At 47.0% G+C, this 57,671-nt stretch carries 59 protein-coding genes, 1 tRNA gene and 1 CRISPR repeat array (1 of these 61 running past the window's edge); of the genes, 10 read left to right on the top strand and 50 right to left on the bottom strand.

Annotated features, from left to right (window positions below; all coding sequences use genetic code 11):
* The 4 genes from IT393_04695 to IT393_04680 all read right to left on the bottom strand — a co-directional run.
* On the bottom strand, window positions 1-1,029 hold the 5' end (the start) of the coding sequence (locus tag IT393_04695) for a hypothetical protein (protein MCC7201948.1). It extends 1,104 nt beyond the left edge of the window; only the first 1,029 of its 2,133 coding nucleotides appear in the window; it begins with the start codon at window positions 1,027-1,029; the stop codon falls past the left edge of the window.
* A gap of 248 nt (window positions 1,030-1,277) precedes the next feature.
* A complete protein-coding gene (locus IT393_04690; GenBank protein ID MCC7201947.1) occupies window positions 1,278-1,565 on the bottom strand; it encodes an HU family DNA-binding protein in 288 nt (95 codons plus the stop codon).
* A 241-nt stretch (window positions 1,566-1,806) separates the two neighbouring features.
* Window positions 1,807-2,061: a type II toxin-antitoxin system MqsA family antitoxin gene (locus IT393_04685; GenBank protein MCC7201946.1), complete on the bottom strand. Its 255-nt coding sequence runs from the start codon at window positions 2,059-2,061 to the stop codon at window positions 1,807-1,809.
* Window positions 2,030-2,380, bottom strand: a complete 351-nt coding sequence (locus IT393_04680; protein ID MCC7201945.1) for a DUF4258 domain-containing protein — start codon at window positions 2,378-2,380, stop codon at window positions 2,030-2,032. The genes IT393_04685 and IT393_04680 overlap by 32 nt, the downstream gene beginning before the upstream one ends.
* 577 nt (window positions 2,381-2,957) lie before the next feature.
* Here IT393_04680 and IT393_04675 point away from each other — a divergent pair.
* Together IT393_04675 and IT393_04670 are read left to right on the top strand one after the other, a co-directional pair.
* The gene (locus IT393_04675; protein MCC7201944.1) at window positions 2,958-3,152 is read left to right on the top strand and encodes a type II toxin-antitoxin system VapB family antitoxin; all 195 of its coding nucleotides are present in this window, start codon (window positions 2,958-2,960) and stop codon (window positions 3,150-3,152) included.
* A gap of 3 nt (window positions 3,153-3,155) precedes the next feature.
* Window positions 3,156-3,515: a type II toxin-antitoxin system VapC family toxin gene (locus IT393_04670; GenBank protein ID MCC7201943.1), complete on the top strand. Its 360-nt coding sequence runs from the start codon at window positions 3,156-3,158 to the stop codon at window positions 3,513-3,515.
* Window positions 3,516-3,862: 347 nt separating this feature from the next.
* Here IT393_04670 and IT393_04665 read toward each other — a convergent pair whose 3' ends face one another.
* The 3 genes from IT393_04665 to IT393_04655 are packed head-to-tail and all read right to left on the bottom strand — an operon-like array spanning window position 3,863 to window position 4,814.
* Window positions 3,863-4,027: a hypothetical protein gene (locus IT393_04665; GenBank protein ID MCC7201942.1), complete on the bottom strand. Its 165-nt coding sequence runs from the start codon at window positions 4,025-4,027 to the stop codon at window positions 3,863-3,865.
* A gap of 46 nt (window positions 4,028-4,073) precedes the next feature.
* On the bottom strand, window positions 4,074-4,535 hold the full coding sequence (locus tag IT393_04660) for a hypothetical protein (protein ID MCC7201941.1): 462 nt from the start codon (window positions 4,533-4,535) through the stop codon (window positions 4,074-4,076).
* Window positions 4,536-4,559: 24 nt separating this feature from the next.
* Window positions 4,560-4,814, bottom strand: coding sequence for a hypothetical protein (locus tag IT393_04655; protein ID MCC7201940.1), 255 nt, complete (start codon window positions 4,812-4,814; stop codon window positions 4,560-4,562).
* Window positions 4,815-4,866: 52 nt separating this feature from the next.
* On the opposite strand from IT393_04655, the gene IT393_04650 reads away from it, so the two are divergent.
* A complete protein-coding gene (locus tag IT393_04650) occupies window positions 4,867-6,267 on the top strand; it encodes an SEC-C domain-containing protein (protein MCC7201939.1) in 1,401 nt (466 codons plus the stop codon).
* Window positions 6,268-6,270: 3 nt separating this feature from the next.
* Here IT393_04650 and IT393_04645 read toward each other — a convergent pair whose 3' ends face one another.
* From IT393_04645 to mtgA, 12 genes are all read right to left on the bottom strand, one after another.
* Window positions 6,271-6,456: a hypothetical protein gene (locus tag IT393_04645; protein MCC7201938.1), complete on the bottom strand. Its 186-nt coding sequence runs from the start codon at window positions 6,454-6,456 to the stop codon at window positions 6,271-6,273.
* A gap of 502 nt (window positions 6,457-6,958) precedes the next feature.
* Window positions 6,959-7,034: transfer RNA gene (locus IT393_04640), tRNA-Ala, on the bottom strand.
* A gap of 28 nt (window positions 7,035-7,062) precedes the next feature.
* Entirely contained in the window at window positions 7,063-7,398 is a 336-nt protein-coding gene (locus IT393_04635; protein ID MCC7201937.1) for a PilZ domain-containing protein, read from the bottom strand.
* A 170-nt stretch (window positions 7,399-7,568) separates the two neighbouring features.
* Window positions 7,569-8,210, bottom strand: coding sequence for a phosphoribosylglycinamide formyltransferase (locus tag IT393_04630; GenBank protein MCC7201936.1), 642 nt, complete (start codon window positions 8,208-8,210; stop codon window positions 7,569-7,571).
* 328 nt (window positions 8,211-8,538) lie between these two features.
* Entirely contained in the window at window positions 8,539-9,579 is a 1,041-nt protein-coding gene (locus tag IT393_04625; GenBank protein ID MCC7201935.1) for a phosphoribosylformylglycinamidine cyclo-ligase, read from the bottom strand.
* Between the two features lie 151 nt (window positions 9,580-9,730).
* On the bottom strand, window positions 9,731-11,524 hold the full coding sequence (aspS, locus tag IT393_04620) for an aspartate--tRNA ligase (protein ID MCC7201934.1): 1,794 nt from the start codon (window positions 11,522-11,524) through the stop codon (window positions 9,731-9,733).
* A 123-nt stretch (window positions 11,525-11,647) separates the two neighbouring features.
* Window positions 11,648-12,400 carry an rRNA pseudouridine synthase gene (locus IT393_04615; protein MCC7201933.1) on the bottom strand — a complete coding sequence of 251 codons (753 nt, stop codon included), beginning with the start codon at window positions 12,398-12,400 and terminating at the stop codon, window positions 11,648-11,650.
* A gap of 115 nt (window positions 12,401-12,515) precedes the next feature.
* Window positions 12,516-14,063, bottom strand: a complete 1,548-nt coding sequence (guaA, locus tag IT393_04610; protein MCC7201932.1) for a glutamine-hydrolyzing GMP synthase — start codon at window positions 14,061-14,063, stop codon at window positions 12,516-12,518.
* Window positions 14,060-15,532: an IMP dehydrogenase gene (gene guaB / locus IT393_04605; GenBank protein MCC7201931.1), complete on the bottom strand. Its 1,473-nt coding sequence runs from the start codon at window positions 15,530-15,532 to the stop codon at window positions 14,060-14,062. Before guaB ends, guaA begins: the two co-directional genes overlap by 4 nt.
* 238 nt (window positions 15,533-15,770) lie before the next feature.
* A complete protein-coding gene (gene rnk / locus IT393_04600) occupies window positions 15,771-16,187 on the bottom strand; it encodes a nucleoside diphosphate kinase regulator (GenBank protein ID MCC7201930.1) in 417 nt (138 codons plus the stop codon).
* Window positions 16,188-16,292: 105 nt separating this feature from the next.
* On the bottom strand, window positions 16,293-16,895 hold the full coding sequence (locus tag IT393_04595; protein ID MCC7201929.1) for a Fic family protein: 603 nt from the start codon (window positions 16,893-16,895) through the stop codon (window positions 16,293-16,295).
* Between the two features lie 342 nt (window positions 16,896-17,237).
* Window positions 17,238-18,002 carry a monofunctional biosynthetic peptidoglycan transglycosylase gene (gene mtgA / locus IT393_04590; GenBank protein MCC7201928.1) on the bottom strand — a complete coding sequence of 255 codons (765 nt, stop codon included), beginning with the start codon at window positions 18,000-18,002 and terminating at the stop codon, window positions 17,238-17,240.
* Window positions 18,003-18,093: 91 nt separating this feature from the next.
* Between mtgA and mtnA the strand changes: the two genes are divergently transcribed.
* From mtnA to IT393_04565, 5 genes are all read left to right on the top strand, one after another.
* Window positions 18,094-19,122 (top strand): S-methyl-5-thioribose-1-phosphate isomerase, encoded by a 1,029-nt coding sequence (gene mtnA / locus IT393_04585; protein ID MCC7201927.1) that lies wholly within the window; start codon window positions 18,094-18,096, stop codon window positions 19,120-19,122.
* A gap of 79 nt (window positions 19,123-19,201) precedes the next feature.
* Window positions 19,202-20,317: a molecular chaperone DnaJ gene (dnaJ, locus tag IT393_04580; GenBank protein MCC7201926.1), complete on the top strand. Its 1,116-nt coding sequence runs from the start codon at window positions 19,202-19,204 to the stop codon at window positions 20,315-20,317.
* A 16-nt stretch (window positions 20,318-20,333) separates the two neighbouring features.
* Window positions 20,334-20,729, top strand: a complete 396-nt coding sequence (locus IT393_04575; GenBank protein MCC7201925.1) for a helix-turn-helix transcriptional regulator — start codon at window positions 20,334-20,336, stop codon at window positions 20,727-20,729.
* 8 nt (window positions 20,730-20,737) lie between these two features.
* On the top strand, window positions 20,738-23,320 hold the full coding sequence (gene clpB / locus IT393_04570; GenBank protein ID MCC7201924.1) for an ATP-dependent chaperone ClpB: 2,583 nt from the start codon (window positions 20,738-20,740) through the stop codon (window positions 23,318-23,320).
* A 130-nt stretch (window positions 23,321-23,450) separates the two neighbouring features.
* Entirely contained in the window at window positions 23,451-24,173 is a 723-nt protein-coding gene (locus IT393_04565) for a gamma-glutamyl-gamma-aminobutyrate hydrolase family protein (protein MCC7201923.1), read from the top strand.
* A gap of 16 nt (window positions 24,174-24,189) precedes the next feature.
* On the opposite strand, the gene IT393_04560 is transcribed toward IT393_04565, so the two are convergent.
* From IT393_04560 to elbB, 29 genes are all read right to left on the bottom strand, one after another.
* Window positions 24,190-24,735 (bottom strand): iron transporter, encoded by a 546-nt coding sequence (locus tag IT393_04560; protein ID MCC7201922.1) that lies wholly within the window; start codon window positions 24,733-24,735, stop codon window positions 24,190-24,192.
* A 155-nt stretch (window positions 24,736-24,890) separates the two neighbouring features.
* The gene (locus tag IT393_04555; protein MCC7201921.1) at window positions 24,891-25,301 is read right to left on the bottom strand and encodes a hypothetical protein; all 411 of its coding nucleotides are present in this window, start codon (window positions 25,299-25,301) and stop codon (window positions 24,891-24,893) included.
* A 13-nt stretch (window positions 25,302-25,314) separates the two neighbouring features.
* Complete coding sequence (locus IT393_04550; protein ID MCC7201920.1) at window positions 25,315-26,709, bottom strand: 4Fe-4S binding protein; 1,395 nt, start codon at window positions 26,707-26,709, stop codon at window positions 25,315-25,317.
* Window positions 26,706-27,968 (bottom strand): FTR1 family iron permease, encoded by a 1,263-nt coding sequence (locus IT393_04545; protein MCC7201919.1) that lies wholly within the window; start codon window positions 27,966-27,968, stop codon window positions 26,706-26,708. Before IT393_04545 ends, IT393_04550 begins: the two co-directional genes overlap by 4 nt.
* A 172-nt stretch (window positions 27,969-28,140) precedes the next feature.
* Entirely contained in the window at window positions 28,141-30,897 is a 2,757-nt protein-coding gene (locus tag IT393_04540) for a UPF0182 family protein (protein ID MCC7201918.1), read from the bottom strand.
* Window positions 30,898-31,040: 143 nt separating this feature from the next.
* A CRISPR array of direct repeats spans window positions 31,041-32,697; the repeat unit is 36 nt; unit sequence GTCGCAATCCCTTCTATCTGAGGTCTGCATTCTTAT.
* Window positions 32,698-32,798: 101 nt separating this feature from the next.
* Window positions 32,799-33,755, bottom strand: a complete 957-nt coding sequence (cas6, locus tag IT393_04535; protein MCC7201917.1) for a CRISPR system precrRNA processing endoribonuclease RAMP protein Cas6 — start codon at window positions 33,753-33,755, stop codon at window positions 32,799-32,801.
* Window positions 33,752-34,030: a CRISPR-associated endonuclease Cas2 gene (gene cas2 / locus IT393_04530; GenBank protein ID MCC7201916.1), complete on the bottom strand. Its 279-nt coding sequence runs from the start codon at window positions 34,028-34,030 to the stop codon at window positions 33,752-33,754. Before cas2 (IT393_04530) ends, cas6 begins: the two co-directional genes overlap by 4 nt.
* A 12-nt stretch (window positions 34,031-34,042) precedes the next feature.
* Entirely contained in the window at window positions 34,043-34,879 is an 837-nt protein-coding gene (locus tag IT393_04525; GenBank protein ID MCC7201915.1) for a CRISPR-associated endonuclease Cas1, read from the bottom strand.
* Complete coding sequence (cas1, locus tag IT393_04520; GenBank protein MCC7201914.1) at window positions 34,854-35,834, bottom strand: CRISPR-associated endonuclease Cas1; 981 nt, start codon at window positions 35,832-35,834, stop codon at window positions 34,854-34,856. Before cas1 ends, IT393_04525 begins: the two co-directional genes overlap by 26 nt.
* A gap of 4 nt (window positions 35,835-35,838) precedes the next feature.
* Entirely contained in the window at window positions 35,839-36,120 is a 282-nt protein-coding gene (gene cas2, locus IT393_04515; GenBank protein MCC7201913.1) for a CRISPR-associated endonuclease Cas2, read from the bottom strand.
* Between the two features lie 70 nt (window positions 36,121-36,190).
* A complete protein-coding gene (locus IT393_04510) occupies window positions 36,191-36,841 on the bottom strand; it encodes a nucleotidyl transferase AbiEii/AbiGii toxin family protein (protein ID MCC7201912.1) in 651 nt (216 codons plus the stop codon).
* Window positions 36,819-37,103, bottom strand: coding sequence for a hypothetical protein (locus IT393_04505; protein ID MCC7201911.1), 285 nt, complete (start codon window positions 37,101-37,103; stop codon window positions 36,819-36,821). The genes IT393_04510 and IT393_04505 overlap by 23 nt, the downstream gene beginning before the upstream one ends.
* Window positions 37,104-37,434: 331 nt before the next feature.
* Window positions 37,435-37,698 carry a hypothetical protein gene (locus IT393_04500; GenBank protein ID MCC7201910.1) on the bottom strand — a complete coding sequence of 88 codons (264 nt, stop codon included), beginning with the start codon at window positions 37,696-37,698 and terminating at the stop codon, window positions 37,435-37,437.
* 12 nt (window positions 37,699-37,710) lie between these two features.
* A complete protein-coding gene (locus IT393_04495) occupies window positions 37,711-37,911 on the bottom strand; it encodes a hypothetical protein (GenBank protein MCC7201909.1) in 201 nt (66 codons plus the stop codon).
* Window positions 37,908-38,087: a hypothetical protein gene (locus IT393_04490; protein MCC7201908.1), complete on the bottom strand. Its 180-nt coding sequence runs from the start codon at window positions 38,085-38,087 to the stop codon at window positions 37,908-37,910. The genes IT393_04495 and IT393_04490 overlap by 4 nt, the downstream gene beginning before the upstream one ends.
* 173 nt (window positions 38,088-38,260) lie before the next feature.
* Complete coding sequence (locus IT393_04485) at window positions 38,261-38,623, bottom strand: hypothetical protein (protein ID MCC7201907.1); 363 nt, start codon at window positions 38,621-38,623, stop codon at window positions 38,261-38,263.
* The gene (locus IT393_04480) at window positions 38,611-39,741 is read right to left on the bottom strand and encodes a DUF1887 family protein (GenBank protein ID MCC7201906.1); all 1,131 of its coding nucleotides are present in this window, start codon (window positions 39,739-39,741) and stop codon (window positions 38,611-38,613) included. The genes IT393_04485 and IT393_04480 overlap by 13 nt, the downstream gene beginning before the upstream one ends.
* 10 nt (window positions 39,742-39,751) lie before the next feature.
* The gene (gene cmr6 / locus IT393_04475) at window positions 39,752-40,810 is read right to left on the bottom strand and encodes a type III-B CRISPR module RAMP protein Cmr6 (protein ID MCC7201905.1); all 1,059 of its coding nucleotides are present in this window, start codon (window positions 40,808-40,810) and stop codon (window positions 39,752-39,754) included.
* A complete protein-coding gene (gene cmr5, locus IT393_04470) occupies window positions 40,807-41,199 on the bottom strand; it encodes a type III-B CRISPR module-associated protein Cmr5 (GenBank protein MCC7201904.1) in 393 nt (130 codons plus the stop codon). Before cmr5 ends, cmr6 begins: the two co-directional genes overlap by 4 nt.
* A 5-nt stretch (window positions 41,200-41,204) precedes the next feature.
* Window positions 41,205-42,122, bottom strand: a complete 918-nt coding sequence (cmr4, locus tag IT393_04465; protein MCC7201903.1) for a type III-B CRISPR module RAMP protein Cmr4 — start codon at window positions 42,120-42,122, stop codon at window positions 41,205-41,207.
* A complete protein-coding gene (gene cmr3, locus IT393_04460) occupies window positions 42,115-43,245 on the bottom strand; it encodes a type III-B CRISPR module-associated protein Cmr3 (protein ID MCC7201902.1) in 1,131 nt (376 codons plus the stop codon). The genes cmr4 and cmr3 overlap by 8 nt, the downstream gene beginning before the upstream one ends.
* A complete protein-coding gene (cas10, locus tag IT393_04455) occupies window positions 43,242-46,085 on the bottom strand; it encodes a type III-B CRISPR-associated protein Cas10/Cmr2 (protein ID MCC7201901.1) in 2,844 nt (947 codons plus the stop codon). The genes cmr3 and cas10 overlap by 4 nt, the downstream gene beginning before the upstream one ends.
* Window positions 46,086-46,107: 22 nt before the next feature.
* Window positions 46,108-47,196 carry a type III-B CRISPR module RAMP protein Cmr1 gene (gene cmr1 / locus IT393_04450; protein ID MCC7201900.1) on the bottom strand — a complete coding sequence of 363 codons (1,089 nt, stop codon included), beginning with the start codon at window positions 47,194-47,196 and terminating at the stop codon, window positions 46,108-46,110.
* Between the two features lie 380 nt (window positions 47,197-47,576).
* Complete coding sequence (locus tag IT393_04445) at window positions 47,577-48,722, bottom strand: TIGR02584 family CRISPR-associated protein (protein MCC7201899.1); 1,146 nt, start codon at window positions 48,720-48,722, stop codon at window positions 47,577-47,579.
* Between the two features lie 442 nt (window positions 48,723-49,164).
* Window positions 49,165-49,833 (bottom strand): fumarylacetoacetate hydrolase family protein, encoded by a 669-nt coding sequence (locus IT393_04440; GenBank protein MCC7201898.1) that lies wholly within the window; start codon window positions 49,831-49,833, stop codon window positions 49,165-49,167.
* Window positions 49,834-49,845: 12 nt separating this feature from the next.
* Entirely contained in the window at window positions 49,846-50,910 is a 1,065-nt protein-coding gene (gene corA, locus IT393_04435; protein MCC7201897.1) for a magnesium/cobalt transporter CorA, read from the bottom strand.
* 474 nt (window positions 50,911-51,384) lie between these two features.
* Window positions 51,385-52,161, bottom strand: coding sequence for an SDR family oxidoreductase (locus IT393_04430; GenBank protein ID MCC7201896.1), 777 nt, complete (start codon window positions 52,159-52,161; stop codon window positions 51,385-51,387).
* Window positions 52,142-53,161 (bottom strand): RNA polymerase factor sigma-32, encoded by a 1,020-nt coding sequence (locus tag IT393_04425; protein ID MCC7201895.1) that lies wholly within the window; start codon window positions 53,159-53,161, stop codon window positions 52,142-52,144. Before IT393_04425 ends, IT393_04430 begins: the two co-directional genes overlap by 20 nt.
* On the bottom strand, window positions 53,161-53,826 hold the full coding sequence (gene elbB, locus IT393_04420) for an isoprenoid biosynthesis glyoxalase ElbB (GenBank protein MCC7201894.1): 666 nt from the start codon (window positions 53,824-53,826) through the stop codon (window positions 53,161-53,163). Before elbB ends, IT393_04425 begins: the two co-directional genes overlap by 1 nt.
* A 257-nt stretch (window positions 53,827-54,083) precedes the next feature.
* Between elbB and IT393_04415 the strand changes: the two genes are divergently transcribed.
* Both IT393_04415 and IT393_04410 read left to right on the top strand, forming a co-directional pair.
* Window positions 54,084-54,896 carry a transketolase gene (locus tag IT393_04415; protein ID MCC7201893.1) on the top strand — a complete coding sequence of 271 codons (813 nt, stop codon included), beginning with the start codon at window positions 54,084-54,086 and terminating at the stop codon, window positions 54,894-54,896.
* A 2-nt stretch (window positions 54,897-54,898) separates the two neighbouring features.
* The gene (locus IT393_04410; GenBank protein MCC7201892.1) at window positions 54,899-55,849 is read left to right on the top strand and encodes a transketolase family protein; all 951 of its coding nucleotides are present in this window, start codon (window positions 54,899-54,901) and stop codon (window positions 55,847-55,849) included.
* 92 nt (window positions 55,850-55,941) lie between these two features.
* Here the strand turns inward: IT393_04410 and IT393_04405 are convergent, their stop codons facing one another.
* Both IT393_04405 and IT393_04400 read right to left on the bottom strand, forming a co-directional pair.
* Entirely contained in the window at window positions 55,942-57,144 is a 1,203-nt protein-coding gene (locus IT393_04405) for a hypothetical protein (GenBank protein MCC7201891.1), read from the bottom strand.
* A 66-nt stretch (window positions 57,145-57,210) separates the two neighbouring features.
* The coding region (locus IT393_04400; protein MCC7201890.1) for an NADP-dependent isocitrate dehydrogenase at window positions 57,211-57,671 on the bottom strand (461 nt) is incomplete at its 5' end.

Genomic DNA, 57,671 nt, shown 5'->3' with positions numbered 1-57,671 from the left:
ATCAACCGGTCCCGGACCATAAGACTTGGTCTTTCCGGCGATGATGTACCCGCCGTCAAGTGTCCTGGCGACCGAACGCGCCTCGTCATCCTCGGCCCCGCCGAAGGTCTTGCTCCAGACCTGGTTGCCATCCTTATCCGTCTTGATGACGATAGCGTCTCCGGAATCGGTTCCGCCAAACCAGGGACTCTGAGTCGTGCGTCCCGCGATCACGTAACCGCCATCGGAGGTCTGCCTGACTGACCATCCTTCGCCCGGGCCGTATGTCTTGCTCCACTGCACGGCACCATCCGGCCCGGTCTTGATCAGGCCGATTCCTCCCCCGTAGGTTCCGGTGATGACAAACCCCTCATCGGCCGCCTGCTCAACGGCAAAACCCACATCCCAGCCAGCGTGACTCGCAAAGGATTTTTGCCATATAACATCGCCTGCAGGATTTGTCTTTATCAGGGCAACCCCCTGGTTAAGGTCTGATCCCACAAGAACGTACCCATCCGGGTTCGGACCGGAACTGCTTTCAAGCGCCCCATATGCACCGCTTAGCGACGATCCCGAAATGTCCTTTTCCCATACTTTTTTGCCGCCTTCGTCAAGTTTGAGAAAATAGAAGTTTCTGGAATCAGAATCGCAGTCCATGCAGGCCGCTACGATGAAGCCGTTGTCCGCTGTCTGCTGGACCGAATGACCCTCGTCCCAGCCTGTCCCGCCGAACCACCCCTGCCACTGCACATCGCCATGCGCATCAGTCTTCACTACATAGACGTCCGCCTTATCCGACTGACCAGTCGTCTCGTAACCAGCTGCGATATAACCACCATCGAGTGTCTCCTGTACCGACCAACCTGCGCCAAAGCCAGTCCCGTAATGCTTCCAATAAATGGTCACTCCATCGGCACCTGTTCCGCTGTCAGGAGGGATGTTATCCTCATCGACTCCGGCAGCACCTCCGCCACATGCCGTAAGCAGTGCAGCAGTCAAGGCTGCTATAATGATGATTGCAAAATAAGGCATGTGCTTTGGATTGGTCATTCTGGCACCTCTTTACAAAATCCACGTCTTCATGAACCCGTCTCTTCCCGGCTTTTGCAACTCTCTCATTCACTCTATCATGAATCGCAGCATGGCGCAAAACAGATACAAGATCAAACCAATAGCGCCGCCTGCCAACTAAAGATCTTAATGAGGTCTGATGTCAGCGGAATGGGGCCATAAAATTATCACAATTTAGAGGGGTGCCCCCCTCTCGCATTCTACTTATTCAAGACACAAGATCGGATCTATTTGACACCCATGACAGCATCCTTGGCAGCCTTGGCCACACGGAACTTAAGTACCCGCTTTGCAGGGATCTTGATCGCCTCACCGGTCTGTGGATTCCGTCCCATCCTGGCCTTGCGGTTTACCACCACGAGCTTTCCCAATCCGGGCAGGGTAAATCCGTTCTTCGCTTCCTTGTAGGCCAGGGACATCAGTTCATCCAGAAACTCGGTTACGCTCTTCTTGGGAAGGCTGGTCTTTTGGGAAAGGTGTTCCACAATCTGCGACTTCGTCTTTGCTTTGGCCATCGGGACTCCTCCTTGTTTTGGTTGGTTTAAAAAACCGTTTTGAAGTTTACAGGAAAAGGGAGCGCGAATCAAGTGGCGCTTAAGAGAAATGGGGGGCAGGTCTTGCAAACGAGCTTATGACTCCAGGAAGGAATACCTCATTACATAAATCCGTGGCAATATACACAGGCCTTAAGAATGAACAACATCTTAATTCATGCTTGATTGCAAGACCTGACCCCTATTGCCGTACATCATTGAGTCATGCAACCTTATAGTGAACGACTGACATTTCAGAGTCGAGATCCTCAAGCCTGTCCAGCAGGTTTTCAATCCTATCAACCACGCTACTTTTCATATACGATTCTCCGCAATCTGAACAGATTTCAGCAGGAACATCTTTAATAACAATAATTTTATTCTCTATAATAAATGGTGCTGCAGTGATACCGTCATGCATCTTTCCTCCACATAGAGGGCACTGTTTAATCTTTTGCTTTTCTTCTTTTCCAATCATCTTCCCACCTCTCCGCAGAAGGTTTATAAACAGTTATAACAAATATCCTATCAAAATCCTTGTCAATCGCTATTACTGAGTGAATAGGGGTAGTGCCTGTAAATCCCAAAACCATACAACCAGGCAGCGGTCTCCCTTCCATAGTATAGTCCTCAATTATTATACACTCTTTTAAGGAATCTTCTACCTCTGCTTTCCTTAAATCTTCTACTCTAAGCTTTTTAACAGCATGTAATGACCATAAAATCTTCTCATTAGTTTCAGGGATATGTCCATTAGCCTTCTGGCGTATGAAGATTTCTTTTTCTTCTATAAGCATGAATGAACTCTTGATTTATTGACTGCAAATCCCATTGTCATTTGTCTCATATAATTACTGTCTGTAATCTACAAATTCCAGGGTAATCTGTCAACCATTGTTTGGCGCGTGTCCCCTGAGGCATGGCGTCAACATCCTGGATCGGGCCGGTGACATTTTGGTTACAGTGAAGGGAAAAGATGTTTTCGCAAGCGCCGCAACCTCTTGAAAACATTGGTGGAGGGTACCGGGATCGAACCGGCGACCTTGGCGTTGCTAACACTAAAAGAGCAAAAATCATAACCCCTTGATTTCTGGTCTGGTCTCCCATTTTGACATAGAAATCAAGGGGTTCTCCACCCTCTATTGATTCTATCTATTTTTATATTTTATGCCCTTTTTGAAGGATTTTATCACATTTTTATCACAGTGTTTTGGGGTGAATCCCTCAATGCCACCTTAAGTTTGATGTTAGAGCAAATTATGGACTCCATCGGTTGACTTGCAGTCTGTCCAGCAGGTAGAATCGCTATTGACAATTGCATATTACATATGCATACTTATGCATATTATAGCGCATATCATGAAAGGAGGTTCTGTGAGAACAACGGTAAACATAGAAGATGAATTGCTCAACAGGGCATCAAAGTTGACAGGAATTAAGGAAAAAACTTCCCTTATAAAACTTGGTCTGGAGGCGCTTATTGCAAGGGAGAGCGGAAAAAGACTTGCCATTTTGGGGGGGACCGAGAAGGGGCTAAAGATGATACCCCGCAGGAGAACCGTAAGGTGACCGATGGTTCTTGTTGACACCTCAGTATGGGTATCACACCTGCGGGATGAAAACCCTGAACTTGAAAGACTATTGAATTATGGGGACGTCGTTTGTCATTCTTTTATTATTGGAGAGTTGGCTTGTGGAAATCTGAAAAATAGGACAGAAATCCTCTCGCTACTCAACGCACTTCCCATTGCCCCGCCGGCAGAGCATGAAGAAGTGATGCATTTCATAGAGAATTATAGACTTATGGGGAAGGGGCTTGGTTACATTGATATGCATCTGCTCACCGCTGGTTTATTGAATCAAGTTAGAATTTGGACACTCGACAAAAAATTGAATGAGGTTTCTTTAAAACTGGGACTACAGTTTCCATAAGAAACAACGATCTTGGCTGTAAACTAAGGATTCCCTCGTTTGAATTTAAGACTATCCCCTGAGCAACATCCTCTTAATCCTCCCTCCAAGGATTATATCCTCAGACTCCCCTACCGGATCATCAGGAATGGCGCCAGCAGAGCAGTTATCGTTTTTCCAAATAATGTACAGGCACATACCACTTGACATAACGATTGCCGCTGGAATCCATAATAGGCCCACCTGAGTTATTGACCATGACGGTTGCACGCTTGGTTATCCGTGCCAGCACTCCGTTATAGGTCTCGCCGTTCAATCTAAATGCAACCCTGTCTCCCAGCTGCAAATTATATTTCTATGGATATTTTTTATTGTTCTTTTTTAGGATCAGCCATCATCTCAGATTTTACGATACGGGATATCCCTCCTTTTTGATTGATGGGGCCTGACACCCCGCTTCCCAGTTTGAGCCATGTATTCCCGGCATTGACAATAGCGTCCACAACCGAATCCGTGATATCTCCTGTTTTCAAAACGATATTATTTGTCACCATATACTTGTATTATACGCAACCAACTCTATTGAAGTAAGTTATTTCTGCCCCTGCGAACATGCATCAGAAGAAACTCCGTTAGATACTCCACTTCAAAATCATGGACCTCAGGGCTATTTGCCGCTTCCTTAAAGGTCTTACGGCCCTCTGGGGAATCATTCTGAAGCGCGTCGACAAAGGAGCAGAACTCTTCCCTCAAGGGAGCGGCCTTCTTCTCCTCCCGGACATGGAAACTCACCGTGAGCTTTTTCCGGGCAGATCCAGCGCGATTGCCGCCTTTTTCATCCTTCATGTAGCATGCGACAAAACCCGGCTCCGGCATCTGAGGGTCTTTACTGAGTGAAAACCTTTTTGCCTTGCCCCACCCGCGAAGGCATTTTATAAAATCATCAACTGCCTTAGCCGGCTCATCGTCATTTTCGATGTCCAGACACTTATAGACCAACTCCGTGCTGCCGGCATATTCATAAAATATCATGAGTTTCATGCGTTCTCCCTGCCTTGCACTACACTACATTATCCTCAGGACAAAATCAGAATACCATACCTTTTTCATTAAGAACATTACAAAACATGCATTTAATAACCGTTTCCTCCTTACCTTAAAACCCTCTTCCCATTTATCCAGAGAAGGAACATAGGCTGTTACAATATTATTGAGCATGATAATTCTATCATAGAACCATTGGAGGGATAAAGAGAAAACATCGTATAAACCGCTTAAAAAGGGGAGATGACCTATCCCCTCCCCGATTATTGGGTTCAACGGATTCTATATCTATAGATATAGCAACTATTTTGGTGTAGAATACGGCGAAATGGGAAAGATAGGCCGTAATGATCCCTGCCCCTGTGGCAGCGGGAAGAAGTATAAGAAGTGCTGCCTGGAAAGGGATGTCACCCCCCTTTTTACCGGAACAAACAACCAGCCGGAACCATCTGCAGGGTCTGAATCGGTTTCGGTGATCCGGAAACTCCTGCAATTTGCGTCTACTGAGGAATTCGCCATGGACAAGGATATCGGCATGACCTTGTTCTGGGGAGGAAGGTTGGCGAACCGGTCTGATGATGAGATTCGCAGGGTGGAAGAAGTGGGAGAACAGTGTGAGATCAACTTTAACACCTGGTTCTTATTTGATATGGACGTTGAAGATGGAAAGACAGTCGCTGATATCTTCCTTGAGAGGGAGAGATCCCGCCTGCCCCCTTATGAGCTGTCTCATTTAAAGAAGGTGATGAAAACCCATCTCAGGTTATATGAAGTGCTGCAGGTCGACATGGACCGGGGTTTCCTGTTGAAAGACCTCTGGACCGGAGAGTCCTATCAGGTACAGGAGAAATCAGCAACTCACTGCTTCGCTCAGTGGGATCTGATGGCCACCCGTCTCATGAACGAAAAGGATGATATCTGGGTGCTCGAGGGGGCCGCCTTTAACTTCCCGGCCAGGGCAAAGACCTTTCTCTTAAAGGAACTAAAATCAGAATATAAGCTATTTCAACGGCAATTCCCGGGAAAGGACGATACGGCGTTCTTCAAACGGACCGGCATGATGTTCAATCACTGGTGGATCGACTGGGTGGTCTTTCCGCCGCTGCCAACGATGGTGACCCATGATGGAGACCCCGTTCTCTTCACAAAAGCGGTCTTTACTGTGAGGGATCCGGCCCAACTGAGATCCGCCATCGAACAACATCCCGATATGGAACGGATCGAGGCAGACCACTACACCTGGCGGGAAAAGACCTCCGAAGGCTATCGATCTCTTGCCGCACTGACCTTCCGGAAGGACCGGGTGGTCATAGAAACCCTCTCCAATGAACGGAGTGAGCGATGCAGAAAGATATTGGAAGAGATCGCCGGGGATAGCATCGCCTACCGGTTATCGGAACACCAGGAACCGTCCCAGGCGATAAAATATCCTCCCCGTAAGGAGTCAAAGAAAAAGGAGGAGATCCCGGAGGAGGTTCAGGCATCAATCATGAAGACCTTTCTTGATAAGCGCTACAGGGACTGGCTGGAAGAGGAGATTCCCGCGTTATCGAATCGGACACCCCGTCACGCTGTAAAGCTCAAGACATTCCGGCCCAAAGTCATCAATCTGCTCAAGGAGATGGAGAATATGGAGGCCCATGCAGCCCGCCGAGGAAAGATCCCGTATGATTTCGGATGGCTGTGGAAGGAATTGGGGCTAGAAAGAGAACGCAACAACCCTTTTTGATATTCAGTCAAATAACAGTAATGACCCCTCCCTTATGACAGAACTATTTTCAGGAGAAAGGGACCCGTCTTCTGCCATCCTGCCCTTTGGTACAGCGCCGGCGTAGTCCATGTCCACCTCTATTGCCACATCCAGGGCCGCCCTGTCAGCCCCTGTCTGTCCACCCGAGATTGTTTTCATATGGACCATTGCAACTTCTTGACCCAGGATGCAGAACCAGCTCTATTTGCCAGCCAGAACCTCATGCAACATTCTGCAGCCTTCTTACCACTTCCTGATGAAGGTGCAAATAGTGACGGTAGTCATTGGCCCACTCAATAAACTCCGCATCATCCGACAACATTCCCCGGGTGTATTTGTTAAAAAACTCTTCTGAACCCATCTGATGCCGGGCTTCGTAAGAACTAAGACGCTTTGTTAAAAGTCTAAAAGAGAATCCTCAATTTTCTGAGTATGATGAGGCAAAGACTAAGCAGGCTATTATACTTCCTATTTTGCATTACCTTGGAGCCGTACTGGGACATTTTCAATGTTTCGGAAGTAACGCCAGAATATTCTGTTGAAAATGGACGCGTCGATTACCCTCTCCAAATAGGTAACACATAGGTTAATATCATAGGTTGGTGGTGATATCTTTCTTACAGTGAAGGGAAAAGATGTTTTCGCAAGCGCCGCAACCCCTTGAAAACTTTGGTGGAGGGTACCGGGATCGAACCGGCGACCTTGGCGTTGCGAACGCCACGCTCTCCCAACTGAGCTAACCCCCCATGGTAAAGAAATGGCAGGGAAGTCTGATTACGGCTCTAAGTGGTTGACATGCTGGGACAGGACTGGGTAGTCCTTCAGGTCGGCAGTGATGAACTGGGCGCCTGCCTCGTATATGCGGCTTATCTGCTTTACCCATTGTATCCTGCAGGGGATGGTCTCCATAGTCTTTTGCTTCGATGGGTTTTCGAAATACATCTTTATTTCCACTTCCTGATTCGCCATTATTTCTTTTCCGGTGCAGAAACCGACTCCGTTGCGGCTGAGGTTTGTCGAGAAGGCGTTGATGTGGGTGCCGTTGCCCTTTACCATTACTTCGAGATGCGAGACCATTCTGATCCTTCTGTTTCTTCTCCTGTCTTCCATATAGCACCTCCGGTCATGTGACGAATTCGTAAAAAATCCATCTGCGGCGTTGCGCTGCATCCTTCGTCACTGCGGCGTACCAAAAAGTACGCCTCATTCCTCAGGATTTGCGCGCCTTGCATATGGACTTTTTACGAATTCGTACGTTGCAAAGACTTCTTGCTGGGTTGTCAAATAATGAACACCTTGTTCCCGTCTCTCTTCAACCTTCCTTCTGCAAAAAGCTGGACCGCCTCCGGATAGATTATGTGTTCTTTCTCAAGTATCCGGGCCGATAATGTCTCCTCAGTATCATTGGCAAGGACAGGCACTACTGCCTGGAGGATGACTGGTCCGCCATCAACGTCAATCGTTACGAAATGGACTGTACAGCCTGAGTACCTCACCCCGTATTCTAACGCTTGTTGCTGTGCATGTAAACCCTTAAATGATGGAAGTAGCGCGGGGTGGATGTTCATTACATTCCCGTCAAATGCGTCAATAAGTACGTCTGTTACGAGTCTCATGTATCCGGCCAATGCTACAAGCCTTATATCATGTTCTCTCAATCTGTTTACTATCGCCTGTTCGTATTCTTTTTTTGTCTTGAAGGCCTTCGGATTGACATGGACGCCGGGGATGTTGTGCTTCTTTGCCCGCTCAAGGGCATAGGCACCGGCCACATCACTGATTACGACAACGACCTGGACATTGATCTTGCCTTGTTCTGATGCATCTATGATAGCCTGGAGGTTTGAGCCCCTGCCAGAGGCGAGGACGCCGATCCTGAGTTTATGCTGGTTCACCTGAAAATGCTCCTTAGTACCTGTCATTCCCACGGAACCTGTCCCCGCAGGATTTAAGCGGGGAGTGGGAATCCAGAACCAGGCCTCGGTCTGGATTCCCGCTTCCGCGGGAATGACGTTTTCACGATCCATTGTGAGCCCTGAGCTTGTCGAAGGGCTCATGACGGTTCATCCGAAAAACCCGTTATTTACCACAAAGACACAGAGGACACATCTACCCGTCATTCCCGCGGAGGTGGAAATCCAGAATCAGGCTTCGGTCTGGATTCCCGCTTCCGCGGGAATGACGTTTTTACGATACCTTGTGAGCGCAGTCTCATGACGGCTCATCCGAAAATGCGCCTATTTAGCTGCCTTATCCCTTTTCGTAAACTACTGTCCTGCTGCCTTCGGCTATCTCACCTATTATGTATGGCTGCTCTCCGCATTTTTCGAGCTCTTTGAAGGCTTCTTCTGCCTGTTCCTCAGGCAGTATCAGCACCATTCCGATACCCATGTTAAAATCCCTGTACATCTCATCCCTTTCGATATTGCCCCATTTCTCGATAAGATAGAATATGGCGTGGGCATTCCATCTCCCTGGATAGAGGACTGCATCTGTCCCTTCAGGCAGAACCCTTGGTATATTCTCTGTAAGGCCGCCGCCTGTGATGTGTGCCACTCCCTTTACATCAAAATGCTTCATCAAATGGAGTACTGTCTTAACGTATATCTTCGTAGGCGTCAGTAGTTCTTCACCAATTGGCCTGCTCAGTATATCCACACTGTCTGACGGCTTGAAGCCCATCTTGTCGAACACGACCTTTCTTGCAAGGGAATAGCCGTTGCTGTGGAGTCCGGAAGATGCGAGGCCGATGATCTTATCTCCAGGCTTTATCTTACTGCCATCAATGATACCTTCCCGCTCCACTACACCAACTGCAAACCCTGCGAGGTCGTACTCTGAATCATGGTACATGGCAGGCATCTCAGCGGTCTCTCCGCCGATCAGGGCGCATCCTGCACTTCTGCATCCCTCGCTGATGCCTTTCATTACGTCCACCATCATGGAAGGCACGAGTTTCCCAGTGGCGAGATAATCGAGGAAGAACAGCGGTTCAGCGCCGCAGACTATTATGTCGTTGACGCACATGGCCACGAGGTCTATCCCGATGGTGTCGTGCTTATTCATCATGAAGGCCAGCTTCAGTTTGGTGCCAACTCCATCTGTGCCTGAGACAAGCACGGGGTCTTTATATTTTTTCGTGTCTAATTGGAACAGACCGCCAAATCCGCCGATGCCGCCGAGGACGCCTGGTCTCTTCGTGGCCTCTGTGAGGGGTTTGATGAGGCGGACAAATTCGTTGCCTGCGTCTATGTCTACACCGGCCTGTTTGTAGGTAAGGTGGTCTGTCATGTTAAGTCAGCTCATCGCCGACCATGAAGGCCGGCGCTTTTAAAATAGCGGGACATGAATGTCCCGACTATCCTGCAACTTGTTAAGGTGGGCAATGCCCACCCTGATTCTGGATTCCCGCTTACGCGGGAATGACAATTACTCAGAATTACTAATCGAGTTTAATGTGCAACTCTTTCAATTGCTTCTGCTCTACCGGCGATGGGGCGTCTGTCATGGGGCAGATTCCTTTCTGTGTCTTTGGGAATGCTATCACATCGCGTATGGACTCTGCACCGGTCAACAGCATTATTATCCTGTCAACTCCAAAGGCAATCCCGCCATGAGGAGGTGCGCCATAATCAAGGGCCTCAAGGAGGAAGCCGAATTTTGCCTCTGCCTCTTCTTCTTTGATACCGAGCTTCTCAAACATCTTCTTCTGTAATTCCCTTGTGTGTATACGAATACTGCCGCCGCCGATCTCTGAACCGTTCATTACTATGTCATAGGCCCTTGCCCTCACAGACAAAGGGTCGGTGTCGAGGTTCGGGACATCTTCGGGCATCGGTGAGGTAAAGGGGTGGTGCATGGCAACATACCTCTTCTCTTCATCATCATATTCGAGGAGAGGAAAATCCATAACCCATAGGAAGCAGTACTCATCCTTATTTATCAGATTCAGGCGATCCCCCATTTGCAGTCTTATCTGGGCCAGTGTATCATTGACCACCTTTGGCTTATCAGCGACAAAGATCATCAAGTCGCCGCTTCCAGCGCCCAATCTCTCTGCAATGCCCTTTAACTGATCCTGTGAGAAGAACTTGGTTATTGGCGCCTCGAAGCCATTCTCTGTAACCTTCACCCATGCAAGCCCTTTGGCCCCATAACCTTTTGCAAACTCTGTCAGGTCGTCAAGCTCCTTTCGCGAGGAGGCGGCAAGACCCGGCAGTGAAATCCCCTTTACAATACCCTTCTGCTCGATCGTCTGTTTGAAGACCTTGAAATCAACCTGAGATGCAATGTCCGATATGTCCTTTAATTCAAGCCCGAACCTGAGGTCAGGCTTGTCAATCCCAAATCTGTCCATTACCTCTTTATAAGACATCCTCGGGAATGGGGTCGCTACATCAATCCCTTTGGTCTCTTTTATCACCCTGACGAGCATCTCCTCCATCAGTGAAATGACATCCTCGCGGTCAACAAAGGACATCTCAAGATCAATCTGGGTGAACTCCGGCTGCCTGTCTGCCCTCAAGTCTTCATCCCTGAAACACTTAACTACCTGGTAGTAGCGGTCAAAGCCTGCCACCATGAGTATCTGTTTGAAGAGCTGGGGAGACTGGGGCAGCGCATAGAAGGTCTGCGGATTGAGCCTGCTCGGTACTAAATAGTCCCTTGCACCCTCAGGCGTGCTCTTGGTGAGAAACGGGGTTTCTACGTCAATAAAGCCCTTCTCATGAAGGAATGCCCTTACTGAGTTTAAAAACCTGTAGCGGAATAGGAGATTATTCCTGAGCGTCTCCCTTCTTAAATCGAGATACCTGTATTTGAACCTCAGATTTTCTGCTACCTCTGTCTCTTCATCTATCGGGAAGGGGACAGTCTTCGATGTATTCAGTATGGTAAGGCTATTGGCTAATATCTCTACGTCGCCAGTTGGAAGTTTGCTGTTCTCCGTGCCCTGCGGTCTTGCTGCAACCTCGCCATCTATAGAGATGACATACTCGCTTCGCAGTTCATGGGCTGTCTTATGGACATTGCTGTCTCGTTCAGGATTAAACACGACCTGCACAAGCCCCTCTCGGTCGCGCAGATCAATGAAGATAAGGCCCCCATGGTCTCTCCGCCTGTTGACCCAGCCGTTTAGAGATATCTTCCTGCCAATATCGCTCTTTCTCAATTCACCACAGTAGTGTGTACGTTTCACGTGAAAATCCCCAACCAAATCCCCCCATCCCCCCTTTATTAAAGGGGGGAACTAATTTCCCCCTTTGAAAAGGGGGACTAAGGGGGATTTTTCTTTAATTCCGGGGACACCATACTTAATTCTGTAAAATTACAGAATTAAGTATGGTGTCCCCGGAATTGCCTACCTGCCTGTTGCTGTCCTTTTCCTGATAACTCCTGTTGACTCATCCTTCAGGAGTTTTACCTCATCCGGCGTCAGATGCCTGTATTTGCCCAGAGGAACATTCCCGAGGGCCAACGGGCCGTAAGTTACGCGGATGAGCTTTATGACCGGATACCCTACTTCCTCCAGCATCCTCCTGACCTGGCGGTATCTCCCTTCGTGAACAGTAATCTCAACCCAGCAGTTGGCATCAGTCTTTTTCAACTTGTTTACCGTCGCAGGAGCGGTCAGGCCTTCTCTCAGTTTTACACCTTTTCTCAATTTTTCAATAGCGCTATCCTCAATGACCCCCTTGACCTTGGCCAGATATGTCTTGGTTATCTCATGCGAGGGGTGCATAAGGGAGTGCGCAAGGTCTCCGTCATTTGTCAGGATAAGGAGGCCTTCAGTATCGTAATCAAGCCGTCCTACCGGGACCACCCTTGCCTTGACGCCTTTAAGAAGCTCCGTTACGACAGGCCTCCCCTCAGGGTCCTTCATAGAGGTAATGTATCCCCTTGGTTTGTTCAGGACGATGTAGGTCTTACTCTGGGGAAGATGGATAAGCTTGCCGCTGACCTTTATTGCATCCTTTTCCGGGTCAGCCTTGGCGCCAAGTTCGCTTACAATACGGCCATTGACAGTGACACACCCTTCCACTATAAGCTCTTCAGCCTTCCGCCTTGACGCTACACCTGCCGCTGATATGATCTTCTGCAACCTCTCCTGCAAATTTATCTCCAATCAAACTGGATTCCAGCTTACGCGGGAATGACGGTCGCATCATCACGACAACTATTACCTGTCACTGGATTCCCGCTTGCGCGGGAATGACGACTTCCAACAACTATTCCCACTCTATAGTGCTTGGCGGCTTCGAACTAATGTCGTAAACTACCCTGTTCACCCCTTTAACCTCATTAATAATCCTGTTGGATATCCTGCCAAGGAGTTCATACGGCAGTTTCACCCAGTCTGCTGTCATCCCGTCCATGCTTGTCACTGCCCTGAGAGCAACGACGTTCTCATAAGTCCTCTCATCACCCATCACACCTACTGTCTTGACAGGAAGGAGCACTGCAAACGACTGCCATATATCTTTGTAAAGCCCTTCTCTCTTTATCTCTTCAATCACTATCGCATCTGCCTCTCTTAGGATGCTCAACCGCTCTTCAGTTACGTCTCCAAGGACCCGTATCGCAAGACCTGGACCTGGGAATGGCTGCCTCCAGAGGATCTCGTCAGGTATGCCAAGCTCTTTACCAAGAACCCGCACCTCGTCCTTAAATAACTCCCTCAACGGCTCGATAAGGGCAAACTGCATCTTAGTCGGAAGCCCCCCAACATTGTGGTGGGTCTTGATAGTTGCAGACGGCCCCTTGAACGATACACTCTCTATCACATCCGGATAGAGGGTCCCCTGTGCAAGGAACTCTGCCTTTCCGGTCTTTTTGGCCTCTTTTTCAAATACCCTTATAAACTCTCTTCCAATAATCTTCCTCTTCTTCTCAGGGTCTGTAATACCTTCGAGTTTTTCGAGGAATGATTCAGATGCATCAACATATCTTAGGTTCAGGTGCAGTGTCTCGCTGAACATCTGCTGGACCTTCTCTGCCTCATCCTTTCGAAGCAGGCCATTATTGACAAAAATGCTGGTAAGCTGTCCGCCGACTGCACGGCTGACAAGGGTTGCAACTACTGTGGAATCAACCCCGCCGCTGAGTGCGCATATGACGTGTTTGCGGCCCACCTTCTTTTTTATATTTTCAATGGAATATTCAAGAAATGACTTCATCGTCCATGTGGCAGAACAGCCGCATATATTGTAAACAAAATTGTGGAGGATCCTCGTCCCAAACTGCGTGTGTACTACCTCAGGGTGAAATTGAAGTCCGTAAAACCTCCTCCTGTCATCACCCATCGCAGCGATAGGGGAATTTGCAGTATGTCCTATAGCTGAAAAACCTTCCGGCATTGCATCTATCTTGTCCCCATGGCTCATCCACACGACCGAACCATTGCCTATACCCTCAAGGATACTTGTATCATCATCAATATACAGCTCTGCCTTGCCGTATTCCCTCTTTTGGGCCTTTCCAACCTTACCTTCAAAGAGGTGCGTCATGAGCTGCATGCCGTAGCAAATGCCAAGCACAGGGACATTCAACCTGAACACCTCGCGCGAGCAAAGCGGCGCGCCCTTCTGATAGACGCTCGATGGGCCTCCGGAGAGTATGATCCCTTTGGGATTGAATTTCCTGATTTTGGAAAACGGGACATTATAGGGCATTATCTCGGAATAGACCCTGGCCTCTCTCACACGCCTCGCAATAAGCTGTGTGTACTGAGAGCCAAAGTCAAGTACGAGAATCTTGTCTGTATGTATATCTTTCACACTTCACCTTCCAAATGATAATTCGGGGCCTCTTTTGTTATTATCACGTCATGGACGTGCCCTTCCCTGAAACCTGCTGAAGTAACACGCACAAACCTTGCCTTTGCCTTTAACTCTTCAATGGAACCGCAGCCGCAGTAACCCATGCCGGATCTCAATCCGCCAACGAGTTGATATATTACTGCTGAGAGCGTTCCCTTATATGGTACCCTGCCCTCTATGCCCTCAGGTACGAGCTTTTTCTCACTCGTCTCACCTTCCTGGAAGTATCTGTCCCTGCCGCCCCTCTCCATTGCCCCAAGGGAACCCATGCCGCGATAGACCTTGTAGCTCCTGCCCTGCAGCAGCACGACCTCTCCCGGGCTCTCCTCTGTCCCTGCAAAAAGTCCGCCGATCATCACTGCATCTGCACCTGCTGCTATGGCCTTGACTATATCTCCCGAATATTTAATGCCGCCGTCAGCAATAACAGGGATGCCATGGGCCTTTGCAATATCAGAGCATTTTGATATGGCCGTCAGTTGGGGCATACCAGCCCCTGACACGACCCTCGTAGTGCAAATGGATCCCGGGCCTACGCCAACCTTGACCGAATCCACGCCTGCATTTATAAGGTCCTTTGCACCCTCTGCAGTGGCTATATTCCCTGCCATGATGCCCAGGTCAGGGAACCTCTTCCTTATATACCCGACCATCTCGATCACCCTTATGGAATGACCATGCGCAGTGTCAACCACGACAACATCCACACCAGCGCCAATAAGGAGTTCCACCCTCTTCTTCTCGTCTTCACCGACACCAACTGCAGCGCCTACCCTTAGCCTCCCCATCTGGTCTTTGCACGCATTAGGGTGTTGTATCCTCTTCTCAATGTCCTTGATTGTAATAAGACCCTTGAGGTTGAATGCCTCATCTACAACTGGCAGTTTCTCAATCCTGTTGGTTTGCAGAATCTCCTTCGCATCTTCGAGTGTAGTGCCAACGGGTGCGGTAATAAGGTTGTCCTTTGTCATGATATCGGCGACAGCAAGGTCAAGCCTCTTCTCAAACCTCAGGTCCCTGTTCGTAAGTATGCCTACCAGCTTTTCGTTCTCAGTCACAGGAATGCCTGATATCCTGTACCTCTTCATAATCTCAAGTGCATCAAATATCTTCTGATGGGGAGAGATTGTTACAGGCCGCATAATCATCCCGCTCTCGGACTTCTTGACCATCTCCACCTCAGCGGCCTGTTTCTCCGGGGCCATTGCCCTGTGCATAATCCCTATGCCACCGGCCCTTGCAATAGCTATAGCCAACCGGGCCTCGGTTACAGTATCCATTGCAGCGCTCACAATAGGTATATTAAGCCTGATATTTTTTGTCAGCCGTGAGCTGGTATCAACATCCTTTGGATGAATATCTGCCCTTGACGGCACTAATACGACATCATCGAAAGTAACCGCCTCTTCCATGTCATGATTTAGCATAAACTACCTCCGCTACCTTAATTTACAAAGGATTCCCTTAAAAAATGTTATGTGATGTTATCAAAATAGGGAGAAGGACGTCAAGTTACTTTATTAGGGTGTATATCCATTGAGTGTGACGGCTCACCAGCGATGCCGCCGGGGCAAGGGGGGATGCTCCGCTACAGAGCCTGGCGACAACTCCAGCCAACTCTTTAACTGGCATTATAGCCGCATCAGGTGCAGCCGCACGCTTACATTATAGATGATAATCTCCGGCCGCTTCGGGCTGGTAAAGAATTTTCTCGATGCGGATTCGGCGCACTCCAGACGGAACAGACCATTTCACAACATCACCTTTAGCGTATCCAAGGATCGCCGTGCCCACAGGGGCGAGAACCGAGATAGCCCCCAAACTGATGTTTGCATCTCTTGGAAAAACAAGGACATAGGTCATTTCATCAGAAGTATCCAGATCACGCAGGACGACCTTTGAGTTCATTGTTACCACATCTGGAGGCACATCTTTGGGAGACACTACTACTGCCTTATCCAATTCTTCTGACAGAGACTCCAGATCCTTCCTGTCATGGCGGCCAAACTCCTCGGCCACCGCAATGAGTTCCTCGAGTCTCGATTTGTCATACTCAGTAATAAACAACTTTCTTTTTGCCATGAATGCCTCCCATCATGAGTGCCAGCGTCAGAACTTAACAAGTGCCGGGATCTTTTCAATCCTGACAATGATTACACGTTTGCATGATCCAGTCAACACCAGCGGTTAGATTGCCTCTCCGAGCCGCCGGATCCATAATTTTTGAAGCGGAGCGAGATTGCCTGCATCACCGGCTCGCAGGGCTTCGAGATATTCACGACGCCCCTCCGGGCTCGTGGGTGCAGTTTCGACAGGGGGCAGGGCAAGCTTGTAAAGAAGCGCTGCCAGCGTCAGGCGGCCAATGCGGCCGTTAAAATCTTTGAAGGGATGTATCCACTGAAACCGCCAGTCCACCCAGGCGAGGAAAGCAGCGATATCGTGCAGATTATCATCGTCCACATGCCACAGCCTCTCGGCCAAATCGTCACAGAAAGACCGCACGAGAACCGGTACTTTGTAATAAGCCGGCGGCTCCAGTGTACCCACTTTCACATCAGTTGTACGAAACCGTCCAGCCCATTCAGGAAACAGGTGCCCGGCGAGTTCCTGGTGTCTCTGACAGAGCCAATCGGGCGTGACAACGATCTCGTGGGGTGGATTCTGTAAAAGCTGAGAGAGCATCCTGGCAAGCGAGACGGCAAGCCTTTCTGAGACTTCCGTATAGGTAAGCTCGCCTTCATTTGTCTCAAACGACCGGGTTGATCCTAACTTTTCTTCTTCTTCGTCCATTGGTCTAGTTGATCTAACAGGATTTTAAGACGATCCACCGTAATAGGTTCGCCTTCGAATGTCATTGATTGGGCCACCCGTTCCAGCAGGACTTCCCTATGGGCAGCGACTACCGTGCCCGGTGTTTTGTGCTGAGCCCGCCATTTACGAAACTTTGTTTCTAACGCATCAGGTTCATTGGACTCGCTGCTATCCGCTGTCATGACATCTATTCCTGCATGGATTCGGGTTTCGGACAATCACTTTTCTCTCAGGAGAAACCGGCTAAATAATAGGTATAATATGAAATTACCTTTTTCATCCTGAAGCCATGTTAAATAAAAACAGGGAAGATTGCAAGATTTACTGTATAGCGTCAGACTGAATATCAGCAGGTTGGCCTTCATCAATAGCCTTCTCCTCCTGAATCTCGTCATATACAGGTATAACAATACCCCGCCGTACCATTATATTGTAGATTATATTTGAACGGTTTATTACATACTTCTGTTCACCCGCAGGGTTATATCTGACAGGATTTGGCAGCACTACGGCAAGCCTCGCTGCCTCAAACGGGTCAAGTTCCAGCGCACTCTTTCCAAAATAATGCCTTGCTGCAGCCTCTGCGCCATATACGCCATCGCCCCACTCTACAACATTGAGATAAAGCTCAAGTATCCTCCTTTTTGACAATGCCCGCTCGATCCGCCACGTTATTATGGCCTCTCGTACCTTTCTTATGATAGACTTTTCAGGCGTAAGAAACAGGTTCTTGGCAAGCTGCTGGCTTATTGTAGAGCCCCCTGCCCTGAACTTCCCTGCCTTTATATTTTTTTCAGCCGCCTTTTGTATGGCCTCGTAGTCGAATCCCTCATGGGTCCAGAACTTGTCATCTTCAGCAATCAACACAGCCTTCAGGAGGTACGGTGATATCTTTGATAGAGGCACCCAGACCTGAAAAATGTTCCTATTTTCCCCGCTCTTCTTCCACTGAGCCATCTTGAACTCCATCATGGATGTCCGTTTCGGGTTTTTCATTTTATAGCCGGAGACATTTGGAAAGAAGAAAAGACAGACCAGGGACACGGCGGCAAGTGATAATAGAATTATGTATATAACCCTTTTCATTATAACGCCCATATTCTGTCATGTTTTTTGTTGATTGACAAATACCCCTGGATTGTTTAAAACTTAAGTAAATTAACAGCAGGGAGAACTCATGGTACCAACAATTGAATGGAAGAATGGCATTGTAAGCATGCTGAACCAGACGAAACTGCCTGTCGAGGTTATATACTTTGACTGCAAGACTTACCAGGACGTTGCCAAAGGGATAAAAGAGCTTATCATCCGCGGGGCTCCGGCCATAGGTGTTGCTGCTGCAATGGGGATTGCACTGGGAGTCAGGGAAGTAAGGGCAATTGACTTTGCAGGATTTTACAGTGAAATGGAGAAGATCTGCAGTCACATTGGATCAACAAGGCCTACTGCCGTCAACCTCTTCTGGGCAATCGAGCGCATGAAGAAGGTTGCCATCACAAACAAGGAAAAACCAGTAAATATCATTAAAGACATATTGTTCGAAGAATCAAACCTGATACTGACAGAGGACATAGCTGCAAACAAGGCAATGGGGAGGCATGGCTCTCAATTTATCAGGAGCGGGGATACTATACTGACCCATTGTAATGCAGGCGCACTTGCTACTGCAGGATACGGGACAGCGCTTGGAGTAATCCGGGCAGCCAAAGAGGAAGGCAAGGAGATAAAAGTCTTTGCAGATGAAACGCGGCCGGTGCTTCAGGGTGCCAGGCTTACCGCATGGGAACTAATGGAAGACGGGATTCATGTCACACTTATTACTGATAACATGGCAGGATATTTCATGAAAAAGGGAATGATTAACCTGTGCGTAGTCGGCGCTGACCGCATTGCACGAAACGGAGATGCTGCGAACAAGATCGGGACTTACAGCGTGGCAGTCCTGGCCAAAGAGCATGGCATACCATTTTATGTAGCGGCCCCTGTGTCAACCATAGACTTCAGCATACCATCCGGTGATCATATCCCGATCGAAGAGAGGGATGCCTCAGAGGTCTCAAACGTATTTGGCAAAGTCCGGATAGCGCCTGCAAAGGTCAATATCGCAAACCCGGCATTTGATGTCACGCCTGCAAAATATATAGCTGCAATTATCACTGAAAAGGGCGCATTCAAACCTCAGGACATCCATAACCTGGCGCCGTAGGCATTTGCAACCTTGACGATGCCGCACTCAAGTCTTATTATATAATTGTTGTTATATTTTCATCCAGAGGACTTGATACATGGCCAAAAAGGATTACTACGAAATACTTGGGGTCAGCAGGGATGCTGACGAGAAGCAGCTTAAGAAGGCATTCAGAAAACTTGCCCGCAAATACCATCCTGACCTCAATCCCAACAATAAAGCGGCTGAGCAGCATTTCAAGGAGTTGAATGAGGCTTATGAGGTGCTTGGCGACCCGGCAAAGCGAAAGCAGTATGACTCCTTTGGGCATGCAGCGTTTGAGACCGGCGCCCAGGCAAACGACGGGTTCAGGGCATGGTCCGGCGGGTTTGATCAGAGAACCGCTCAGGACAGGGGCTTTGGCTCCATCTTTGAAGATGTATTTGGAGATGTATTCGGAGGGCGCAGGGAGTCAAAGCCGGCCCCTGAACCAGGCAGGGATTTGCATTATAACCTTGAGATTGACCTCATAGATGCGTATCACGGCACATCTACCTATATAACAATCCAGAAAGAAACACCATGTGAACGATGTAACGGCAGCGGAGAAGACCCTGGGGCAAAAAAGACCACCTGCAAGACCTGCAATGGAAAAGGTAAAGTAGACAGCGGAACCGGGTTTATGCGCGTTTCTTCCACCTGTCCTCAATGCAACGGCCTGGGGCGCACTTCGCCTCCATGCCCGGTGTGCGGCGGCCGGGGTATAAAACCAAAATCAGAACAAATAATGGTTAAGATACCTCCGGGTGTTGATAACGGGACAAAGGTTCGGGTTGCAGGAAAGGGCGGGACAGGATTAAGGGGAGGCAGGAGCGGAGACCTCTTCATAATAACATCAATCCGCCCTGACAGATTCTATGAACGGAAGGAAAACGACCTCTATTGTGATGTTCCTGTCACAGTGAGCGAGGCAGCCCTCGGCGCCCGGATAGAGGTGCCCACTATGGATGGAACTGCCTCTATGACCATACCAGCCGGCACACAGGGCGGTCAGTTGTTCAGGCTTAAGGGAAAAGGGATGCCTCTTCTTAAAGGTGGAGGCAGCGGGGACCAGTATGTAAAGGTGATAATAACTATCCCCAGGAACATTGCGGATGCTGACAAGGAGCTGTTCAGGAAAATTTCTGAGCTATATGCAGAAAATCCACGGGAAAAGATACTGAGGAGGAAGTAAGGTGCTGAAGGATGATATGGACACCCCGCTTTATATGATAGGTATAGTTGCGCAGATGCTTGAAATCCATCCTCAAACCCTGCGTCTCTATGAAAGAGAGGGGCTTGTAGTACCCGGGAGGTCACACGGCAACACGAGACTGTACTCAGGGAGGGATGTTGAACGGTTAAAGTTCATTCTGCATCTTACCCGCGACATGGGTGTAAACCTGGCAGGAATTGAAATTATCCTCAGGATGAGGGATCAGGTGGACCAGATGCAGAGGGAGATGGGGGACCTGATGACCTATCTTAAGGAGGAGCTCAGGAAGGAGTTAACAAAGTTTAGTCACAAACAGGATATATCCGGAGAAAATTATCCCGGAAGAAAGACCCGTAAGGTAATAAGGGTCAAGGTGGGGAAAGGCAGGTAAAATATCATATGCAGATAAATAAATTGACATACAAGGCTCAGGAGGCTGTGGCTGAGGCACAGAAGGCTGCTGAAGGCTACGCTCATCAGCAGGTTGATACTGCCCATCTCATGCTCTCGCTGATCAGGCAAAAGGACGGGATAGTCCCGCAAATCCTTAAGAAACTTGGCGCAGACATAACCTTAATTGAAAAGGAATTGTACAGGGAACTTGAGAAGATGCCGAAGGTCTCCGGCCCTGGGAAAATTGGACAAATTTATATAACCCAGAAACTCAATGACGTATTCGGGGCAGCAGAGAAAGAGGCAGACCAGCTTCATGACGAATATGTCAGCACCGAACACATTCTGATAGCAATGATTGAAATTGATAGCCCGGTCTCCAGAATACTGAAGAATACCGGAATATCGAAAGAGAATATCCTGAAAGTGCTGGTTGAGATTCGCGGAGCTCAGACAGTTACTGACCAGAATCCGGAAGACAAGTATCAGGCGCTGACAAGATACAGCAGGGACCTAACGGAACTTGCGAGAAAAGGGAAGCTCGATCCTGTAATTGGCAGGGATGATGAGATCAGGCGAGTTATTCAGGTGCTATCGAGAAGGACCAAGAACAATCCTGTGCTGATAGGAGAACCTGGTGTCGGCAAGACGGCTATTGCAGAAGGTCTGGCACAGCGTGTAGTTGCAGGTGATGTGCCTGAAGGTCTGAAAAAGAAGCGTGTCGTGTCACTTGACATGGGGGCTCTTATTGCGGGTTCGAAATACCGCGGAGAGTTTGAAGACCGGCTCAAGGCGGTCATTAAAGAGATAGAGCAGTCAGAGGGCCAGATTATACTTTTCATTGACGAGCTTCACACCCTTGTAGGCGCCGGGGCTGCAGAGGGCGCAATAGACGCATCCAACATGCTGAAACCAGCGCTTGCCAGAGGCGAACTAAGATGTGTCGGCGCCACTACAATTGACGAATACAGAAAGCATATAGAAAAGGATGCGGCACTCGAAAGACGGTTTCAGCCTATCACAGTCACAGAACCTTCTGTGGAGGATACGATATCCATTCTCAGAGGCCTTAAAGAACGCTATGAAGTGCATCATGGAGTACGGATTAAAGACTCTGCCATTGTGGCTGCCGCCGTTCTGTCCAACAGATACATCACTGACAGGTTCCTTCCTGATAAGGCTATTGACCTTATTGATGAGTCGGCCTCACGCCTTCGCATAGAGATAGACAGTATGCCTTCAGAGCTTGATGAGATCGAACGCCGGATACGCCAGCTCGAGATAGAGCGTCAGGCTGTAAAGAAGGAGCGGGACCCGGCTTCTATCGAGCGTCTGGGGAAGATAGAAAAGGAACTGGCAGACCTGAAGGAGAGCGGCTCAACATTGCGGGCGCAGTGGCAGAGTGAGAAGGGGACAATAGGGAAGATCAGGAGCCTCAAGGAGCAGATTGAAGCCACACGCATACAGTCAGAACAGGCTGAGAGGGGCGGTGACCTTGAAAAGGCGGCTGAGTTGAGATACGGAAGGCTTCCGGAACTGCAGAAACAGCTCGAGGAGGAAAACAGGCGGCTGACTGAGTCTCACGACACTGTAAAGCTCCTGAAGGAAGAGGTGGACGAGGAAGACATAGCAGAGATAGTATCGAAGTGGACAGGGATACCTGTAGCAAAGATGCTGGAAGGAGAGGTGCAAAAGTTGCTTCAAATTGAAGATAACCTGAGGCGCCGCGTTGTGGGACAGGATGAGGCCATTTCTGCAGTTGCGAATGCAGTACGCAGGGCCCGCGCAGGCATCCAGGACCCCAACAGACCGCTCGGCTCCTTCATCTTCATGGGACCGACCGGTGTTGGAAAGACTGAACTCGCAAAGGCTCTCGCAGAGTTCCTCTTTGATAATGAGCAGGCAATGATACGCATAGACATGTCTGAATTCATGGAAAAACATACAGTGGCAAAACTGATAGGCGCACCTCCGGGCTATGTCGGCTATGAAGAAGGGGGCCATCTTACAGAGGCAGTCAGGAGAAAACCTTACTCCGTATTATTGTTTGACGAGATCGAAAAGGCACATCCTGACGTATTCAACATACTCCTTCAATTATTGGATGACGGGAGACTGACTGACAGTCATGGCCGCACAGTTGATTTCAAGAATACTGTCGTTATTATGACCTCAAACATTGGAAGCCAGTTTATCCAGGAACTGGGCGGAAGGAATGAAGAAGAGATGAGAAAAAGGGTTACAGAGGCGATGCGCTCTTATTTCAGACCCGAGTTCTTAAACAGGGTCGATGATGTCATAATATTCCACACGCTTGACATGGAGCACCTGAAAAGGATCGTTGATATTCAATTGACGCGTCTCTTAAAGCTCCTGGAAGAAAAGCAGATTCAGCTTAAGCTGACAGACGCGGCTAAGTCATCCCTTGCAGTAGAGGGATATGACCCTGTCTTTGGAGCAAGGCCGCTCAAAAGGGTGATACAGCGAAAACTCCAGAACCCGCTTGCCATGATGATCTTAGATGGCACGATAAGAGAGGGACAGACCGTGACAGTTGACGTCAAGGACGGGGAGATTATTTTCAGGTGAACCGGCATGAGCCTCAGGCTCACCAAGGTTCATGAAAACGTCATTCCCGCGTAAGCGGGAATCCAGACCGATTGCCTGATTCTGGATTCCCACTTACGTGAGAATGACAGGTACTTAGGAGTATTTTCGAGTGAACCGGCAACCGGTTATTGCAATCACGGCAAGGACAGAGGAACTGCGTGACAGGCCGCAGACCACTTTACCCAATACATACGCCAGGGTTATAGAAGACGCAGGTGGCATTCCATTAATAATCCCGATTACAGATAAGAAAGAGCATGTCGCTCGGATCGCCGGGATTGCAGACGCCTTTCTGTTCAGCGGCGGCGATGATATCCATCCCCGATACTATGGGGAAGAGCCTCTTTACGACATGGCATTATCCCCTGATAAGAGGACTCAGTTTGAGTTAGAGCTGTTTAAAGAGGTGGTGCATCTTCGAAAGCCGGCCCTCGGCATCTGTCTCGGCGCTCAGCTCATTAATATTGCGCTTGGAGGAAGCCTGTTTCAGGACATACCATCACAAATCCGGAACCCTCTAAACCACAGAGGTCAGCATAACATAACCGTTGTAGAAGGGACGATGCTTTATGATATACTCTCAGCCAGGTCGGGGACAAAATTAAATTCTGTCCCCCTGACCAACGATATCTCCATCTTCAGCACACACCACCAGTCAGTCAGGTCGTCTGGAAAGGGACTTGTAGTAAGCGCCGCTTCAACTGACGGGGTAATTGAGGCAATCGAGCTGCCTGACTACCCATTTTTGATCGGCGTCCAATGGCACCCTGAGATGGAGCCAGACAGCGCGTATACCAAAATGCTATTAAGGGCATTCATCAACTCTGCGTAAATTATTTGAGAGGGTTTTAATACCCGCCCTTTTTGCCGGCTCCGAAGTATTTGAACTCCCACTCAACCTCAAAGGCCTTGAACCACGGTCCCACACCGGTTTCTTTATCCACATGTCTCCCAAAGCCCTGTTTCAGAGGGTTGTCAATCCTGTATATCAACTTGTATTTCCCCACCCCAGGCATCTTGACATTATCACCATAGTGAGGGCCGTCGTTGGCAACCATTGGCATCATGTGACCCTCGACCTTCTCGTTGGTATCGAGTTTGATCAGCGTATAGTGGACCGTCAGGTTAGGGACCCACTCTCCGGCAGCAAAACCATTCGGATTATTCTCTTCTGCCCGGATGTCAGCCTCGAGATGTATGTCTGATTTCTCTCTGGCACGCATTGCATGTGGTCCATCCTTCGGCTCCATCTCAATGGCCTGCAGATAGACAGCCGCTATCTCCATGCCGTTCTGGGTCCTGGAAAGTCCGATAGGGGTTTCAAGCGCCATGGCCGGCAAATAGGATACAAATAAAACTGACAATGCTGCAAATATCTTTACTGCGATTTTCATTACTCATTCTCCTTTCCTCTGTTCACTGAACAAGCATAACCTGTGTTTGTCTACTGGAATGTCCCGACTATCGTGATAGTCCTGAGCAAGGCCCGGCATCCGGACGAAACGCGGGGTGCCGGGCTTTAGTCCGTGGCTGCTTCCGCCCTGCCGGCTTACTGATATGCAACATCGAGCCCCACCCCCTTTCTGTCCAGTTCTCCGGCCGTATCTTTTATAGCGCCGATCAAACGGTTCATCTCTTTCCTGAGTTCCGGAAGTGGCCGCTTCTCGGACATCCCCTTCCGCAGGTCACCAAACCCCTTTTCAAGGACGGTCACCTTTTTCAGCGACAGATACCGCCGTACGGCTATCTCCATATTGGCCTCCTCACCTTCAAAAATACCGAAGTAGGCATCCGCCACCTTCTCTACTGCCTCGTTTACCTTTCCATCCTTGTAATCCCTCATAGCGTCCTCGAGGGTCCTCTCGATCTCACCGGCCATCTTTATCCATTTACCTGAAGCAGCACCGGCGTAAACCGAATTCAGGAGAACGAAGACAAACAGAATGACAAGAGTGCGCATGTCGTTACCTCCTTTAAAAAAGCGCCTGATACCATGCATAACCCAAAAATCCAATCCCAATAATGCTGGGAACAATGGCCCGGTTTAAACCGTCCTGAAGTCTGACTGCAAGATACAGGCTCCAGATGCCGCCGGTCGCGAACAGACCTCCCTGGATCATCCGGATCGTCGCCCTGCTCAATCCAAAGGCGCCGAGGGATTGAAACAGGATCAGACCAAGCCCTATCACGAGGGATACGAGTACGAGCGGCGCGTAGAGATAACCCAACTTTGTGATGGTCGTCATTAGGGGGGCCTGTTTCCTCAGGAGCAGGGCTGAAAGGGCTGTCAGAAAAAAGAGTACTGCAGCAACCCCTGCCATGCAGAGAAACATGAAACTTGTGACAGAGATCAAGTCTATAAGCATGAACACATCCCCTGCTGCCGGATAATTTACCATCAGCCACCAGGGGCCGCTCCATCCGATCCAGTCGCCAAGCCCGGCACCCAAAAGGATTCCGCCCAGTACCTGTTTATAGTGTACGTAGAGAGGATTCACCAGCCAGTAAAAGGCGCCCAGGGCAAGGCCAGTTGCTGAAAAGAGATAGATCACCTCCCAGGAGTCCGGTTTTCTCTTTTCGATCTCTTCAATCTCTTTTCCAGGCCTCCTGATCTGAAGATGAAGGGAACCAGGCACACCGGGATTCACGCATTTGAAACACTCGATGCAGTTCGAACTCGCCACCTTCTTCGCAGTATTGATGAAGGTCGGACAGGGATAGCCTTTACTCTCTCTACCCACTCTCTCAAAGCTGACGGCGCCAAGCCTCGACAGGATGCCGAGGAGAGGCCCCAGTGGGCAGAGGGACCTGCAGAAGGTCCTCTTCCCGTTAGCGTAGATAAGACCCACAAGGGCAGCTATGATCAGAGTCCCGCCAAGTACCTCCAACGCCGCCATGGGATATTCCCTGATGCCAACGACCTGGCCGAACGTTGTGACCAGGACAAAGCTCGCTATTGGCACACCTCCCCAGCGCAGCCACTTCGGGACCGGCCTGCCAAACCCCTTCTTACTGGCATACTCAGAGAGCGCCCCATGGGGACATAGGAGACCACACCAGAGCCTCCCGAAAAAGACGACAGATAGGAGCACCAGTGGAAACCAGAGCCCCCAGATCAGAAACCCCGCAAAACGGGTAAAGTTATTTAGAACGGTCGTGTCATCAGCCGGGAGAGGCAGCAGCGCGGGAACTATGAGAAGCAGGGCGAGGGCTATAAACATCCCTGTGTGGAAATAAACAAACCTCCGCCTGTTTCGCACGAAAAATGCTTCGATAATTCCGACAATATCCTTTCGGGGTTTGCCTTTCTTAATATCCGGTTTCTTTATTTGGAGATTTTCCCCTGTGACCTTAAGGACATCCTTCATGATCCTATCCCCCTTTTGAAATCTTTTGATACGCCCCTTCTCTCCGGGTCAGGCCTTAAAACAAAGGTGTATAGGAGCGCCGCCCCCAGTGCTATCACGAGAATTGACTGAAGCGCTATTCCCTCCCAACTTGGAAAGATTCCCAGCGGGCTGATCGTCGGGAACCCCTTAATATGAGTCGCGGAGATCCATTCCGCTGCCTGCAATTCGAAGACACCCTTCCCGGCAAAGGAGAAGGCGAGATAATAGAGAAGTGCAGAGGTGACGGCAAAGAACGGAGCAACAGGGATCCGGACACTCCCGTATTTGATCAAAAAGAAGATCGCTATGAGAGGCAGAATGCCTGCAGCAAGCCCAAGTGTCACCGCACCGCTTGCGGCGGTTGAAGAATATAAGGCCTGATAGAAGAGGATCGTCTCTGCCCCTTCACGGTAGACAGCAAGAAAGGCCGCGAAGCCGAGGGCGATAACATTCCCCCGGCTGATAGAGCCGCTCACCTTCGATTGGATATAGCGTTGCCACCTGGCCGCCTCCATCTTGCTGATGAGCCAGTAGCTCACATAAAAGAGTATCGCCGTCGCAAAGAGCATCGTCACCCCTTCCATCGCCTCCTTGCCGGCCCCGCTGATTTTGATTACCGTCTGCAGCAGGACGGCCGTCAAGAGACTGGCAACCAGCGCCGCTGCCCCTCCAAGATAGACCGTCCGGATATTGTCCTTCTGACCTGTCTTTGCAAGATAGGCAGTCAGGGCCGAAATCACGAGGATAGCCTCGAATCCTTCTCTCAGAATGATGACAAAGGAGTTGATGAAACTAACATAATGGGATTCATTCTGCCTCCCCTCGGCTCCACCACGTTCAGGAAGCCGCACTGCATCCTCCCTCAGGGCACTGATCAATGAATCCATCTCTCCCACAACCACCGGCAGAGGAGCCCTCACGCTGATCGTCTTTCGAATGCCTCCAAACATCGTTTCGAGCTTATAGACCCTCTCCCCGGAAATGTAGATATTGATGGCCGTCTCCATCCCCTCCCCTTCAAAGGCCGTAAAATAGGCATCTGACACGAAGCGCTTCGCCTCATCGCTCCTGCCGTGGGCATACGCCTCCTTTCCGTCCTTCAATAGTTCCTCGATCTCATCGACCACTACATTCCAACTCTTTTCTGCAGCATGGGCAGGCAGGAAAATAAGGAATATAAACAATACAATCGCAGGAGCAAAAACCTTCATATGCATCTTCTTAAATATCTTAAACATCCATTACCTCAGCCTCATATTTTACTTCTTATTGATGTTGACACTGATTCTCATTATCAGTTCAGCAATAATCCCCTATTTGATTTTTTTTGTCAAGCATTATTTTTCAGATTATTTTTTAGGTAGCTGTCGGAATTGACCCGGGATACTCTATAGACACTTACATGATAACTTATTTTGCTTTTTTAAGCGCTTCCCCGAGCTTTCTTATCTCTTCACCGTAAAGCGCCCAGTCACCGCGGCGCTGCGCCTCGATGGCGCGGTTGTAGTGATCTCTGGCCTGGCGGAATAAAACCTCACCTGTTTCCGGTGTTGTTGTAGCAAGAGCCCTGGAAACTTCCCTGTCCTGGACTACCCTTCCGCCAAATACTCCTGACAGGGCCGCCTCAAGGGTCTCTTCCATGGCAATGCGGTTTTCATACGCAACAATAACACGTTTTAGCTCGGGAATCTTACCACCCGCGGCACGCAGATAGATCGGCTGTATATAAATAAGAGCCTCCTCAATAGGTATTACCAGAAGATTGCCCCTGATAACTTCAGATCCTCTCTGATCCCATAGAGAAATCTGACGGGCGATGTCTGCGTCCTGATTTATGCGGTTGGTAATCTGCATCGGCCCATAAACAAGTTTCTGTTTGGGAAAGCGATACACTACCAGTTGTCCATAATATTCCCCGTCATTTCGCGCCACCATCCAGGCAGATAGATTGTCCTTGCCGCGGGGGGTAAATGGTATCATTAAAATGAACTCTTCCTGTCTCTCTCCAGGGAGTTTCATAATCATATGCCGCATCATTGAATCAGTCTGTTTCCCGCTGGCAATAACCGGAATCTGCCACTGGTCTTCCTTGTTGTAGAAAATCTGTGCCTCATCCATGTGATACACCGTGTACAGTGCTGTCTGATAGACAAATAAATCTTCCGGATACCGTATATGAGTCCTCAGTTCTTCATCCATCTCATTAAGCGGAACAAACGAACCTTTAAAAATACCGGCATATGTCTTAATAACCGGATCTTCATTATCTGCAATATAAAATGTCATCTTGCCGTCATAGGCATCAATCACCACCTTCACCGAATTTCTTATGTAATTGAGGCGGCGACCAGATACAGAACCAAATGCATCATTGACCATTTCCGCATATGGATAGCGGTTGGAGGTAGTATATGCGTCATATATCCATTTAAGCTCCCCATTTTTTGTAACCACCATATAAGGGTCGTGGTCCATACTCAGGAAGGGAAGGACACGTCTGACCCTTTCCTGAATAGTGCGGTAATACATTATCCTTGAGTCCGGTGTTATATCATTGGACAGTAATATCTTCATAGAGCCGAACCGTAATGCAAACAGGGCCTTTCTGAATACTGATCCGATTCTGACTCCCCCGCTTCCTTGATAGTCAGCAAAGACATTTTCCTCACCTGAAGGATAGTCAAATTCTTTTGTCCTGGTATTGACAACTACCCAGTTGCCGGCAAGTTCTCCATAGTATATCTCCGGACGGCTTACTGTTAGCGAGGCTATGCCGGACGATGGGGGAAGGTCTTTTAAAAACAGCACCGGCAGGCCCTCTGGTGTAACCTCATTGACCGGACTTAAGGTGAGACCGAATCCATGCGTAAACGTCAGGTGCTCATTGATAAAGGTGCGCTGAGGAAGACTTACAGGATTAAGCTCTCTGGGAGAAAGCAGTACCTGACGGTAGTCGCCGTTAAAACGGTAGCGGTCATTATCAATTGATATAAAGTCATAGTATGTGCGTATCTCCTGCAACTGGCCAAAAGTGTCGAGCAGGGGTTCCCGATCCCATAACCGGACATTCTTTATTGTAGAGCGATTGTTATTGATGTCTGCCATGGTAAGGACAGATTCGCCGGTAAGATTGCGCTCTTCTATCTTATCCAATGCATAGGCCTTTTGTGTGGCATCAATATTGTGTTTAATAAAAGGAGTTTCCTTGATGAGCTCATTAGGCGCAATAACAAATTTCTGCAGGAGGGCCGGATAGACCCACCCGCCCAGAATAGAGGTAAGGGCATACAGGGCAATGGCAAGGACAATCAGTTGGTTGCCGGATTTATAGATGTTTATTATTACCAGGACAGCAGCGACAAGCGAAACAAAAATAAGTAACTTCAGGAATGGCAGCATGGCGTGAATGTCAGTAAACCTGGCGCCTGTAAATGGTCCTGCCGAGCTGTATAATAAATCGGGGATCCTGACGGAATAAATCTTAAAGGCCGTTAAGACGAAGAACATGGCTATGAGGATCGAAAGGTGAACCTTTGCCGGTTTGTCCAGGAAGAGGGACCTCATAATTCCGGCAGCCGGCCCAGGGTAGTTAAACGCAATGGCGCCACGCAGAACATAGCTTGCAGCTGCACCGAGCAGAGATACAATAATAAGCCAGAAACCCAAACCTGCCAATGCCTGAATAAGCGGCAGGTTAAAGAAGTAAAAAGCAATGTCCCGGCCAAATATGGGGTCCTTCACGCCAAATGGCGTTGCGTTAAAATACTTAAGTGCTGTATCCCAATTGCCGGCCCCGGCCAGACCCGTGAAAAATCCGAATAAAAGCGAGACCGGCATGGCGAATGCGTTAATATACCTCGTCAGATCCAGCGTTCGCATCATGTCAGTCTGCGTCCCGACACCTTCCGGAAGCCGGACGATCAATGGCCTCGACACGACGAGTCGCTGAGCCAGCCAGAAATTGAGGTAGATGATTACAAAACTGAGAATTCCAACTCCCAATCCAAGAAAAATCTTCGTAATAAGAATGGTACTGAAGATATTGGTATAGCCTATTTCCTGAAACCAATACCAGTCAATAAGCAGACCCAGTAAGTTGGGTACTATAAAAACAACCAGAAGTACTACAAAGTAGAGGAGGTATGTAATGAGTTTTTTAGGTAACATATCAGTGAGCGCATGAGGGCGATTGATTATCCCGGAGGCAAGTATACATAACACTGGTGAATAAGTCTACTTATTAAACAAGACAAAGCAACGATGCATGTATACTTGTATATAAATAAGTTGGATATGGCAGTGTCACAGATGTCGCAATCCCTGCTATGTGAGGTCTGCATTCTTATAGAAGGTAGAAGGTAAGAAGGTAGAAGGTAAGAAGTCGCAATCCCTTCTATCTGAGGTCTGCATTCTTATTAATCCTTGTCGCAAAGGGTATTACAGAGTAAGTCGCAATCCCTTCTATCTGAGGTCTGCATTCTTATTGCAAAGCTACAGAGGACATTGTCCGGTATGCAGTCGCAATCCCTTCTATCTGAGGTCTGCATTCTTATACCTGGACGGCGTAATGAAGGCCACAGGCGCCGTCGCAATCCCTTCTATCTGAGGTCTGCATTCTTATCAAGCACAAGCGTGACATATGCGCCTATATCAGCGTCGCAATCCCTTCTATCTGAGGTCTGCATTCTTATAGTTTTGGGATGGCTTTCATATAGAAAGAGAAACGGTCGCAATCCCTTCTATCTGAGGTCTGCATTCTTATGGGTTGTATTTCAGGGGATGCTGAAATTATAATCGTCGCAATCCCTTCTATCTGAGGTCTGCATTCTTATATTCAATCCAACAAAGGAGGAATAAAGTATGGTAGGTCGCAATCCCTTCTATCTGAGGTCTGCATTCTTATAATACGAGTGAGAAAGGAAGTATAATGAATAAGAAAAGTCGCAATCCCTTCTATCTGAGGTCTGCATTCTTATTCCCACTTAGAAGCACATGCTAAGGCATTGGATAGTCGCAATCCCTTCTATCTGAGGTCTGCATTCTTATATGATTCTGAAAATGGATATAATATAGCACGTGTGGTCGCAATCCCTTCTATCTGAGGTCTGCATTCTTATAAGAGCTCAGAGGAAGGAAAAAGCATTTGAACAGTCGCAATCCCTTCTATCTGAGGTCTGCATTCTTATGACTATATGCAAGGGCTTCCATACACCCTGGGAGTGTCGCAATCCCTTCTATCTGAGGTCTGCATTCTTATGATTATTGAACAAGCACTTCATAATGAGGGATAATGTCGCAATCCCTTCTATCTGAGGTCTGCATTCTTATAGGGTAGTGTGCCAGAATACATTATCAATGGCACGTCGCAATCCCTTCTATCTGAGGTCTGCATTCTTATGGGATGGTGGAACAGGAGTTGGTCCTTTGGCTCCGGGGTCGCAATCCCTTCTATCTGAGGTCTGCATTCTTATTTGATACCCACAACGTAATATGTTATTATATAGGTCGCAATCCCTTCTATCTGAGGTCTGCATTCTTATCATGAGAGGCATAAAACTTCAGCGCCCTCCCCCCACTCCGTCGCAATCCCTTCTATCTGAGGTCTGCATTCTTATGAAGAAGTGGAATTGGTGAAGGATAAGACAGAGAGTCGCAATCCCTTCTATCTGAGGTCTGCATTCTTATAGAAGAGCGGGTTTGGGTTTGCTGGGGGGGATGGTGTCGCAATCCCTTCTATCTGAGGTCTGCATTCTTATCCTATAGTATCTGATTCCTGTAGAGGTGTGTTGTGTCGCAATCCCTTCTATCTGAGGTCTGCATTCTTATGATGTGGCCTACTTGGACCTGGCTCCATTCCCCAGTCGCAATCCCTTCTATCTGAGGTCTGCATTCTTATGGAGGAGGGCCAGGTGTAGGGGGCTCTTCGTGGGGGTCGCAATCCCTTCTATCTGAGGTCTGCATTCTTATAGCCCCATTGCAAAATATCCCTTATTATCAAATTATTGCAAGGTTGCATATACAGAATTTCGCGACTTTGTCTACAAACCAGTATTAAGTTGTCAAAGAGCCTATTGAATCTCATATTTGCCGAGTCCAAAGCTTGTTCCCTTTCCAACATGTAACATCTCACCTGCCTTTAGAATAGCATAAAATGGTTTTAAATTCCCCCGGTAAGTCACTTCCCCTGTAACACCACCCATCTTCATCCTTACATCCTGTCTTGACGAATACCTCTCCCAGTCCTGCCACCGCAGGGATTCCTTCTCAATGGTAACCTGTTCCGCCTCTTTTATTAAGCCCCTGTAGTCCCATGAAGGTTCCGCTCCTCCACAGTGGAAATAATACATCAGGCCAAGCCTTCTCAGAAGGTTTCTGATCAGCACATGAAATTCAAGCTCCGTGGTAAGACTTCTCTGATGTTTAATCCTCGCCGGCGTTAAAAATCGCAGGGTAATCCTGTCTTCAGCAACACCTGAACTACTTTCGGCATCATGACAAGACTCAAACTCCTCAGGAATAAGCAGCTCTCTTGATCCGGTATTTCTGAAAACTTTACTATCAATGGAATACACCTGCTCAACACCGTCCTCTACACCCTGCAATTTATACTTACCTCTACCCTTACCAATGCCAATGCACCCGAGTTCTTCGAATGTGCATATAAAATACGGCAGATAGTCTATACCCCTCCCTGTCAGTATCAGGTTAAATTGAAGGTTCTCACCACTCTTGAAGTTGCAGCGGCTGTCCAGGGGTGGTTCAATTATAAAGGGGTGTGGCACCGCCTCATACTTATTCATACCCATCATCTCTGCACCATCCGGAGGCAATGTCTCGAACACATAGACATAGACGCACCTTGTCTTCAGAAGACATTCCGAGCAGTCATTTTTCTTCAGTGCACAGACAATCCTCCTGAATGCACTTCCAAAGGCCCCCCTGAAGGTTGCCCCCTTATAGGGTGGCAGGGTGAGTGGTTCAGATGCCTCAATGGTAAAGGTATATTTCTGGTATCTGATAATCATTGCAGGAATATACTGACTCCTTCCGGTATCCTGTCGCCAAGCCCCATCACCACGACTTTCATCTCACCCGGCAGCGGATAAATCCGTACATCATCTTCCCGTGGATTGATAATCCCGTTTAATTTGCCCTTCAATTCTACAAGATTCTGCCATGTTAATCTACAGTAAAAAACAGAGTACTGGATATGAATACCCCTTTGTTTCATCAATCTGAAGACACGCGAGAGGCGTCTCTCATTTGTAATGTCATAGCATACCAGATAGTTTGCTGTCATGTTTGGATTCCCTTACTCAACCCCCACACCCACCATCAATTCCCTCATGAGACGGAATATGTCATCAATAATATTCCCGATCTTTTCATGGAGCGCTTTCCTCCTGTTCTCAAAACGGTGTATTATATCCTTCATCCCTTCCTGTGAGACAATCCAGCCATTATTCCCCTTCTGCATCAGGTTATTATCCATGTTTCGCCTGAAAAACTGTACCGCGTGTAGGTCTATCTCAGGCCCAATGATGTGGCAGATGTCAAGGGCAAGACCGAAGTTGTGCCTTCTGTATAGAATTCCCATATGCGGATCAAGGTCGCTTTTCATGAGGCCCCCGATTATGATCTCCTTAAAAAGGTTGCCAATTAACCCGCAGACAACCACCCATTGCTCCTCACTCCTCGGCCTTAATTTCTTTATGAAGTCTCCGTAATCAGCCTCCCTGAATCCCTTTGACACAAAATCTGCGGCCACAACAGGAGACAGCCTTTTCACAGTGCTTAAATGAAACCCTCTCCGCCTCGAATATATCCATGCCCTGACCCTGTTTTCATTCGCCTCAGTATCAAGCAATACCCTCTGCTCCTCATAATGACGGGGCAGGTTGTGATTATATGGGATTGTTACAGCAACCTCTTTGCCTTTCCTGTTCATGAATGTTACGGGTATGTCATTTTCAGTGAACAGGGTAATCACACCAGCATCCATCCTGAGGTTGCCAATTACGACGACACGTCCGACCAAACGCACCGGGATGCGCCTGCCGGCCTTTCCATCTTCTTTAATCCAGACAGAAGGGCCGTCTCTTGTCACCTCTAATCCCTTATTCTCATTTAAATACAGTGTCCGGTCCATAGAATGTATCCTCTCCATCCATAATCCTGCGTGCAAGGGCCTGAACTTCTTCGACATATTTAGGCCTCATCTCCTGCGCCCACTCCTCATACAAAGGATAAAAACGACTCCTGCTGTTTTTCTTTAGATAACATCCCGGTCTCTCATCTTCATGCGAAAAATCCCTTGCGGCAAATATCCTCTCCCTGAATATCTTCCAGACAAACGCATCAACAGAAGGTCTGTACGCCTCCACAAGATCACATGCAAGCGACTCCCTGCCATATTCAAACTGATGATAAAACCCTATAGTCGGGTCAAGCCCGATGACCTCGATCTCCCGCACCATTTCATAGTGGAGAAGGGTATAGCAGAGGGACAGGATTGCATTGACAGGATCCTCCGGCGGACGCCTTGTCCTTTTGGTAAAATTGAGGGAGTCAGGGAATAGTTTGGTGAAGGCAGAAAAATATGCTGCTGATGCCCCGCCTTCATAACCTCTGAGCGAATCGAGATTGTTGCCTGCCGCATTAACACTCCCCAGCACCTTCTCCAGGGTATCCAACGCTGTTTTCAGCGCTAATCTCAAGTCATCACGCTCCTTAAGTGCCTCCTTAAAAAAACCAGACTGGGCCAGTATTTTCCTGCGAACAATGTCAGAGGATAATTCAAGATTAAAAGTAGAATCACCCGACTTCTCATACTGCCTTACCCTCAGAATGCCATTATTGTGCAGCCTGCCGTGCATCATCCCGCAGAACCTCGCCCTTTTCCCTGACAGGAAGATCACGCTTACCCCCTCATCAGAGAACCTGTGCAGCACCGGTGTATCAATCGTCATACTGCCGATAACCACAACCCTTTTCAGCGGCTTAACCGGCACAATGCCTTCCCTTTCTCCGTTTGAGTAGAAGGCAAGGGCATTGCCGTCAAGCTTTATGTGAGAGCCTTTTCTGTCAATATACAGAGTACCCATCAGATTATCCTATGTAGAAATATGCCGGATCCCTTGGCTGAACTGCTATTCCCAGCGCATGAGTCCTGCTGCGACCTTCCATTGTAAAGACATGAACCCTGTCCTCTTCCCTTCTTATAATGCCTTCAATCTTTCTAACCACATAGCGAAGCTCGCCATCCGTCAGGAAACACTCATACACAGACTTCTGCCCGCCAGTGCTGTATCCTTTTAGGAAATACCGCACATTGTTAAGACGCCTGCTATCGGTAATGTCATAGGCAATAAGATAGAGAGTCCTGTTCATGTAAACAGGATAATTGGAATGAAGGGGTGTGTCAGCAAAAGAAATGTTTCAGAAATGTTTCTGTTTACATTTAAATAGTACCTTCGACGATGGAAAGGGAAATGTCATTGAGGTACTGCTTAATAGCTTCAATGGATACAGGGTCTATCCACTTTATTTCCGTACCTAAGATGGCATAGTTAAATTCAGCAAATATCTTTGCAATTAAGAGCGGTGAGATACCCGCTGCCTTACTCTCAGCATCGCACAATGCCTTTTTCAGGCTTAAACCATCTTTCAGCAGGTAGAACACATCAACTATATCCTTGGGCAGAGCCCGGTCAACGACAGCGGTAATCTTATTGGCAAGTATATTTTCCTTTGAATCTATAATGCCGAGCAGAGGATGTTCAACCTTACCGCCAATATGGGACGGCACATCATTTATCAACTCCACCTTTAAGCTTTCTCTGCCGACAAAAATCCTGTAATAGCTTACATCTTTAACCGCAATCGTAACGTCAGTAAATATGCCTCTTAATTTCTCAATCTGTCTTTCTGCAATCCTGTGGAAATCATCATGATCATTAACGAAATAATCCAGATCATCAGAATATCTGTGGTTATAGTAACCTCTCGAAAGGGCTGTTCCACCAGTCAGGTAAAATGGAGAGTCTTTAAATGCAGGAATCACCTTATCCTGTAAAGGATAAAGTATTTTATCGTAGTATTCTGCAGGCAAAATCCATCCCTTCTATTATTGACTTGCTCCGCACAAATTTCCTCGCACCATCCCATAGCTTACATATCTCTCGTGGTTTTATAATCCTGACAATGTCAAACCAGTTAATGTATTCAAGCATTCTTGCAACACAAAAACCCCTCTCAGGCCATTCTCGCGAACTTTTCCCTTCTACTATTTCAAGAAACTCCTCCGGCGTAAGTTTTAAATCCCATAGTGCCTGGGAAAGTATCCGTTTCTCTTCTTTACTTAATATTCTCATATCCTGATGTTCCATATGATTTAATATGATATAGGAAGGGAGTTATAAAATCAAAAGCTGAGAATCCGCTTCAGGATTTCTTCCTGCTCCTGAGGGGAAAACTCATGTCCATAGAATCGCAGGAATATCTCTTTTCGGATATCCTGACTGTCGGCATTTGGCATATTTAATCTTATTGCTGTCTCAACCTGTTAACGGGCCGAATCGAACATGGAAAACCCCATCATCAACCTTTCCTGGCCGCTCTTTTTCATTATCATCTGAATAAATCTCAACTCAATATCCGGTGCTGTATCATTCATATATATAATATATAATAGTCTCTTTACAATCAAGAAGGCGAGTGGTCGAATATGGTAACATCCCCCGTCACCGGAGAGCGATATACCAGCTTCCGTGCCTTGCCGTGAAGGGCATGGGCTATTTTGAGATAGAGCCAGACCGGAGCCGGGCCGGTGAGGACTACGTCGTTCCCCTCGCCTGCCAGTTCCTGAGCTTTATTGACATAGGCATGAATGGAGGAGAGTTTGGCGGTGCCGGTCCCAGAATAAAATGAACTCAGTTCAATGATTATTAGTTCAGCCACAATGTATATTATCTCACGCTATTATAACTTCAACTTTGATTTAATTATTTCACCAAACTTTATTACATCAGCAGGAGGAATCACCTCTGTGTTGAATTGCTCTCTGCCCTTGCCTGAACAAACTGCCTCAATTTTCCATCCTTCGAGTATATATTCAATATTGGAGGTCTCTAAAAAACTGCATAACTCTCTCAGATATTGCAGGAGTGGATTATCATTCACTTATAATCATCCTTCGCACGTGAAAGCTCTTTGCGCAGAAGTTCCCTGATTTCATCTTCACTGCATTCAGGATTTCGCTGCTTTAGAACAGCCCGCTTTAACTCAATGGACAGCATTGTCACATCAGCCCATGCCCTTATTCTTGTTTCCGCCTCTGCATCAGAAATTGGTTTCATGGAAGATTCTTTATCTGAATTGTCAATTAATCTCCAACTTAATCGCCAACTCAGACAAGGACATATCTGATGCTGCTTTCAAATACCCTTTTTGCATGACGTATCAATAATTACTTTTTCTGTCATAGGTACGGCCATTTTCTATCATCACCCTTCAGAGCGCCTTTTAATAGCTACATGACTTTCACAATCTGTTCCTCTTCCATTAACACAGAAAGCGCCATGTCAACAGCCTTCTGCTCTGTGTCAACACCAAAGTATCTCATAGCAAAATCAATCTTATTCTGATCCAGTTTCAGGTGTTTATATTTCACAACTCTCCTCTTTTCAACCCTTCCCTTATCGCCCTGGCCTTCTTCGGCATCGCCTTGTAAAAAAACTCCAGCTGGGCGGTAATAAAATAGTGGTTTATAGAACACATCAGCAATATCTTGCGGCCTGTTTGAGTTATCTTTCATCTCAATTAACGTCTGTATAGGGATAGCAGTAGTGGTTATCATGGGCATAGCACACCCACAAGCTATTACCTTATCCACTCTTTTATTTTGTCTGCTAAATTCTTAAGGCCAACTCCATGGCAGTATTTAAGTCCATTGGCTTCAAGACGGGAAATCTGAGCGTTGGTCAGTTTTCTGTAAGAGACAAGCATCCCCTTACCATATAATCCGCCGGTAGCTTCTTTAAGACTGTCCAATTTATATATTAGATCGGTATTACTACCTTCCTTCTCTTTACCCTCAAAGTGTTTGGTCTTACATTCAATAAGATATAATTGATTATTACAGGTAAATACTACATCGTAGTTATTTGTTGTCGGTTCATGTCCCTTTCTGTCCCATTTGACATCTACTTCCATATGGACATCTGTCACAGAAAGGTTCAATACGGTATCGAAGACAAACTCTGAAAGCCAGTCTCCGGAGGCAAACATGGTATCCACTTCGGTTGGAAATATCAATTTCCCATCAGCAAGTTGTACAATACCACCAGTCTCAAATAAATCAGTCAGTTTTCCAAAGGCTTTCCAGGACGTGTGTCCGCTTTCTATATCAATATGGAAAGGATATCTTTTTGTATTCCTGGCAGGGACAGCATAAACTGTGTTCCATACGCTTATGACAGGTTCAAAAATGGCTATATCTTTTATCAGCCTTTGCATCATTGGCCTGTGCTTCTTAACAATATCAAGAAATGTATTTTCTCCCACAATGTCCTGCCCATAAACTGCAAGATAGGGCTTAACTTTAATAACCCCTTTGAATTTTAACTCCTTTTGTGCAGGAGATAGAGTTTGTATATTCCTGTTCTGGGTATCCACATATATGATTGGTCTTTTCATTTCCCTGAAGACTTCAAAAGCCGCTAATGCCATAATCTTTGTACCACCAGTTACATTGAGTGTAACTTCATCCTTATCTATCTCGGCGAGGATGTTAAGGCATGTCTCACGTGCAGATTCAAGATCATAAGGTTCTATCGGGCATCTGACCACTTTAATTCCCCAGGTTTTTATAACCTGTTCTATTCTTTGTGCCTGAGCTTTAACGTCCTTGCTTTCAAGCAAAATCACCTTCTCAGGGCTCAACTCATCCATCCTGAGAGGGATAAGATTTGGTATGGGCTGAGCTGATACAAGGCAAACGTGTATTTTCATAGACTGGTTATTAATTAGTTATTCCTGACTCTTTTTCTTTTTCCTTCAGAAACGATATTATTTTATCGTTTTTCTTCATCGTATCAGGGAGTTGTAGTCTTATCTGTCCTAATAATTCTTTCCTGTCTAAACCTTCTATCTTCCATGCATCATCAAATACCTTTTGAAGAATGTGCTTATCGCCTGGTTGACGACACTGTTTAACCCTTTCCAATAAGGCATCCATTGGAGAGGCTTTGGTTACCTTTGCTATACCTGGCTGAGACTGTGTTTGCAATGTGACGTCTATCTTAAAATAACCGTAACCTACATTTGTCTTACCACCAGCCCCGAGATCGGTCAGACCGCCGGTGAGCCATTGTTTTGCTTTTTCTGAAAGGGCTTTATCCCTTGAAAATACGGCAAATAAAAAGGGCTGCTCAGATGCAACAGTTAGAAATGTTACAGGTACAGGGTTCAGATAATCTGCCGGGGGTTTTCCTCCCCGATAATATTCGCCATAGTGCGGGTTCATAATATCAAGATCAAGTTTTGGAAAGGTTGCTGGTAATCCGTCCATGAAGAATACTTTTCCCTGTATGTTGTTGACAGCAGGAGCGTCTTTCTTTTCAGAACCAAACACTTCCCTCAATTCATCGGCTGACGGCTTAGACTCAACTCCTATTTCAGCATATCCCCTTGCCAGTCCCTTCAGTCCGCTGCCGGGCAAATATGGAAAGCCGTATAACGGGTGTAGTGTCATTCCTGTTTCAATCACACTTGTGCCGCCAAGGCCAATGATAAGACGGCTGTCGGTTTTTGCTGTGAAGAATTCAACATGCCAGCCGGAATCTTTTAAGTTATTAATCATCATCTGCTGGCGCTTTAACACATTTTCAATATATTCCTTCGAAAATTTAATATCCGACACAGACTGACGGAATTTCTTAGAATCCTCCTCCGTCATCTGCCAACCGTTTTGCCATGAGTTAACATACTTATTGAACAACAAACCGAGATTGCTTGTCTTGAAAAGAACATTATTATCTTTAAACACTGACCGTGTATCCCCAGGTAGTGGAAGCTTCATTCTGCTGCCTCCTTTGTATCAGGCGTTAAGGCTGTTGCAAATCTCTTAATCCATGAGAGAAAAGCTAATGTCTCTTCTGTAACCATTCTATAAATCTGAGATTTTTCATTAATCACTTTTTCAATCAAATCATTACCAATTTCATTATTTGGCGTCCACGAGATGTTATCATCAAGCCATTCGTTAATATGTCGATAAAGGAGAGTGTATTCATTTTTGCCGTTGGATTTTGAGATGAAAAAAGCAAGTGTCTGCCCCAGCCCATTTGTAAGTATCATAACCGGTGCGCTTTTGGCTAATGATGAATATTTATCTATTATGCCGACAGAAACTGAATTCGCCAATTCCCATGCCTTCTTTGCCCTTTCTTGTTCTTTTGACTTTATCATAGCTATTACCTCCCATTCAGGAAATTGACATTCACGATGCCCTTGCCGATTGTAGCATCTCCACCAAATTGCAGGCGTTTGCTTTTTATTTCGCTTACAAATTTCATTACATCCGTCGAGTCCTGAAGGTCAGTCGGCCTTTTTGCATTATCACAAGCAGGATCATGCGCCATTACCACAGAGTAAAGCAGTGAATCACACGGCAATGCCTCTTCATAAAATAATGCGCCTTTGTCCACGGTCTTTGTATCATTGTTAATCCTTATCCTTGCCTGAACCTCAGTTGAAAGTTTTACAAAGTCCCCGAATGCATCTTCCGGCAGTATTATTAAATCTGTCTTTACCTTTTGACGCCAGAAGTTATACTCATCTCCTTGCGGGATGGCATTGGATGCAATCCATTCAGCTATTGCTTTAACACCTTCATCCAGCTGAAAATCAAAGGTGTATTCCTCAAGCACCACTTTGTTGTCCCCTGTCTTAACCTTGCTCTCCGAAACACCCAATATCTTGTCAGACTCTGCCGGAACTTTCCACCCAACACTTTCCCCTGCCATTTCTAAATCTCTCCTGAGCCTGCTTAATGCAAAGACAGATGTAGTATAGGCAAAGACACTGTTCAGGGAACGGACAGGAAATAACAGAAGACGTCCGTCAGTAAAGGTAGCAGCTCCTGCATGTGCCTCACTGTCCCCTCTGCCGAAGTCCGGGCCAAAGGTATATTTGATTTTGGAGTCCCTTTCGCCATACTTATTATCAAACCATTCCCTAACCACACCCTTTATTCCTGATGCCTGGCAGACAGGGTAATCCGTATATTTCTCCCGTTGTATCGGCAGGTCAATGACGCCGAGACTTGTACCGCTTCCACAATGGAGCGACGTTTCCGTATAAATAAACATCACCTTTGCCTCTTTAAACATAGTCAAAACCTCCTATCAATGTTATCCCAAATCCTTCCTTTGCCCGTTCATCGCTTATTGATTTAAGCCACATCTTTTCGAAGAGAGCATCAACACTGCCATTAACAAATTCAAAATAATACACGCTGCCGGCTGGTGCGGCCTTCTTCATCACCTTTGACCTATTGTTAGCAAAATCATAACCACCGATGCCTATTGGTTTTCCAACACATGCGGTGACCAACTTCACAATGGCACCTTCAATCTGACCTTGCCTGGTATCACCATTTATCCAGCCAGGCAACCAGCCTTTATTAAATATGGCGGGAGTAGTTAACACCAGCTTGAAACGTTTGGTGTCGGCAATCTTCTTCCTTATGCGGTCTGTAGAAAGCTCATCCCATGATGTTACTAAATATCGGGCTGAACGGTTGTCGCCCCCAAGCCGAAGAATACCGTTAGACGGAATCAGAGATGCATTCCCAAAGTCAATCGCAAAACCAACATCCTCATTCAACCTGAAATACTCAACACTGTAAAGCCGTCCTGTTTCAACACTTCGTGTCATTCTGCTTTTTTGGATACCTGTTCGTTCTTCATTCTTAAATAACTCATCCTGATTTATACATTTGAAGGGCGGTTCCCCAAACAGATATTTACTCATATCTTCTGACGACAAATATCCTGAAACAGCTTCCCTCGGGGTCTCTACAGGAAGCCACATATTATTCAATCCATACGGCATATCTGTCAACGTTTTACTCCCTGATAAGTCCTTAGGCATTAACAGGTTCAATTTACTTTCCTCCCTGCCCTTCTCCTTCACAACATCTTTTGGCATGGGGAAGAACTGTTTAATGCCACTGGCGTTTCTTTTCGCTAGCGTAAACTGACATATATAAAGTATACCTAATTCATTTGGTGTTCCTATTTCAGTCCGCACATTCTCCGGGATTTGTTCCGGCTCAGACTTAAACCTGTTAAACTCAGGCCAGTTATGGCTCAGGATATGGGAGCGGAATGCCCCATAGAACGTGGCCGGCGATGGGGGGAATACTCCACGAGCAAAATGGTCATCTCCACCCGCAAACGGCCTTCCATCCCTGAACATGAGGACATCATTCGGCTCTATGAATAACTTCACCTGTTCCCCTCCCGTCCGAGAAATGCAGCTACAGAAAGAAATACGCTAACCTTCTCCAGGCTAAGCCCTGATTCGTGAAACTTTATGATTCGTACAACCATTTTCTCCATTGTCTCTTTATTGAAGCCTTTGTTTTTTTTAATCCGCTGTCTGTCGGCTATACGAAGGAGTTCATGCCTAACAGCCCCACGAGGCAAATCTTTCCCTTCCAATCCCGTCGTCTCTGTTCTAAAGGTGTAGACCATCTTTGGTGACATGTGATCATTATAAAAAGCATCCGCCCATTCCCTGAGGAGAGGAATTGGCTCAAAAATCCCCTCTTTTTCGGAATCATAATACCACTTTGCACTGACAGATTCTGTGCCGCCTGAGCGTTTGGCAAGGGAGATACAAAAAGCGTTTTTGTCTTTCAAGTTCTTAGCTTCCTTTTCACAACGTCTTACATCATCAAGCACTTTTGCAAGGTTGGAATTATGATGAGCAATTACAACCCCCATGCTTGCCGTTGCCTTTGTCCCCATTGAGAGTCTGAAGCCGTTAATTTTATTTTTATTATTCTCAATGTTAAGCGGCACACCCTCCCCATCAACAGGAATAAATCCCCGCCCTTCTTTAAAATCAATATCAACCTTGCTGGTTTCTTCATTCACGATCAAACTCCCTGAAAAACAGGCCCGCAACTTTCTCATTACCTCTGGTAAATCCTTGAGATTCACAAACGCCAGAACATCATCTCCGCCGGCATAGACCAGTTTACCGAGATGATCTTTTTCTACAATCTCCCTTGCAACATGAAGGGAGAAGTCTCTCAGTGCCTTGCTGGTGGCAAGGTGAAGGGAGGGGTTGAGAGGCCGTTTCATCGTAAGAAGAGTATCCCACTCTTTGGGTTCAAGGCCGTCTCTGACAATGGGATGCATAATTTCCCCAATCGTTGGGGCATTCTCTCCTGACAGCCACTTGCCCATGTTGTCGCCGTCCATGAGAAACACTGCATAATATTTTGATGGTTGATCAATATCAATTTTCTTTGCCGCCTGAAGGAGTTTTTTTAGCGCTGCTTGAGCTGCATTGCACAGTTCTTCTGAGTAATTAGGGATATCATCTTTAAGCGACTCTCTGAAAGAATCTTCGTAGAGCCAATCGCCCTCTATAGACGCAAACTTATGAGCGATATCTTTATTTTCCAACGCAACTGTTCCAGGATTATTGCACATGCGTCGCACCATCGGAAGTGGTTCGCCGTTCATACGTTCCTTCTTACCTTCAAATAAGGTGTTTAAAATGAAAATAAATTCGTTTGCTCTTGTATTGATTTCCGGATGAGAAATATTTTTTATAACCTTTTCTTTAAATGAAGCTGTTGCTACCATGCTGACGGATGGGAATGAGTTGGAGATATCAAGTCCCATCTGCTCTCTGAAAAAAGACGATGCCGCAAGCCGTTTCGTTACACAAATACCGCATAACCTCTCAGTTCGCCTGATCTGCGGGAAAGCTGGCATCACGTTTTCCCGCCAGAACCCTGTTAACGCCCCGAATTCTTCCCTGCAAGTCTGATTGTTAAACATCCCGGGATGCACAGGCTCCCTTAAGCCACACAACGTGCATTTGTGATTCGGCTCGTCCTGTTGTTTAAAATCCCTGATGGCTTTTCTGCTGCCAAGCGTTTTTTCAGTAAGCCTGTAAATCTGAGCATACACAGTGCCTATATTGGGCTTAAAACCCCTCTCGTAAGCCCTGAGCAGGTTATCAAACGGCCATTCACTTGAGGTTCCCATCAACCGTTTATATTCAGCGATAAAGCCATCAATATCTTCTACTTCATCAATGACAGTCGCAGACCAGTAGGTCTCTATAAAATCATCCGTCTGTCTCTGCCATATTTCATCCCATTCAGCCGATGGGTGTATGCCGCATTTCTCTGACATCTTTTCTTTTACCGCACGACACGCAGAAGCAAAGGTCTCCTGTACATGTTTCTTTGCCTTCTCAGCAATATCCTTCACTGACTCTGCCGGAATGACCGCCAGGAAACGATTCGGAAGAGTGGGGGAAGACAGCAGTTCATTTCCCAGTGCATCAATTTCAAGGCCTTTTTCAATAAGCCACTTATCAACAAATGGCTGTCTGTGGAGATCAGGGAATATAAGGCAGTCTGGGCCAAATTCCTCTGCGACCACCTTCATCGCGCTCCAGGAAAGATACGACAGAAGATAACTGCCGGCCCACAGGTCTTGAGTCTTTCGTGCGGTCGCAATGAACTCCTGAACAGGCCCAATAGCAAATAAGAGGAATGCAGGTTTAGGCAATGCCCCGGCAATTGCTGATGTGACGCGTTTATGCTCCCATATAGAATGATCAGGGATCCTCGTATCTGCCGGAAGAAGCTCCCAGAGTTGACCTAAATTTGATTGACCATCTTCAATCAACATATCAACGAGGCTTCTCCACAGGGATAAATAAATCTTCTCTGAGTCCCCCCTGTATTTATCAGCAAGCTCTCCCACTGCCCTGTCCACATCATCAGTTATGTGATCTATGTTTATTTGCGCCAGACTGCCAAGATTAAACCCTTTTCCTGACAGGGAGTGAATTATCTCAGGGTTCCTGAGAAAATCAGATATAAATCGCTCATCTCTCGGCAGATTGATACGGTCGGCAGCTGAGGCAATATGATCGGCAGTTTTAATATCTTCGGGAATCGCGGCCGCATCGCCTATAAGCTCTCTCATTATCTCTTTAGCCCTGCCTTCATGGCCTATTCTACCGAGAATTATGGGCTTCTCAGGAGGGTCATGAAGAAGTGCCTGGATTTTTCTGATCAGAAGAACATTGTTCATTAATATCACTCTCCTTCATGATCTATAAAATTATTTCCATATGTTCACCAATAAATTTGTTAAACTCGTTGCAAACTTTTGCAAACTCTCTGTTTAGATCAGGATGATTGTTAATCCTTTTGCTTTTTCTGTCATTTTCTAACCCTTCACAATACAGGGATGGCAAGTAAAGAATATATGACCGGAATTGATTGCCCTCCTTAGCTATCTTAATAAAATATGGCTTTGCCCTTCGTTCGAGTAAGGAGTGGAAATTCTCATTGTATGGATCAAGCGGAGCCCCTAGAAATTCTCTTTTATTATAACTGTGTTTACTTTCAAACACTAAACCATTTAGTTTCTTATCCCCAACCCTTATACCTCTATATGTTTTGCCCACATCTGCCAATGCCTCGTCCCAGGTATCTTTTGGTTGTTTGGCGCGAAAGATTTTCGTTTCATGAGAAAAAGAAGGATATGAAACGTCTTTTTCACTATCATGAATTAGTTTCTTCAAAAAATCAGTGGAATATTGGCTTGTAGAAGAACTTATGGTGTTAGATTCACGCCCACCACCTTCTATTTTACTAATAAAAAAACTCCCAAATCCGTTTCTGCTTCGTGAACCTATTCCACCGAAAAGAGAAAATACGTGTATGGACCTATAAATGTCGTCAATATAATTATCTTTATGAAAATTAAGAATCAGATTGAATTTTGATTTTGAATCAATGTATTGCCTCAGCTTCTTAGATTTTGGATCATAAGGCCCGTAGGCTAAGTATTCCAGGATATTGATAGGAAATGTTCTGTTTCGTGTCCTGCTGGTAACCATTATCTTGTGGATGTTATCCTTATTAGGCAAACCCTTAGGGACAGGCGCACAATTCCCATCATGGTTAATACGTATAGCAAAACTACATCCCCCTCCTGTTTTCTCATCAGAACTTCCGAATATAGCGCTCTCTCTTGCACGAAGTTTGTTTAAATCCGGTTCCGCCTGCAATGCCCGCCACCAGAATCGAAGTAGCCCTTTAATGCTTGCCGCCCTTAGCTCTGCCTTACCCTGGTCTGCACCTGACAGAAACATGGGAGTGATTGTTTCGATTTCAAAAGTAACCTTATGAATCATATTTCCCTCCCATGCAGCAACTCCGCCGACACTATCCTTTGATATACTCTATGATTCATTCAGACCTCTGTACGTAAAAAATAGCGTGGATTTTCTGCTAACGCCCTTCCGTTAATTACACGAATACAAGGCCACACACAAACAACCCATAGCCACAAATTTACCTTTTTATGATCTTAATTGCAACAGGAGAAATGTTTCTGAAATATTTCTGTCAGGTAAACAGATGGCAGGATGGGATTACCCAGATCTCAGGGTCTCCCACCTTCTTGATTTCATTCCCGCGATAGTCCGACAATAACCTATACTGCTGCATTTATTGCGACATCATCGTAAAATATACAGCATAATTAACGATTATGAAAGAGATTATAAGGGAATTATCCTATCCTTATCTTCTCTTTTTCCACTCTGACGCCATATGGCGTGTCACCATATTTTCTATCACTCGTTATCGCGTAGTATGGTAGGAGGGGTGTATCGCCGAGGCTTTTCCTAATGGCGCGGCTAATCTTGCTAATGTTATGTGTAACCATGCTGACGAAGGCAGGGGCTTCTGACCATCTATCCCGCCATTCTTCTGCCTTAGTCGCATCGCAGCGGCTGATCTTCCTGTAATCCTCTGCGATGGTCCTGATCATATTCTTTTTGAGATGGATAATGGAGCAGAAACACTCTGTGCATTCAAGGCAGTATTGCCTGGCAGTCCTGGAGCAGTAATCGAGCTTCTGTCTCAGGAATGCTGTATATATGGCAAGCTGGACAGGGGTCATCCTGACAGTTGTCTTTCCGATGCGAAGTTCTCTTTTTGAAAGGTTCACGGTAAGCTCAGGCTGGATGGCTGCTGTATCTATATCACGCTGTCCTTCAGCGACGAGTTCCCCGAAACCCTCTCCGGTTAGTGACAGCCTGTTGCCAAGTCTGATAAAAGGGAGGTCTGTAAGATAAATCTCCGCATCCTTTGTGTTGATTTGCTTTGTAGTCCCATCAGGCTGCCTGCACTCAATCATCCTGTTCCGTTTCGGCTTATAGAAGAACTCAGGGTTGGTCTCAAACTGAGGATTAACAAGGACATGGTAGAGTTTATCCCAGGGTCTGCCGAAGAGCTGCAGTGCAGCACCGAGATAAAAGCTCATCGTCTTTCTGCCTCCTGCGATGGAGCAGTGAAGCCTTGTGCCATTGTCTCCAGTCAACTTCTGTATCAGGGATGTAATAAGATCTCCCATAATCTCATTTTCTTCTTCACCCCTGATATCATCAATCTCTTTGCCCGCCTCATCTCTTACAATGATAAAGGAGGTTTCTGTAAGCCTGATATCCGGCAGATCATATTCCCTGACAAGCCTCTTCAGTATACCCTTTTTTATTAGGGCATTTTCAATCCTCCTCCTGCCGGCAGAAGTAGTAATTATGATCACTTCATCTGCATATACAGGTGGCTTTTTTTGTGATAATGCATATATTGTCTCTGTAATTATCTGGGGCGTTGTGCCTGCAACGAATATGAGGATATCTTTGAAATTCACTCGAAAATACTCCAAAGTACCCGTCATTCACACGGAACCTGTCCCCGCAGGATTTAAGCGGGAAGTGGGAATCCAGAACCAGGCCTCGGTCTGGATTCCCGCTTACGCGGGAATGACGTTTTCATGACCCTTTGTGAGCCCTGAGCTGTGAGCGTGTCGAACAGTCGAAGGGCACATGGCGGTTCACCTGAAAATCTCCGTTATTTACCACAGAGACACAAAGTACACACAGAAATATATTTAGATACATCATCCAATATATTTCTGTCATTCCCACGGAACCTGTCCCCTCAGGATTTACGCGGGGAGTGGGAATCCAGAACCAGGCCTCGGTCTGGATTCCCGCTTACGCGGGAATGACGTTTTCATGACCCTTTGTGAGCCCTGAGCTGTGAGCGTGCCGAACAGTCGAAGGGCTCATGACGGTTCATCCGGGGGATTTTCATTCCGCCTCAAACCTTATCCTGCCAATTCCGCTGATCTCTGCGGTTACAACATCCCCCTTTCTGATCGGGCCCACTCCTTCTGGCGTACCGGTTGCGATGATGTCGCCGGCTTCAAGGGTCATGTAAGAGGAGATGTACTCAATGATCTCTCCAATTCTGAATATCATGAAACGGGTGTTTGAGTCCTGCCTGAGTTCATCATTTACCCATAGTCTTATGGCAAGGTCTTCCGGATGTGAGATATCTTCATTTCTGACAATCTGCGATACCGGGGCAAAGGTGTCAAACCCCTTGGCAAGCGCCCAGGGCGCGCCCCGTTTTGTCTCCTCCCTCTGAATGTCCCGTGCCGTGATATCAAGAAATATGCAATATCCGAGTATATATCCCGCTGATTCAGGCCGTGAAATGCATCTCCCTGTCTTGCCTATCACAACCCCGAGCTCTACCTCGTGATGGACATCCTGAGACTGGGGCGGCAGTATTATCTTATCACCTTCAACAATCAGTGAAGATGGGGGTTTCAGAAAGATTATCGGTTTCTCAGGAACAGCATTCCCTAATTCCTCGGCATGCCTCCTGTAGTTTCTGCCAAGACAGATGAGCTTTGTGGGGACAATTGTTTCCGTACTCCCCTTTACTTTTATGCCCCTTTTTCCCTCACACATCTGAAATCTCCGCTAAAGCCACTTCTTTTTCTTGAAATAGAAAAGCATAAATACACCAATGCCCAACATGAATGCCATGACTGCAAAGTAGCCGTACCGCCACCGTATCTCAGGCATAAACTCGAAGTTCATGCCGTAGATGCCAACGATAAATGTCAATGGAATAAAGATAGTGCCTATGATGGTAAGGAATTTCATTATTTCATTCATACGGTTGCTTATGCTCGATAGATAGATGTCGAGCATGCCTGATAACATATCTCGAGATGTCTCTATGGTATCAATGACCTGAATAGTATGATCGTAAACATCCCGTAAGTAGATGGAAGTTGTATTCCTGATAATTGGAGACTCTCCCCGCTCAAGCGTGCTGATTACCTCCCTCAAAGGCCATACAGCCTTTCGAAGGTAAATCATCTCCCTCTTGAGCTCATGAATCCTGTGCAGGGTCTCTTTTTTAGGATTGGTTACAAGTTCCTCCTCAATCCTCTCGATCCTCTCTCCAATCTCCTCCATAATCGAAAAATAGTTGTCCACTATTGCATCAATCAGCGTGTATGCGAGATAGTCCGGCCCCATTCCCCTTATGCGCCCCTTGCCTCCTCTGAGCCTTTCCCTGACAAGGCCAAAGACGTCTCCCTCTATCCCTTCCTGAAAAGAGATTACGAAGTTTGGGTGGAGGATGAGGCTTATCTGTTCAGATACAAATTCCGTTCCATTGACATTGTGAAGCATCTTAAGAACGATATATAAATAGTCCTTGTAATCCTCTACCTTCGGCCGCTGATCCGTATTCAGTATATCCTCCATGACAAGGGGATGGAGTCCATAGCAGGCGCCCAGGCTTTCTACGATTTCTGACTGATGCAGTCCCTCGACATTGATCCACGTCACTGTAGGCTTGTCTTTGAAACGTATGCACTGATCTATAGTCTTTATCTCTGCTTCCTGAAGATTCGACTCATCGTAATCTATGACCGTGATGTTGACATCTTTGCCGCTTTTTTCTCCAATATGAACAAGCGTCCCCGGAGGAAGCCCCAGCTTCCCGGCCCTTTGTTTGATCAAACGCGCCATGGCTCATAATATATCACACTTGATAAATAATATTGAAGAAAACTGCCGGAGAGCCCCCATCCCCTTCATTTGAAGGGGACAGGGGGGAGGGTAAGCATTTGAGAAATTATATTATGGTTGAGCCTGCCAACAGGACTACAGCAAATACTATTGTTATTACTGCATGTACCGTGTGGGCAATCTTTATATCCTTATCCATTTTTACATCACCTCCTGATTGATTTATTCTAAACATGTATACCATTATAATAAGTCCACATTAAATCAGGATTAAATAATTCTGCCGTTTACATCATGAAGCGGCAGAAGGATTGCACTTGCCAGAATAAGCGCTATAAAAATAATCCCTAAAACAGTATGGACAATATGCATCTTCCTGCTTTTCTTATCCATTTGAATCACCTCCTGATAAATATGTTTCAGTACCAATTATATTTAATGGATATTAAACAAACATTAAAGGATGTGGTATGATCAGGCCGGCATCCCGGAGAGGGAGTAACCGCCATCAATGACAAGGGTTTGACCTGTGATAAATCGTGAAAGGTCTGAGGAAAAGAAGAGGACTCCACCTGCTATGTCGTCTGGTGTGGCAAGGCGTCCAAGCGGGGTAGCATTTGAAATCGCATCCTGTACATGCTGCGGGGCATAAGGTGCATGTCCGGTAAGTACAAAGCCAGGGGCAATCATGTTGACGCGGATGTCTTTCTCCCCAGCCTCAACAGCCAGGTTCTTTGTGAAACCTGTCAGTGCTGATGCCGCTGTTATAAAACTGCTGTAGCCTTTTACAGGATGATCAACCAGGGTCGAGATTATATTGATTATAGAGCCGCCGCCGCTCTCCTCCATAAACAACGCTGCCCTTTTGCAGCAATAGAATGTGCCTTTCATCATTACATCTATCTGCTCCTGATGACCTTCCCATTCAGATTCTTTAACCAAACTCCGTGTGATCGGGAAGTGTGCATTATTAACGAGTATATCAAGGCGGCCAAATTTGTCTTTAATAAAGCTGAATAATTCATCTATGGATGACCTGTCTGATAAATCCACAAAACAATTGGCCGCCACACCACCCTTGGAACCGATATATTCGCAAGTCTTGCCAGCCTTATCCTTACCATTATAATACTGGATGACAACTGACGAACCAGCCTCTGCAATGACCCTGCAAACTGCTGCACCTGTCTCATTGCTTCCACCAGTCACCAATGCCACCCTGCCGGAAAGGTTAATCAGGCCTGAGTGCATCAAAATCCTTAACCTCCCTCTCAAGGTATTCCCTGAGACGTTTAATGATATTGGCCTCCAACTGCCTTACGCGTTCTTTTGATATGTCATATCTCCTGCCAATTTCACTAAGCGACTCAGGTTCTTCCGCCAGTATCCTCGTCTGCAGGATATCCCGGTCCCTCTCATTTAACTCCACTGAAAACTCTGCGACCTTTTCCTTAAATATTGAAGATATCTCCTCATCTGCCAGCCTCTCATCAACAGCCGTCTCTCCTGAGGATAAAACACTTAACAGAGTGCTCTCCGAGTCTTCCGACAGGGGCTCATCAAGAGATGCATCCTGACTTCCAAGGCGCTGGTCCATCTCAATAACCTCTTTTTCCTTCACGCCAAGCTCGCTCGCCAGGAGTTTTGGTCCGGCCTCATATCCCAGAGATTCGAGCCTTGCCTTCTCCTTCATCAGATTAAAGAAGAGTTTTCTCTGCGCCTGAGTGGTTCCTATTTTTACGAGCCTCCAGTTATTGATTATGTATCTCAGCATGTACGCCTTCACCCACCACGTCGCATATGTAACAAGCCTCAGGTTGCGGTAAGGATCAAATTTTCTGACCGCCTGCATGAGCCCGAGGTTCCCCTCCTGAATCAGGTCCATCATGTTCATGCCTGTCCTTTTATATTCCATTGCAATAATTACAACGAGTTTAAGGTTGGCCATAATCAGCTTCGATATGGCATCAAGGTCCCCTTCCTCCCTGTACATAATTGCAAGCCTCCTCTCTTCCTCTTTGGTAAGATAACGGTATCTCCTTATCTCTGCCATATAGTGCTGAAGAGGGTCATAACTGGCTAATGATGTGCCTGAGGCAGACTCTTCCATCTCCTGCGGAATCACCACATCAATATCCCCGATGTTCAGCGGCTCACCGGTTAAACCGTCCAATTCCGCAGCCTCAGAATCGTCCGGTTCTCCAGTCTCGCCGGGATGATCTTCCAGTTCAATGTCCTTTTCGTCGTCCATTATCCCTTAACCAGATCAAGTACAGCCTTCACCAGTTTTTCTATACCGTCTGCTGCCTCGCCTATAGAACCGGCAAGCATATAGGCAGGTGTTGAAACCACCTTGTGTCTGCTGTCAATGACAATGTTTGAGGCTGTACAGCTTATATGGTGTCCACCCATTACATTTATTGCATTCGCAGTCTCTTTGTCTGAACCGATTGTAATGTCAAGTGGTGTTGCGTCTCCGAATATCTTTGCCATCATCACAGGGGCAATACATATGGCGCCTATCGGCTTGCCCAGGCTGTAAACGTCCATAGCAAGTCCTGCCACATCACTGTTAACCTTGCAGTCAACGCCATCAAACGCAAAGGTACACAGGTTTTTTGCCGCACCGTAACCACCCGGGAATATCAGCGCATCCAACTCTCCCGCCTTCACATTTCTGACATCTTTAATCTTACCCCTCGCAATCCTTGCAGACTCAACGAGGACATTTCTACTTTCCCCCTGAGAAACTTCCCCTGTAAGATGATTTACTACATGCGTCTGCTCTACATTGGGGGCCATAATAAGGGGTGTTGCACCGAATTTATCTAAAAAATATAATGTCAGGACACTCTCATATATCTCTGAACCATCATAAACACCACAACCGGACAGAATTACTCCTACCTTCGCCATCGTCACATCCTCCCTTCACTCGAAAATACTCCTAAGTACCCGTCATTCCCACAGAACCTGTCCCCGCAGGATTTAAGCGGGGAGTGGGAATCCAGAACCAGGCCACTGGTCTGGATTCCCGCTTACGCGGGAATGACGTTTTCATAAACCCTGGTGAACCAGAGGCTCATGGCGTTCACCTGAAAATCCTTGTCTTTACCAGCCAAATTATATTATAATTCAAAATCCCTGTTAAGTGCAAAAAGGGGATAAAATATATGGACATTAATCAACTTACAAAAACAGCACAGGCTATCCGCAGGGACATAATTAAGATGACTACAGAGGTGAATTCCGGTCATCCCGGAGGCTCTCTTTCTGCAACTGACATCATAACTGTACTCTACTTCATGGCGATGAGACATGATCCAAAAAATGCTGGTTGGCCTGACAGGGACAGGTTTATACTCAGCAAAGGACACGCGGCCCCGGCGCTGTATAGCGCACTCGCCCGCTCCGGCTACTTTCCGGTAGAACAGCTTCTTACATTGCGAAAATTCGGGAGTCCATTGCAGGGACACCCGGAAATGGGAAAACTACCCGGTGTGGAGGCATCTACCGGTTCACTTGGCCAGGGTCTGTCCATAGCCTCCGGAATAGCTCTGGCAGGTAAATTAGATAATAAGGATTATCGTACATATGTCATGATAGGTGACGGTGAATCGGAAGAAGGGCAGATATGGGAAGCAGCCATGTCTTCTGCATACTACAGACTGGATAATCTTACTGCCTTTATTGATTATAACAGCATACAGCTTGATGGGTGGATCAGGGATATAATGGAGCTGGAACCGATAGTTGACAAGTGGAAGAGCTTCGGATGGCATGTAATAGACATAGACGGACACAATTTCAATCAGATTATAAAGGCGATTGATGAGGCAAAGGCAACAAATGGAAAACCAACAGTTATTGTCGCACGCACAATAAAAGGAAAAGGCGTCTCATTTATGGAAAATAATGTCGAGTTTCACGGCATGGCAGCAACACGTGATCAGATGGCAATTGCCCTGAGAGAGTTGGGAGAATAGAAATGTCATGTAAGCGTATTTATGGTATGGCAACGAGGGATGCATACGGAAAAGCGCTGGTTGAACTTGGCAGGGAGAATCCTGCAATAGTTGCCCTCGATGCTGACCTCTCAAAGTCTACAAAGAGTGTCTTATTTGCCAAAGAGTTTAAGGATAGATTTTTTAATATGGGGATTGCTGAGGCCAACATGGTTTCAACAGCAGCGGGCCTCGCATCCTGCGGAAAAATACCTTTTGTCTCAAGTTTTGCATCATTCCTGATGTGCAAGACGTTTGATCAGCTCCGCATGAGTGTGGCTAATCCTCATCTGAACGTCAAGCTGGTAGGGTCTCATGGCGGTATAAGCATTGGTGAGGACGGGGCATCCCAGATGGCGGTTGAAGATATCGCTCTCGCCTGCTCTCTTCCCGGCTTTGTTGTCCTTGTACCGGCGGACGAGTTGTCAACGATGGCTTTAGTGAAGCTGGCAGCACAACATAAAGGACCTGTATATATGCGCACCGGCAGACCAAAGGCTCCGGTTATTTATCAGCAGGGCACTGACTTTAAGATAGGCAGGGCGAATATAGTGCGTGAAGGCATAGATGTTACAGTAATCGCTAACGGCCTTATGGTACAGGAGGCTGTTGAGGCGGCATGTGCCTGCAGTGAGCGGGGCATTGATGTCAGGGTAATAGACATGCACACGGTAAAACCCATAGATAAAGACGTAATAGTCCAGTCAGCTCAGACTACAGGGGCCATAGTAACAGCAGAGGAGCATCTCCTTGCAGGCGGACTCGGCGCTGCCGTGGCCCAGGTTGTAAGCGAGCAGTGCCCGGTACCAATGGGCTTTGTGGGAGTTAATGATACCTATGCAGAATCAGGGACCCCTGATGAGCTTTTCAGAAAATACGGATTGACAGCGGATAATATAGTCAGAAAAATTGAAGAGGTTTTGAAGAGGAAGTAAAAAAGGGGCAGTAAAAAAGGGGGACAGCGACTATTTATTTTGTGATTTGCAAAATAAATAGTCGCTGTCCCCCTTTTTTATGTTTTATTACGTCAGAATGCTGCAAATAGCACTAAGGTTGTTAACTGATCACCATCTGCAGGCTTGGGATCATAGGCATCACCGCTATAGAGGGTATGATTAAACTGAAGCTGAAGGTTTTGTCCTGCCTGGTATAAGGCTCCGATTAATAAACCGTTGTCGCTGTCACCGTCTTTATCCCCTGCCCTGTAAGCTGCGGTCAATGAAACTTTGTCAGGTATAATACCTATCTCACCTGCTATGGAAAAGGCAGACGTATCATCCGTGGTAATGCTATTAAATTGATTTGGTATTGAACCTGATTTATCAGCCTTTGCATAGGTAACATAAACACCCAGGGGCATGGAGCCAACATTGCCCTGCACCTGGCCATCAATTGCCAGGGCCTTTGTATCGGTATCTCCGGCATCAGTGCTGGATGTACCCCCCCAGTATTGAATACCAGCGCCAACATCCAGGTTGCCTATGGCCGGTGTTGCTGCCGCCCTCAGATAATGAGAGAACCCATTAACCGCAACGGTCCCGCTGTTTGGAGTCCAGAAAGAGGCATTTACAAATCCCCTGTTATTAGCCAGCACAAATGCAACACCTTCTGCTGCACCATCCGTACCCGCAAATTGCTGGGCAGATAATTCTTTTCTGTGTTCCATTACCCGGACATTTCTTACGGCGCCGGTGTTTAACAGCTCAAAACCAAAGGCAGCGCCAAGCGAATCCGTGCTGAATGGGATGATGCTGAACTTCGAACCTGCTATATCATGTACAAAGGGCATTTTAAATGAGGCAAAAAACGGAGCCTTATTATCCTTAATCTGGCCCTCAAGTAAGAACCCGATTTTCTCTCCTACCCTGCCACCAAGGAATAAGGATGCCTCATCAGGGAATTGCAGTTCCCCCATATTGGTACCCGATGCACTGTCTCCGTTAGACTTCTGATACCGAACCTTCAATATCACGGAGGCATTCAGCGTACTCGGGAGAGAGAGCATATCCCCTTCGATCATACTCTGTCCGCCTACCATAGTATAACCGCCTGACTTAAACGAACGGCCAAAGGCATTGAGTGACGGGAAATGCTGGAAATGACAAGTGGAACAGGCCAGTCCTGTCTGACGGGCAAACGCAGTCACTGCCTCTGCATCAGGCGCTGAAAAGACGAAAAGCGAAATAATGAAAAAGCATATTGCTCCAACCATACAGATTCTCTGTCTCATAAAGATACCTCCCTGTTAAAGGTTACTTCTTCTGCTGAGATGTCTTAACCTGATGATGGTGCACAATTAAGCAATGGCAGCCAGTGCGGCATTGAATGTCGCACTCGGGCGCATTGCCTTTGAAGTCTTCTCAGGGTCAGGGAAGTAATAGCCGCCTGTATCCTGTGGCTTGCCCTGGGCAGCTATCAGCTCTCCGGCTATCTTTGCCTCGTTCTCTGTAAGGGCCTTTGCCAATGGCGTAAAGCGGGCCTTAAGCTCCTTGTCCTCATCCTGAGCTGCCAGGGCCTGCGCCCAGTATAAGGCAAGATAGAAATGACTCCCGCGGTTGTCTATCTCACCAACCTTCCTGGCCGGTGACTTGTTGCTCTCCAGGAACTTCCCGTTTGCCTGATCCAACGTTGTTGCCAGTACCTGAGCCTTCTTGTTGTTAAACGTAATGGCCAGATGCTCAAGCGATACTGCAAGCGCCAGGAACTCCCCAAGGGAGTCCCACCTTAAATACCCCTCTTCTGAAAACTGCTGAACGT

It is taken from the genome of Nitrospirota bacterium, from assembly GCA_020851375.1.
GTDB lineage: Bacteria > Nitrospirota > 9FT-COMBO-42-15 > HDB-SIOI813 > HDB-SIOI813 > RBG-16-43-11.
The sequence above is the reverse complement of the archived record's forward strand: the minus strand, read 5'-3'. Positions and strand labels throughout refer to the sequence as shown.

Excerpts from the sequence above, each read along its gene's own strand:
- IT393_04680 (MCC7201945.1), bottom strand. The coding sequence starts at position 2,380 with ATGCTTATAGAAGAAAAAGAAATCTTCATACGCCAGAAGGCTAATGGA.
- IT393_04540 (MCC7201918.1), bottom strand. The coding sequence starts at position 30,897 with ATGTTACCTAAAAAACTCATTACATACCTCCTCTACTTTGTAGTACTT.
- IT393_04670 (MCC7201943.1), top strand. The coding sequence starts at position 3,156 with ATGGTTCTTGTTGACACCTCAGTATGGGTATCACACCTGCGGGATGAA.
- cas6 (MCC7201917.1), bottom strand. The coding sequence starts at position 33,755 with ATGATTATCAGATACCAGAAATATACCTTTACCATTGAGGCATCTGAA.
- IT393_04430 (MCC7201896.1), bottom strand. The coding sequence starts at position 52,161 with ATGCACTCAGGCCTGATTAACCTTTCCGGCAGGGTGGCATTGGTGACT.
- dnaJ (MCC7201926.1), top strand. The coding sequence starts at position 19,202 with ATGGCCAAAAAGGATTACTACGAAATACTTGGGGTCAGCAGGGATGCT.
- rnk (MCC7201930.1), bottom strand. The coding sequence starts at position 16,187 with ATGGCAAAAAGAAAGTTGTTTATTACTGAGTATGACAAATCGAGACTC.
- guaB (MCC7201931.1), bottom strand. The coding sequence starts at position 15,532 with ATGCTAAATCATGACATGGAAGAGGCGGTTACTTTCGATGATGTCGTA.
- IT393_04575 (MCC7201925.1), top strand. The coding sequence starts at position 20,334 with ATGGACACCCCGCTTTATATGATAGGTATAGTTGCGCAGATGCTTGAA.
- IT393_04560 (MCC7201922.1), bottom strand. The coding sequence starts at position 24,735 with ATGAAAATCGCAGTAAAGATATTTGCAGCATTGTCAGTTTTATTTGTA.
- IT393_04625 (MCC7201935.1), bottom strand. The coding sequence starts at position 9,579 with ATGACAGACCACCTTACCTACAAACAGGCCGGTGTAGACATAGACGCA.
- IT393_04440 (MCC7201898.1), bottom strand. The coding sequence starts at position 49,833 with ATGTGTGAGGGAAAAAGGGGCATAAAAGTAAAGGGGAGTACGGAAACA.
- IT393_04650 (MCC7201939.1), top strand. The coding sequence starts at position 4,867 with ATGGGAAAGATAGGCCGTAATGATCCCTGCCCCTGTGGCAGCGGGAAG.
- IT393_04405 (MCC7201891.1), bottom strand. The coding sequence starts at position 57,144 with ATGAGACAGAGAATCTGTATGGTTGGAGCAATATGCTTTTTCATTATT.
- mtnA (MCC7201927.1), top strand. The coding sequence starts at position 18,094 with ATGGTACCAACAATTGAATGGAAGAATGGCATTGTAAGCATGCTGAAC.
- IT393_04480 (MCC7201906.1), bottom strand. The coding sequence starts at position 39,741 with ATGAAAATACACGTTTGCCTTGTATCAGCTCAGCCCATACCAAATCTT.
- IT393_04595 (MCC7201929.1), bottom strand. The coding sequence starts at position 16,895 with ATGGACGAAGAAGAAGAAAAGTTAGGATCAACCCGGTCGTTTGAGACA.
- IT393_04415 (MCC7201893.1), top strand. The coding sequence starts at position 54,084 with ATGGACATTAATCAACTTACAAAAACAGCACAGGCTATCCGCAGGGAC.
- IT393_04645 (MCC7201938.1), bottom strand. The coding sequence starts at position 6,456 with ATGGTCCATATGAAAACAATCTCGGGTGGACAGACAGGGGCTGACAGG.
- cmr4 (MCC7201903.1), bottom strand. The coding sequence starts at position 42,122 with ATGTTTAAAGAGGCAAAGGTGATGTTTATTTATACGGAAACGTCGCTC.
- cmr6 (MCC7201905.1), bottom strand. The coding sequence starts at position 40,810 with ATGAAGCTTCCACTACCTGGGGATACACGGTCAGTGTTTAAAGATAAT.
- IT393_04410 (MCC7201892.1), top strand. The coding sequence starts at position 54,899 with ATGTCATGTAAGCGTATTTATGGTATGGCAACGAGGGATGCATACGGA.
- IT393_04490 (MCC7201908.1), bottom strand. The coding sequence starts at position 38,087 with ATGAAACCAATTTCTGATGCAGAGGCGGAAACAAGAATAAGGGCATGG.
- IT393_04555 (MCC7201921.1), bottom strand. The coding sequence starts at position 25,301 with ATGCGCACTCTTGTCATTCTGTTTGTCTTCGTTCTCCTGAATTCGGTT.
- IT393_04630 (MCC7201936.1), bottom strand. The coding sequence starts at position 8,210 with ATGACAGGTACTAAGGAGCATTTTCAGGTGAACCAGCATAAACTCAGG.
- IT393_04525 (MCC7201915.1), bottom strand. The coding sequence starts at position 34,879 with ATGGACCGGACACTGTATTTAAATGAGAATAAGGGATTAGAGGTGACA.
- IT393_04660 (MCC7201941.1), bottom strand. The coding sequence starts at position 4,535 with ATGAAACTCATGATATTTTATGAATATGCCGGCAGCACGGAGTTGGTC.
- cas2 (MCC7201913.1), bottom strand. The coding sequence starts at position 36,120 with ATGAACAGGACTCTCTATCTTATTGCCTATGACATTACCGATAGCAGG.
- cas10 (MCC7201901.1), bottom strand. The coding sequence starts at position 46,085 with ATGAACAATGTTCTTCTGATCAGAAAAATCCAGGCACTTCTTCATGAC.
- cas1 (MCC7201914.1), bottom strand. The coding sequence starts at position 35,834 with ATGGGTACTCTGTATATTGACAGAAAAGGCTCTCACATAAAGCTTGAC.
- IT393_04545 (MCC7201919.1), bottom strand. The coding sequence starts at position 27,968 with ATGTTTAAGATATTTAAGAAGATGCATATGAAGGTTTTTGCTCCTGCG.
- mtgA (MCC7201928.1), bottom strand. The coding sequence starts at position 18,002 with ATGAAAAGGGTTATATACATAATTCTATTATCACTTGCCGCCGTGTCC.
- clpB (MCC7201924.1), top strand. The coding sequence starts at position 20,738 with ATGCAGATAAATAAATTGACATACAAGGCTCAGGAGGCTGTGGCTGAG.
- IT393_04425 (MCC7201895.1), bottom strand. The coding sequence starts at position 53,161 with ATGGACGACGAAAAGGACATTGAACTGGAAGATCATCCCGGCGAGACT.
- IT393_04635 (MCC7201937.1), bottom strand. The coding sequence starts at position 7,398 with ATGGAAGACAGGAGAAGAAACAGAAGGATCAGAATGGTCTCGCATCTC.
- elbB (MCC7201894.1), bottom strand. The coding sequence starts at position 53,826 with ATGGCGAAGGTAGGAGTAATTCTGTCCGGTTGTGGTGTTTATGATGGT.
- IT393_04505 (MCC7201911.1), bottom strand. The coding sequence starts at position 37,103 with ATGAGAATATTAAGTAAAGAAGAGAAACGGATACTTTCCCAGGCACTA.
- IT393_04550 (MCC7201920.1), bottom strand. The coding sequence starts at position 26,709 with ATGAAGGATGTCCTTAAGGTCACAGGGGAAAATCTCCAAATAAAGAAA.
- IT393_04690 (MCC7201947.1), bottom strand. The coding sequence starts at position 1,565 with ATGGCCAAAGCAAAGACGAAGTCGCAGATTGTGGAACACCTTTCCCAA.
- IT393_04685 (MCC7201946.1), bottom strand. The coding sequence starts at position 2,061 with ATGATTGGAAAAGAAGAAAAGCAAAAGATTAAACAGTGCCCTCTATGT.
- corA (MCC7201897.1), bottom strand. The coding sequence starts at position 50,910 with ATGGCGCGTTTGATCAAACAAAGGGCCGGGAAGCTGGGGCTTCCTCCG.
- cmr5 (MCC7201904.1), bottom strand. The coding sequence starts at position 41,199 with ATGATAAAGTCAAAAGAACAAGAAAGGGCAAAGAAGGCATGGGAATTG.
- cas2 (MCC7201916.1), bottom strand. The coding sequence starts at position 34,030 with ATGACAGCAAACTATCTGGTATGCTATGACATTACAAATGAGAGACGC.
- cmr1 (MCC7201900.1), bottom strand. The coding sequence starts at position 47,196 with ATGATTCATAAGGTTACTTTTGAAATCGAAACAATCACTCCCATGTTT.